38 protein-coding genes and 2 pseudogenes (2 of these 40 cut by a window edge) are annotated in these 47,553 nt (G+C 72.0%); 25 read left to right on the forward strand and 15 right to left on the reverse strand.

Annotated features, from left to right (window positions below):
- Positions 1-375: the 3' end of a helix-turn-helix domain-containing protein gene (locus AC3CH1_RS22530; RefSeq protein WP_488464589.1), read on the forward strand. 399 nt of this gene lie to the left of the window's left edge; only the last 375 of its 774 coding nucleotides appear in the window; its start codon lies off the left edge, out of view; it ends in the stop codon at positions 373-375.
- Positions 376-637: 262 nt separating this feature from the next.
- Here AC3CH1_RS22530 and AC3CH1_RS22535 read toward each other — a convergent pair whose 3' ends face one another.
- On the reverse strand, positions 638-1,216 hold the full coding sequence (locus AC3CH1_RS22535; protein WP_488464590.1) for a maltokinase N-terminal cap-like domain-containing protein: 579 nt from the start codon (positions 1,214-1,216) through the stop codon (positions 638-640).
- A 112-nt stretch (positions 1,217-1,328) separates the two neighbouring features.
- Between AC3CH1_RS22535 and AC3CH1_RS22540 the strand changes: the two genes are divergently transcribed.
- Positions 1,329-1,853 (forward strand): P-loop nucleotide/nucleoside kinase family protein, encoded by a 525-nt coding sequence (locus AC3CH1_RS22540; RefSeq protein WP_488464591.1) that lies wholly within the window; start codon positions 1,329-1,331, stop codon positions 1,851-1,853.
- A gap of 64 nt (positions 1,854-1,917) precedes the next feature.
- Here AC3CH1_RS22540 and AC3CH1_RS22545 read toward each other — a convergent pair whose 3' ends face one another.
- Entirely contained in the window at positions 1,918-2,490 is a 573-nt protein-coding gene (locus AC3CH1_RS22545) for a dihydrofolate reductase family protein (RefSeq protein WP_488464592.1), read from the reverse strand.
- Positions 2,491-2,684: 194 nt separating this feature from the next.
- Between AC3CH1_RS22545 and AC3CH1_RS22550 the strand changes: the two genes are divergently transcribed.
- Positions 2,685-3,155: a hypothetical protein gene (locus tag AC3CH1_RS22550; protein WP_488464593.1), complete on the forward strand. Its 471-nt coding sequence runs from the start codon at positions 2,685-2,687 to the stop codon at positions 3,153-3,155.
- Entirely contained in the window at positions 3,152-3,979 is an 828-nt protein-coding gene (locus AC3CH1_RS22555) for a class I SAM-dependent methyltransferase (protein WP_488464594.1), read from the forward strand. The genes AC3CH1_RS22550 and AC3CH1_RS22555 overlap by 4 nt, the downstream gene beginning before the upstream one ends.
- 69 nt (positions 3,980-4,048) lie before the next feature.
- Here the strand turns inward: AC3CH1_RS22555 and AC3CH1_RS22560 are convergent, their stop codons facing one another.
- Entirely contained in the window at positions 4,049-5,014 is a 966-nt protein-coding gene (locus AC3CH1_RS22560) for an alpha/beta hydrolase family protein (RefSeq protein WP_488464595.1), read from the reverse strand.
- Positions 5,015-5,117: 103 nt separating this feature from the next.
- Between AC3CH1_RS22560 and AC3CH1_RS22565 the strand changes: the two genes are divergently transcribed.
- Positions 5,118-5,687 carry a TetR/AcrR family transcriptional regulator gene (locus AC3CH1_RS22565; RefSeq protein WP_488464596.1) on the forward strand — a complete coding sequence of 190 codons (570 nt, stop codon included), beginning with the start codon at positions 5,118-5,120 and terminating at the stop codon, positions 5,685-5,687.
- 48 nt (positions 5,688-5,735) lie between these two features.
- On the opposite strand, the gene AC3CH1_RS22570 is transcribed toward AC3CH1_RS22565, so the two are convergent.
- On the reverse strand, positions 5,736-6,686 hold the full coding sequence (locus tag AC3CH1_RS22570; RefSeq protein WP_488464597.1) for a hypothetical protein: 951 nt from the start codon (positions 6,684-6,686) through the stop codon (positions 5,736-5,738).
- Positions 6,687-7,068: 382 nt separating this feature from the next.
- Here AC3CH1_RS22570 and AC3CH1_RS22575 point away from each other — a divergent pair, with 382 nt between their 5' ends.
- From AC3CH1_RS22575 to AC3CH1_RS22585, 3 genes are all read left to right on the forward strand, one after another.
- A complete protein-coding gene (locus AC3CH1_RS22575; RefSeq protein WP_488464598.1) occupies positions 7,069-7,929 on the forward strand; it encodes a helix-turn-helix domain-containing protein in 861 nt (286 codons plus the stop codon).
- A complete protein-coding gene (locus AC3CH1_RS22580; RefSeq protein WP_488464599.1) occupies positions 7,926-8,222 on the forward strand; it encodes a DUF397 domain-containing protein in 297 nt (98 codons plus the stop codon). The genes AC3CH1_RS22575 and AC3CH1_RS22580 overlap by 4 nt, the downstream gene beginning before the upstream one ends.
- A 148-nt stretch (positions 8,223-8,370) precedes the next feature.
- On the forward strand, positions 8,371-9,417 hold the full coding sequence (locus AC3CH1_RS22585) for a DUF5954 family protein (RefSeq protein ID WP_488464600.1): 1,047 nt from the start codon (positions 8,371-8,373) through the stop codon (positions 9,415-9,417).
- A 68-nt stretch (positions 9,418-9,485) separates the two neighbouring features.
- Here the strand turns inward: AC3CH1_RS22585 and AC3CH1_RS22590 are convergent, their stop codons facing one another.
- The gene (locus tag AC3CH1_RS22590) at positions 9,486-10,796 is read right to left on the reverse strand and encodes an LCP family protein (protein ID WP_488464601.1); all 1,311 of its coding nucleotides are present in this window, start codon (positions 10,794-10,796) and stop codon (positions 9,486-9,488) included.
- 117 nt (positions 10,797-10,913) lie between these two features.
- Between AC3CH1_RS22590 and AC3CH1_RS22595 the strand changes: the two genes are divergently transcribed.
- Entirely contained in the window at positions 10,914-11,462 is a 549-nt protein-coding gene (locus AC3CH1_RS22595) for an acyl-CoA thioesterase (protein WP_488464602.1), read from the forward strand.
- Positions 11,463-11,559: 97 nt separating this feature from the next.
- Here the strand turns inward: AC3CH1_RS22595 and AC3CH1_RS22600 are convergent, their stop codons facing one another.
- Positions 11,560-13,065: an LCP family protein gene (locus AC3CH1_RS22600; RefSeq protein ID WP_488464603.1), complete on the reverse strand. Its 1,506-nt coding sequence runs from the start codon at positions 13,063-13,065 to the stop codon at positions 11,560-11,562.
- Positions 13,066-13,285: 220 nt separating this feature from the next.
- Here AC3CH1_RS22600 and AC3CH1_RS22605 point away from each other — a divergent pair, with 220 nt between their 5' ends.
- The gene (locus AC3CH1_RS22605) at positions 13,286-14,314 is read left to right on the forward strand and encodes a glycosyltransferase family 2 protein (protein ID WP_488464604.1); all 1,029 of its coding nucleotides are present in this window, start codon (positions 13,286-13,288) and stop codon (positions 14,312-14,314) included.
- Positions 14,315-14,390: 76 nt separating this feature from the next.
- On the opposite strand, the gene AC3CH1_RS22610 is transcribed toward AC3CH1_RS22605, so the two are convergent.
- From AC3CH1_RS22610 to AC3CH1_RS22625, 4 genes are all read right to left on the reverse strand, one after another.
- Positions 14,391-16,142 (reverse strand): LCP family protein, encoded by a 1,752-nt coding sequence (locus AC3CH1_RS22610; protein WP_488464605.1) that lies wholly within the window; start codon positions 16,140-16,142, stop codon positions 14,391-14,393.
- A 37-nt stretch (positions 16,143-16,179) separates the two neighbouring features.
- Positions 16,180-17,976 carry an LCP family protein gene (locus AC3CH1_RS22615; RefSeq protein WP_488464606.1) on the reverse strand — a complete coding sequence of 599 codons (1,797 nt, stop codon included), beginning with the start codon at positions 17,974-17,976 and terminating at the stop codon, positions 16,180-16,182.
- Positions 17,977-18,200: 224 nt separating this feature from the next.
- Positions 18,201-19,778: an LCP family protein gene (locus AC3CH1_RS22620; protein ID WP_488464607.1), complete on the reverse strand. Its 1,578-nt coding sequence runs from the start codon at positions 19,776-19,778 to the stop codon at positions 18,201-18,203.
- A 177-nt stretch (positions 19,779-19,955) separates the two neighbouring features.
- On the reverse strand, positions 19,956-20,708 hold the full coding sequence (locus AC3CH1_RS22625) for a TIGR03089 family protein (RefSeq protein WP_488464608.1): 753 nt from the start codon (positions 20,706-20,708) through the stop codon (positions 19,956-19,958).
- A gap of 137 nt (positions 20,709-20,845) precedes the next feature.
- Here AC3CH1_RS22625 and AC3CH1_RS22630 point away from each other — a divergent pair, with 137 nt between their 5' ends.
- From AC3CH1_RS22630 to AC3CH1_RS22640, 3 genes are all read left to right on the forward strand, one after another.
- On the forward strand, positions 20,846-22,432 hold the full coding sequence (locus AC3CH1_RS22630; protein ID WP_488464609.1) for a peptidoglycan recognition protein family protein: 1,587 nt from the start codon (positions 20,846-20,848) through the stop codon (positions 22,430-22,432).
- Between the two features lie 79 nt (positions 22,433-22,511).
- Positions 22,512-23,603, forward strand: a complete 1,092-nt coding sequence (gene manB, locus AC3CH1_RS22635; protein WP_488464610.1) for a mannose-1-phosphate guanylyltransferase — start codon at positions 22,512-22,514, stop codon at positions 23,601-23,603.
- 127 nt (positions 23,604-23,730) lie between these two features.
- Positions 23,731-24,738, forward strand: a complete 1,008-nt coding sequence (locus tag AC3CH1_RS22640) for a DNA-3-methyladenine glycosylase family protein (protein WP_488464611.1) — start codon at positions 23,731-23,733, stop codon at positions 24,736-24,738.
- 446 nt (positions 24,739-25,184) lie between these two features.
- On the opposite strand, the pseudogene AC3CH1_RS22645 reads toward AC3CH1_RS22640, so the two are convergent.
- From AC3CH1_RS22645 to AC3CH1_RS22655, 3 genes and pseudogenes are all read right to left on the reverse strand, one after another.
- Positions 25,185-26,530, reverse strand: a pseudogene (locus tag AC3CH1_RS22645) (coenzyme F420-0:L-glutamate ligase).
- The gene (cofD, locus tag AC3CH1_RS22650) at positions 26,527-27,483 is read right to left on the reverse strand and encodes a 2-phospho-L-lactate transferase (RefSeq protein WP_488464612.1); all 957 of its coding nucleotides are present in this window, start codon (positions 27,481-27,483) and stop codon (positions 26,527-26,529) included. Before cofD ends, AC3CH1_RS22645 begins: the two are co-directional and overlap by 4 nt.
- 13 nt (positions 27,484-27,496) lie before the next feature.
- Positions 27,497-27,997: a cysteine dioxygenase gene (locus tag AC3CH1_RS22655; protein ID WP_488464613.1), complete on the reverse strand. Its 501-nt coding sequence runs from the start codon at positions 27,995-27,997 to the stop codon at positions 27,497-27,499.
- A 710-nt stretch (positions 27,998-28,707) separates the two neighbouring features.
- On the opposite strand from AC3CH1_RS22655, the gene AC3CH1_RS22660 reads away from it, so the two are divergent.
- The 3 genes from AC3CH1_RS22660 (at position 28,708) to AC3CH1_RS22670 (ending at position 35,152) form a co-directional block, all read left to right on the forward strand.
- Complete coding sequence (locus AC3CH1_RS22660) at positions 28,708-28,971, forward strand: WhiB family transcriptional regulator (RefSeq protein WP_003968728.1); 264 nt, start codon at positions 28,708-28,710, stop codon at positions 28,969-28,971.
- A 695-nt stretch (positions 28,972-29,666) separates the two neighbouring features.
- Complete coding sequence (locus AC3CH1_RS22665; protein WP_488466707.1) at positions 29,667-33,617, forward strand: glycosyltransferase family 2 protein; 3,951 nt, start codon at positions 29,667-29,669, stop codon at positions 33,615-33,617.
- The gene (locus AC3CH1_RS22670) at positions 33,614-35,152 is read left to right on the forward strand and encodes a DUF5719 family protein (protein WP_488464614.1); all 1,539 of its coding nucleotides are present in this window, start codon (positions 33,614-33,616) and stop codon (positions 35,150-35,152) included. The genes AC3CH1_RS22665 and AC3CH1_RS22670 overlap by 4 nt, the downstream gene beginning before the upstream one ends.
- A gap of 105 nt (positions 35,153-35,257) precedes the next feature.
- Here the strand turns inward: AC3CH1_RS22670 and AC3CH1_RS22675 are convergent, their stop codons facing one another.
- On the reverse strand, positions 35,258-35,686 hold the full coding sequence (locus AC3CH1_RS22675) for a metallopeptidase family protein (protein WP_488464615.1): 429 nt from the start codon (positions 35,684-35,686) through the stop codon (positions 35,258-35,260).
- 294 nt (positions 35,687-35,980) lie between these two features.
- On the opposite strand from AC3CH1_RS22675, the gene AC3CH1_RS22680 reads away from it, so the two are divergent.
- The 8 genes from AC3CH1_RS22680 (at position 35,981) to AC3CH1_RS22715 (ending at position 45,622) form a co-directional block, all read left to right on the forward strand.
- Positions 35,981-36,415: a DUF3499 domain-containing protein gene (locus AC3CH1_RS22680; RefSeq protein ID WP_397925981.1), complete on the forward strand. Its 435-nt coding sequence runs from the start codon at positions 35,981-35,983 to the stop codon at positions 36,413-36,415.
- Positions 36,416-36,484: 69 nt separating this feature from the next.
- Positions 36,485-37,855, forward strand: a complete 1,371-nt coding sequence (locus tag AC3CH1_RS22685; RefSeq protein WP_488464616.1) for a phosphomannomutase/phosphoglucomutase — start codon at positions 36,485-36,487, stop codon at positions 37,853-37,855.
- Between the two features lie 1,076 nt (positions 37,856-38,931).
- Entirely contained in the window at positions 38,932-39,114 is a 183-nt protein-coding gene (locus AC3CH1_RS22690; protein ID WP_488464617.1) for a Trm112 family protein, read from the forward strand.
- A 206-nt stretch (positions 39,115-39,320) separates the two neighbouring features.
- Entirely contained in the window at positions 39,321-40,457 is a 1,137-nt protein-coding gene (locus AC3CH1_RS22695) for an SIS domain-containing protein (RefSeq protein ID WP_488464618.1), read from the forward strand.
- A gap of 318 nt (positions 40,458-40,775) precedes the next feature.
- Positions 40,776-41,951, forward strand: coding sequence for a mannose-6-phosphate isomerase, class I (gene manA, locus AC3CH1_RS22700; protein WP_488464619.1), 1,176 nt, complete (start codon positions 40,776-40,778; stop codon positions 41,949-41,951).
- An 87-nt stretch (positions 41,952-42,038) separates the two neighbouring features.
- Entirely contained in the window at positions 42,039-43,049 is a 1,011-nt protein-coding gene (locus tag AC3CH1_RS22705) for a cation diffusion facilitator family transporter (protein ID WP_488464620.1), read from the forward strand.
- A gap of 277 nt (positions 43,050-43,326) precedes the next feature.
- Positions 43,327-44,784 (forward strand): adenosylhomocysteinase, encoded by a 1,458-nt coding sequence (gene ahcY, locus AC3CH1_RS22710; RefSeq protein WP_488464621.1) that lies wholly within the window; start codon positions 43,327-43,329, stop codon positions 44,782-44,784.
- Positions 44,785-44,953: 169 nt separating this feature from the next.
- A complete protein-coding gene (locus AC3CH1_RS22715; protein ID WP_488464622.1) occupies positions 44,954-45,622 on the forward strand; it encodes a hypothetical protein in 669 nt (222 codons plus the stop codon).
- Here AC3CH1_RS22715 and AC3CH1_RS22720 read toward each other — a convergent pair.
- A complete protein-coding gene (locus AC3CH1_RS22720; protein WP_488464623.1) occupies positions 45,619-46,575 on the reverse strand; it encodes an RDD family protein in 957 nt (318 codons plus the stop codon). The two genes, AC3CH1_RS22715 and AC3CH1_RS22720, sit on opposite strands and share 4 nt — an antisense overlap.
- Before the next feature lie 119 nt (positions 46,576-46,694).
- Here AC3CH1_RS22720 and AC3CH1_RS22725 point away from each other — a divergent pair.
- Positions 46,695-47,553 (forward strand): annotated as a pseudogene (locus tag AC3CH1_RS22725) (stage II sporulation protein M) (it continues 148 nt past the right edge of the window).

The raw sequence follows: 47,553 nt of genomic DNA on the forward strand, positions 1-47,553 counted from the left end.
TCGTCCAGCCGTGACGAGACTTTCGACTGCAAGCACCATGTCGTCATCGTCCAGCACGGCAACAGGCTGACAGCTCAGAGCCTGCCCGGGGCGTCGACCAACCCGGACAGCCCCCTGTCTTTGGACCTGACCGTGGACCGGAACATCATCACAGGCACGTGGACGGAACAGACGGCGTTGGACGGCTACTACCACGGTGCCCGCTACCACGGTGCTGTTCAGCTACTGATCGAGCCGACGGGTCGCCGTATGGCAGGCAAGTGGGTGGGGTTCGGGAAGGACTTCGACGTGAACAGTGGGCCCTGGGAGCTGCGCCTACTCGACCGCTCCACCGGACGGGCCAGCGTCGAAAGGTACTCGGCTTCCCCAGCGTGAGCGCCAGTTTGGTCACGTTCCTCGTGCGTGAGAGCACCGCTTCTGGACTGATCCTGGGGGAAACCTGGGCGGCCCCCTCACTTTCAGTGTGTTGGCAGGTCAGGTCGATGTATGCCGTAGAGCACCCAGATCTACGAGGGCACGAATCAGGTTCAGCGGATCGTGATGGCGCGCAACCTGCCGTAACGCCCGCTGCCGACGGCCCCCGGCGCAGTGCCGGGGGCCTTTCGCATGGGCTTCGCCCATCGCGGAGTATCGGACGCTACCGCGGCGCGACGGCCGCCAGCTCTCCCCGTACGGCCGTCCCGTCCGGCAAGGTCCAGCCGGCGACGAGGCTTCCCTCAGACCCCTGCTCGGCTTCCGTCGCCCGCAGGACGCGGTGGATCCGGACATCGGTCCCCTGGCCGGGGCCGGGCCCGTGCACGGTGACGGTCGGGTCGGGGGTGTCGCTCACGTTCTGCTGCTGCGGCTTCGCCTCGCCGCGCAAAAGGGCGCGCAACAGCGCCAGTACCACCGGGTCGTGGGCCCCGTCGTAGATCCACCGGGTGCCGAGCACCCCGTGCTCGGAGGTGCCGATGAGCGCCTCGTCGGGGACGCCCTCCAGCGCCGCGCCGCGGTAGCCCAGCGGCACCAGATACGCCACCGGCTCCTGCCCGGCCGTGTCCGCCACGACCATGAACTCGATCCCGACCTCCCCTTCCGGATCGTCCAGACGGAACCCGCCGGCCTTGACCAGGTCCGGCGTCTTCCCGGAGCCCGCGTACCAACTCTGCTTCGGCAGCCAGCCGGAGAGCAGCTCCAGCTTGGTGGGCGTCATGGTGGTGCGGTGGATGGTTGCCATGTGGGCTCCCTGATGCGTCGTAGGTCCGGGCCCGTCCTCACGACGGGTGTGTCCGAACCTATAGAGAACGGTCGAGTCCGGCCCAGGGCTCGGCCGCGCCTAGGGTGGAGCGATGATCATCTGGCTGAACGGAACCTTCGGCGCGGGCAAGACCACCACCGCGAAGGTGGTGACCTCGCTCCTTCCGGACTCCCGGCTGTTCGACACCGAGAAGGTCGGCGAGATGCTCTGGCACGTGCTCGGCGTGCCGGAGAAGGACTTCCAGGACTTCCCGCCCTGGCGGGGCCTGGTGGTGGAGACCGCACGGCAGGTGCTCGATCACGTGGGCGGAACGCTGGTGGTCACGCAGACGGTTCTGGTCGAGTCGTACTGGCAGGAGATCCACGACGGTCTGACCCGGGCCGGCATCCCCCTGCACCACGTCCTGCTGCACACGGACCGGGACACGCTCGTCGAACGTATCGAGACCGACAGCAAGCCCGAGAGCGCCGGGGCCCGGCAGTGGCGCCTGGACCATCTGTCCGACTACGAGCGGGCCCTGCCGTGGCTCCGCCGGGAGGCCCGGGAGATCGACACGACGGGTGTCATGCCCACAGAGGTGGCGAAGACCGTCCTGCGAGGGGTGCGCGCGGGCTGACCTGACCGGCCGGGCTGGGCCCGGGTGCCCGTTCGGCAGGGCGCTGGGCGCGCCCCCGGGGGCGTCAGCGGACGACCTCGAAGACGTTCTTCTGGATGCCGTTGGCGTACGTCTCGTGCTCGACCAGCTTCAGCTTCTGCGCGTCCTTGTCCGTCGCGCTGAACAGGCGCTTGCCCGCGCCGAGCAGGAGCGGGAAGACGAGCAGGTGGTAACGGTCGATGAGGTCGGCGTCCGCGAGGTTCCGGTTCAGCTCGGTGCTGCCGTGGACGATGATCGGGCCGCCCTCGGTCTCCTTCAGAGCGGCCACCTCGTCGAGTGACCGCAGGATCGTGGTCTCGCCCCAGTCGGACACCAGGTCGCCGTCGGTCAGTTTGGTGGAGACGACGTACTTCGGCATCGCCTTGTACCCCGTGAACTCCTCCATGCCCGGCCACACGGGGCTGAACGCCTCGTAGCTCGCCCGGCCCATCAGCAGGGCGGTGGCCTCGTCCTGCTCCCGGCTCTTGAGCTCGTACGCCTCCGGCAGGAACTCCACGTCCTTGAACGTCCACCCCGAGTTCCGGTAGCCGGGCTCGCCGCCAGGGGCCTCCATGACGCCGTCGAGCGAAACGAAGGCGGTGCTGATCAGGGTGCGCATCAGATCTCCTGGCTGTGTCGTGGCCGGCCCCGGTCGGTGCCCGGCGTCGCCTCTCAGTCTTCCGGAAGTACAGACCGCGCACCCCACGAAAACTCATCGGCCTCGCACGGAACACCGGCCCTCACTGAACACCGGCTCCCCACCGAACACCGGCCCCGGCCACACCCCGGCCGCGGCCGGTAGCCTCCCTCCCCATGACCGAACTCGACCGGCTGACCGCCCTCTTCGCCGCCCTGGGGGCGGATGGCGACGCCCGCGACTGGGCCGAGTCGGAGGCCGAGGAGGGGCTGCCGCAGCTCGCCCGCTACCGCCTCCTGCGGACGGTGTGGCAGGACGTCGACGCCTGGGGCACGGCGGCCCCGCGGTGGGTCGACGCCTACCGCACCGACGGGGCGGCGGCCGACGCCGTCGACCGGGCCCTCGCGGCCGGGCTCACCCCCGAGGATCTCGGCGCGCTGGCCCGCGAAGTCGCCAGGGAGACCGCGTTCGGGGTGCTGTACGCCCTGGCGGACCCGGCGGACGGGTCGCTCCCGGCGGAGGTCGAGGCGCAGCTGCCCGGCTGGCGGCTGGCGGAGCTGAACCCGGCCGGGGCGCCGACGGGCCGCCATCTCGACGCCCTCCACGAGGACTTCGCCGAACTCGAACCGAAAGGGATCGTGCCATGACGGGTGTGACCGGGGCGGCCACCCCCTTCGACCATGCCGAGCGGCGCATCTGGTCCGGCAAGGCCGAGGCGTACGCCCGCACCTACGCCCGGCTCTGCGCCCACCCGGCGGCGGCCCTCCTCGACACCACCGGGGCCGGACCCGGCAGCCGCGTCCTCGACGTGGGCTGCGGCAGCGGCACCATCAGCGTTCTCGCCGCCGGGCGCGGTGCGACGGTGCACGCCGTCGACGCCGAGCCGGGCATGGTGGAGGCGACCCGCCGGGCGGTCCCGGAAGCCGAGGCGCGCGTGGCCCGGCTGCCCGAACTTCCCTACGCGGACGACACGTTCGACGCGGTCGTCGGCAACTTCGTGCTCAACCACGTGGGCCGCCCGCGCGAGGCGCTGAGCGAACTGCGCCGGATCGCCCGCCCCGGCGGCCGGGTCGCGGTCACCGTTTGGCGTGCTCCCGGCGCCCCCGGCCAGGCGCTGATCGGCCGCGCGGTACAGGCGGCCGGGCTCACCCGCCCCGACTGGCTCCCCGCGCTCGCCCCCGAGGACGACTTCCCCCGTACGCGCGAAGGTCTCGCCGCCCTCCTCGACGGGGCCGGGCTTCTCGGCGCGGAGTGCTCCGAGGTCGCGTGGGAGCACCGCTGTGACCCGGACACCTGGTGGGCGGGGGCGGAACGGGGGATCGGCGCGATCGGCCAGATCCTCGACAGCGGGGGAGCGGAGGGGGTGGCGGCGGCCCGGCGAACGTACGACGAGGTGTGCGCCGAATTCCTGACGGCAGACGGTCTGTTGGCGCTGCCGCACGTGGCGTTGCTGGCGCGCGGCGGAGCGTAGGAGGCGGCGCGGCATGGGCGATCAGCGGACGCGGGGGAGCGGCGGGACGGCAGCGGGCCGTCCCCCGTTTCACTTGCCGACGACGCTCCACGTGCCCTCGCCGGCCGCAGCGGCGTTGTCGAGGGCCGCCCACGCGGCGTCGTCGAGCTTGAGGGCGTCGAGGAGGTAGGCGGAGACCGCGTCGGCGACGAGGGCGACGCGGGCGGGGTCCTCGTCGGTGGTCTCGGCGACCGCCTCGCCGGCGAGGCCGCCCAGGGTGTGCTCGCCCTCGGCGATGGTGAGCAGGCTCTTCGGGGACGGGCTGAGGTGGTAGGCGTCGGTGAACCAGTCCGGCCCCCGGGTGGAGAGCTGGGACCGGTCCTTGCCGCCCGCGACGACCAGGGCCGGGGTGGTCATGGTGGAGTAGTCCGGCCTCATGAACGGAAGGTGCTCGGTCGCGAACGGGGTGAGGGTGTCGCCGGTCCCGGTCGCGGCGATCAGCGCGCCGGCCGAGACGGCGGAGTGGGAGAAGTCCTCTCCGGGAATACCGTCGGCGTCGAGCACGCGCGCGCCGAGGACCGCCCCGGCGGTCTGCGCGCCCCAGGAGTGCCCGACGACCGCGATGCGCTCACGGTCCACGCGGGTCTCCAGACCGCCGGCCCGGACGAGGATGTCGCCGAGGCCGTCGAGGACCGCGTGGAGGTCGGCGATCCGGACGCGCCAGACGGTGGCGAAGCGCGGATCGTCCCACCCGATGCCGTTGCGGCGGGAGTCCAGGTGGGTGGGTTGTACGACGACGAATCCGGCGGCCGCCCACCGGTCTACGAGGGGTTCGTATCCGTCCATGGACCAGGCGTTGCCGTGGGAGAACACGATGACGGGAAGGTTGTGGCCCGACACCGGAGCGGTGACCTTCACCTGGAGATCGAGGCCGCGGCCGGGCGCGGGAACGGGGATGGGCTTGACCGCGACGATCCGCTGATCGCGGTCGAGGTCGCGGTCGAGATCGAGGTCGCGAGCGAGGTCGAGGGCTGTGCCGATGTGGCTGGAAGGCATGGGGGACCTGTGCTTTCTCCACGGGCTCGCTCTGCCATACTTTGGCGGAGCACCGTTCCGCCAACTTAGCGGAACATTGTTCCGCGAGTAAAGGGAGGGCCTCGTGCCGGAGTCGGTCGGAGTACGCCAGGCGCAGGCGCAGCGCACCCGCGACGGTGTCCTGGCGGCCGCTGCGGCGGTCTTCGTGGACCAGGGCGTCCAGGCCCCCATCCGCGACATCGCCGAACGCGCCGGCGTCGGCGTCGGCACGATCTACCGGAACTTCCCGACCCGGGCGGACCTCGTCACCGCGGTCTACCGGCACCAGATCGACACCTGCGCCGCACTCGCGCCCCGCCTCCTGGAGGAATCAGCCTCGCCGTTCACCGCCCTGACCGGCTGGGCGGACGCTTTCGTCGAGTTCCTGGTGACGAAGCACGGCCTCGGCGCAGCCCTGGGATCCGGCGACCCGGGGCTGGAGAACCTCCACGCCCTCATGCTCGACACCCTGGTCCCGGCCTGCGCGACGCTGCTCGACGCGTGCGTCGCCGCCGAGGAGACCGCCCCGGACGTCACCGCCTACACGCTCATGCGCGCCATCGGAAACCTCTGCATCACCGGCCCCGACTACGACCGGGCCGATGCCGGGCGCATGGTCGCGACGCTCCTCGCAGGATGCCGTCGCCAGGCATAGCGGCGACGCCCGACCGCGCGCCCACCGCGTGACGGTCGGCGCGCGGGCCTACGCCGCCTCCCAGTACTGGGCCCGGCAGTCGCGGCAGTGACCGGGGGCCGGGGAGCGGAAGGCGCGGTCGCAGCCCTCGCAGGTCTGGAAAGGGGTGACGGGCGTCCGGTGGACCGGGGCCAGCTCGGCGGCTCCCGGGAGCGGCGGTGGCAGGAGCACGGTGAGGCGGTGTCTGACGATCTTCGCCGGGTACTTGGGCGGCTGCGGGAGCTCGGTCGTCAGAGCGTGGCGGATGGCATCGGGGTGCGCGCCGCGCTCCAGCCAGGCGGCAGCGCCGGGGACCAGCTCCTCGACGTCGTCCTCGGAGAGCACCAGCTCCGGCGCGTGACGCCGGAGGTCGGCGAGGAGTGCGGACGCGGCCCGGCGCAGCTCAGGGGTCAGCTCGCCGGGCTGCGGGAGCGGCCGGCGCGGGGGCTTGGACCCGATGCGCGACGGTACGCGGACCGGCGGGGGTACGTCCTCCGGTACGGGGGCGGGCTCGGGCGCGGGCTCGGGGGCGGGTGCGGGTGGGGGCATGGGCGCAGGAGCGGGGACCCCCGGCGTCACGACCGGCCCTGGCGCCTCTGCCCGGCCCCGCAGCAATGCCCCCGGCTGGTTGCAGAACACCGTGCGGGTCACCATCCGGCCGTTCGCCAGCCTCTCGCGGGTCCGGTACAGATAACCGTGTGTCTCCAACTCGCGCAGGGCGACGGCGATCGTGGTCTCGCCCTCGGCGAAGCGGGCCGTGAGCGCCTTGATGCCGACGCGGGACCCGGCGGGCAGCGACTGGATGTGAACGCCGATCCCGATCGCGGCGAGGGAGAGCTCGGCGTGCTGCGCGAGGTAGTTGCCGACGACCGTGAAGCGGCTCGCGTGCGGGATCGCGACGTGGATGACGCCGGAGGACGGCAGTGGTCCGGGAATCTCTGCCAGGGCGCGGGTGAGGGCGATATCGTGCTGGGTAGCCATGGGGAAGCGTCTCTCTTCCTTGGTGGTCAGGTCCTCGCTCGGGATTGCCGTCCCGGCGGGGGCCGTCTCATGTCTGGGGTTGTGTGTCAGCGCGAGCATATGCCTGCCAACCCGACCGAAATCCAGACCAGTTGGCGAATCTCACCCATGTGGGTGACTGACCCATCCCGCAGTTGACCACCGGGATCAGTGGGGTGGGGTTGGGTAATTTCACCTGGTTCTTTACGTAGTTGACGTCGCGGCCGACCGGGTCCCGGTGGACCACGATCCGGTCGACCCCCACCGGATCGTGGCGCGTCACGACCCGGCGTGAGCAGCGAATTCGGGTGGATTTCCGGGGATCCGTCACGCGGCCCGGCCCGCCGTCCCTACGCTGCGCACCATGGCTGACGAAGACGTGACCGAGCCCGAGCCGGACCTCGACCTGGACATCGATCCGGCCGACGATTCGAGCGCGGTGATGGCCGCCGTGGGGCGGCAGATCAGACTCTGGCGGGAAGCGGCGGGGCTGCGTGCCGCCGAGCTGGGCACGGCCATCGGCTACGGCGAGGACCTCGTCTACAAGGTCGAGGGCGGACGGCGCATCCCCAAGCCGGAGTTCCTGGACGGGACGGACCGGGTGGTAGGGGCGCGCGGCAAGATCTCCGCGATGAAGCAGGACGTGGCGGAGGCCCGGTACCCGAAGAAGGTGAAGGACCTCGCCAAGCTCGAACGGGCGGCGGTCGAGCTCGGTGCGTACGGCAATCACAACGTGCACGGGCTGCTTCAGACTGCCGAGTACGCCCGTGCGCTCTACGAGATGCGGCGGCCGGCGTTCGGGCCCGACGAGGTCGAGCGGTATGTCGCGGCACGGATGGCACGGCAGGAGATCTTCCGGCGCAAGCCGCTGACCATGCTGACCTTCGTCCAGGAGGAGGTGACGATCCGGCGACCGCTCGGTGGGCGCCCGGTGCTGCGTCGCCAGCTCGAACACCTACTGGAGCTAGGACAGTTGCGGAACGTCGAGATCCAGGTGATGCCGACCGACCGGGAGGACCACGCCGGGATGGGCGGTCAGCTCCAGCTTCTCAAGTTCAAGGACGGAACGGCGGTGGGACACTGGGAGGGGCAGTTGTTCAACCGCCTGACCTTCGACCCCAAGGAGATCCGGATCCTGGAGCAGCGGCTCGGTCTCGTCCGGGCTCAGGGTCTCACTCCCCGGGAGTCGATGGCCTTCGTCGAGAAAGTGCTGGGAGAGACATGACGCGCAACATGTCCGGGGGAGACGGCTCCGCTCTGGAGTGGTTCAAGAGCAGCTACAGCAGCAATGACGGGCCCTCGTGTGTCGAGATTGCCAGGGACCGCAGTGCCACGCTCGACTGGTTCAAGAGCAGCTACAGCAGCAACGACGGCCCCGAATGCGTCGAGGTCGCCGCCGCCCGCCGCACCGTGCACGTCCGCGACTCCAAGGACCTGGCCGGGCCGCAGCTCGGCTTCACCTCCGCCGCCTGGGCCGACTTCGTCCCGTACGCCTCCGGCGCGGAGACCGGCAGCTGAAGCGCACGCGCCACTCCGTTCGACCCGAGCGCGTTCGGCGGCCCCGGCGGGCGGCGGAACGCGCTCGGCGGCGTGAACTCCGGGCGGGACAAGCCCTTTGCGGCGGAAACCCCTGACACCGGCACACCCCCTTCGGCACACTGAGTACATGGATGCTCACCCGGAGAAATCGCCGGATCACCTCACGATCAACGTCACCCGTCGCGACGACCCGGTCTCCGAGGTCACCGAGGCGGACGCGTTCGCCTCGGTCCGCAAGTACCCGAACATCGTGGTCAGGGGGCCCCTTTTCGGGCTTGCCGAGCAGCGGCGCGGCGACCGGCCGCGCTGGCGGTTGCTGGGCGAACTGGACTGCGGCTTCCCGCAGATGGCCCGGGACGAGCTCAACTCGCTGCTGTGGTTCAGGGCGAGGGACGATACCGAGGACCCGGCCGTGCGGAGATCCCTGCTGGACGCCGTGGCGCGGCTGGAGGTCGAGGCGACCGACGAGGTGTCGGCGGACGGCGTCCGCTACCGGGTCGTGCGAGCCGACGAGTTCGCCCGGATCGGGGGCGACCGTCTGGAGCCGCCCCGGGCCACCGACCCGGACGAGGACAGCTGGGACCTGGACGCGCCCGACTCCTGCCGCACCGAGGGCTTCGTGGTCGACCACGCGGCCGCCGTCGGGCTGACCGAGGGGATCGACCGGGCCGGGCTGCTGGGGCTCTCCTACACCGCCGCCCGCTTCCCCGAGGACGTACGGGCCGACTCCAGGCGGGCGTTGACCACCCACCCCGGAGTCGTGCTCCTCCCGACGACGTTCCGGGTGGTGGAGCGGAAGGAGCTGACCTGGTCGATGGTGACCGGGCAGTACTCGACCCCCCAGGGCGCCCGTCGCGCCCTCGTCCACCACCTCACCAGGCCCGTCCCCCAACTGCCGGATCTGCCGGACATGCCGGAGCTGCCCGCCTGGATGAAGGTGGACGAGAAGGAGGCCGCCGTCCACGCGCGGGCCGCGAAGAAGTTCACCGCGCGCCGGAGGCCCAACGAACTCGTGGTGCGGGGGCGTCGGTACGAGGTGGTCCGGGTCGAGCGTGTGATGCGGATCGGGCCGGACGGGCCGGAGAAGTCGCGCCCGTCCGACGTGGACGACTACGGCCCCTCCCAGATCCACCCCCTCATGGACGAGAAGGGGAACATCACCTACGGATCGTAGGCGGCCCCGCAGACGGAGAAGGGCGCCGGGCAACAGCCCGGCGCCCTTCAACCTCTTTGACCGCAGGCTCAGTTGCCCTTGACCGTGACCTTCTCGTCGTTGTTGAGCTGCTCCACGAGCTGCTTCACCTTGGTCTTGTCCCAGACCAGGTTGCCGCCGGCGCTGCCCGAGATCGGCATGTTCATCGATGTGCCGTCGCCGCCCGTGACGCCCTTCATCGCGAAGAACATGTTGCCCAGTGCCCAGAGCGACATGTCCTTGTCCACGATCAGCGTGTCCAGGCCCGCGCCCATCGTCGGGTACAGCTTGAACGGGTTGATGATCGTGGACGGGGTCGCCGTCTGGCTCGCCAGCGCCGCGAGGAACTTCTGCTGGTTCTTCGTACGGTCCAGGTCACTGCCCGCGAACGCGTACCGCGTACGGACGAAGGCCAGGGACTGCTCACCGTTCAGCGTCTGCTGGCCGGCCTGGAAGTCGGCGCCGGACTTCTTGTCCTTGAAGGCCTTCGGGATGTCCAGCTCGACCCCGCCGATCGCGTCCACGATCTTCGCGAAGCCGCCGAAGCCGATCTCGACGTAGTGGTGGATGTGCAGCCCGGTGTTGAACTCCACCGTACGGACGAGGAGTTCGGGGCCGTCCTCGGCGTAGGCGGCGTTCAGCTTCACCTGCCGGCCGGCGCCCTCGAACTTCTTCCCGGACTCGGACCCCACGAAGGACGGGATCTCGACGTTGGAGTCGCGCGGCAGCGAGATCAGCGTCGGACCGTTGGAGCCGTCGTGCAGGATCATCATCGAGTCGGTCCGCTTGCCCTCCGCGGAGCCGGTGCGCAGCCGCTTCTTCTCCTCCGCCGACATACCCTCACGGCTGTCAGAACCGACGATCAGGTAGTTCGTGCCGTCGCCGGACTCCGGGCGCTCGATGACCTTGGCGAGGTCGACCTCGCGCTTCAGCTTCGAGTCGGCCCAGAAGTACGTCGAGATCGAGACCGCCAGCACCACGACCACCAGGGTCAGCGCGCCGAGCTTGATCCGGCGGCGCCAGTCCGGGGCCGGGCGGCCGTGGACGTAACCCCCGTCACCGCCACCGCGACGACCGCCTCCGCCGCCCCGGCCGTCGGATCCGCCGCCACCTGAGCCGTAGACCTGGCCCGTGTTGTAGCCGCTGTCGTACCCGGGGTCGGGGCTGTTGCCGTAGCGGTCGTCGTATCCCTGACCCTGCTGCGGCACCTGAGGCCTCTGCGGCGGCGCCGACGGCCTCTGCGGGGTGGGACGACGCTGGATGTGCGGCATCGCCCGCGCACTCTCGGGCTGGGGGTTGGCACTGCCCCGCCCGTAGCGCTCGCTGCGGTCGCCGGTCCGTCGATCGGGCCAATCGTTCATCCGCACAGTGTGCCGTCCCGGCCCACAGCTCTTACAGGGTGTAGGGGAAATCGCACCAGGGCTGTTGCGAACCTGATGCATTCTGCGGGACGCGGGCCCCCGCATAAGGTGGACTGTATGACAGATCAGGCCACCCGCCCGGAGGGCGAGATTCCGGGCAAGCCGACCGCGGCGTCCCGGACCACCCTCAGCCACATCATGACCGGCAGCGACACCAACCTCCTCGGCACGGTGCACGGTGGCGTGATCATGAAACTGGTCGACGACGCCGCCGGCGCGGTGGCCGGCCGGCACTCCGGCGGGCCCGCGGTGACCGCCTCGATGGACGAGATGGTCTTCCTGGAGCCGGTCAGGGTCGGCGACCTCGTCCACGTACGCGCACAGGTCAACTGGACCGGCCGCTCCTCGATGGAGGTCGGCGTCCGGGTGATGGCCGAACGCTGGAACGAGTCGACCCCCGCCCAGCAGGTCGGCAGCGCCTACCTGGTCTTCGCCGCCGTGGACGGTGACGGCAAGCCGCGCCACGTACCGCCGGTGATCCCCGAGACCGAGCGCGACAACCGGCGCTACCAGGAGGCGCAGATCCGGCGCACCCACCGGCTCGCCCGCCGCCGCGCGATCAAGGAACTCCGCGAGAAGCGCGCCGCCGACGGCATCGACGACTGAGGCCGCGAGAGTCCCTCAAGGGGCTCCGCGGGCCCCGCGAGTGACCTCGCGCGCCCGTTCTTCGCGCGCCCGCCCTACGGCCGACCACCTCGTCGTCCTACGGGCAGACCACCTCGTCGCCCGTCACCGTGGAGAACTCGCCCGTCTCCCGGCTCTCCGCCCTCACCCGCTGCACCTTCGTGAAGTCCGAGCCCACCGTCACCTTCAGCTGCGGTCCCTGGCCCCTCACCGCCTTCAGTTCACTCCCGGGCAGCGCCGTGGCCAGGGACTTCGCCGACCGGTCCCAGCGCGGGTCGTACTCCACGAGCGTCCGCTTCAGCTCCCGCACCTCCCCGTTGAGCGGGGCCTCGGTGGTGGTGAAGCCGGTCGCCCGCAGCGCCTTGTCCACCGTCCGGCCGAGACCGGCCTCCGGGGTCCCGTTGTAGACCTGCACCCGGATCTCCTTCGGCGCCACGTCCACGAGCGTGGCAGGAGGCTTCTTCGGACCGGCCGCGGGCTCCGGCTTCGACGGGGCCAGCGGCTTGTCCTCGCGCAGGGCCTGGAACAGCTTCTGCGCCTTCTTCGCGTCCCACCGCACCGTCGAGCCGATGCCCTCGACCGCGAAACTGGGGTTGCCGACGGGCACGGAGGCGAACTCCGACGAGGCGGGCCCGAAGTCCTTCATCGCCTTGCCGAGCGCCAGCATCTGCTCCGTACCGAAGCCCTCGTCGGCCCGGACCGAACCGAGCGCCGAGGCGGAGACCCGCTGGAACTTCACCGGGTTCAGCAGCACACCGCTGCTCGTCGCCTGCTTGATCAGCGCCGCCATGAACTTCTGCTGGCGTTCCATCCGGCCCAGGTCGGAGGCCACGTCCACATGGCGCGAGCGTACGTACTGGAGCGCCTGGCCGCCGTCCAGCTCATGGGTGCCCGCGGGGAGGTCCAGCCCGGTGTACGCGTCCTTCATCGGCCGCGCCGTGCAGATCTTCACCCCGCCCACCGCGTCGACCGTCTTCATGAAGCTGGTGAAGTCGACCTCCAGATAGTGGTCGATCTTGACCTTGGTCATGTTCTCGACGGTCCGCACGGTCAGCGCGGGCCCGCCCTCCGCATACGCGGCGTTCAGCTTCACCGGGTGGCTCGCGTGGCGCTTTCCCGTGGTGCGGTCGGTGTGGGCGGGCATCTCGGCGTAACTGTCCCGGGGGAGGCTGACCACGCTCGCCCGCTGCCGGTCGGCCGACAGATGGACCAGCATGATCGTGTCGGTGCAGTGGCAGGGCGCACCGCCGAGCCGGTACTTCTTCTTCTCGGCCTTGGTGATCGTGTCCCGGCCGTCGGTGCCGACGAGCAGCAGATTCGTGCCGTGGCCCGCCTGCGGGCGGTTCTTCATGTCCTTGAACGGATCGACCCGGCCGATTCCGCCCTCCAGGCTGGTCACCACGGCGTGCCCGATCCCGCCGGCCCCCAGCACCAGCACCGACAGGCCCGTGGCCACCCGCATGCCCCAGCGGGGCCGTTCGTCCTGCTCGCGCCGGCGGACCGGCCGGGTGCCCGGGGGCGGGCGGCGGTGCGGGGGAGCGGCCCGGGGGCGCGGCGGGCGCTGCGGTCGTTGCGGTGCGGGCACGGGGGAGACACCTCCGGGGCGCAAGGGAGACACCTCTGCGGTGCAAGGGGACCATCGCACGGTAGGCCCATACGATCTCCGTTCCGGCCCGCGACCCGGCGGCGCGCACCGCTATCCCCCATTCGCGGTAACGTGGCGGCCGAATAACGCCACCTCCCGGGGCGCCCCGCCTCCCGCGGTGCGGCACCCCCGGCGCCCCCGAGGACCACCCGAGGACCACATGTCTGCCGCGCAGTACCCCGCCGTCTCCGTGATCATGCCGGTGCTCGACGAGGAACGTCATCTCAGGAACTCGGTCCGGCACATCCTGGAGCAGGAGTACCCCGGTGAGATGGAGGTCGTGATCGCGCTCGGCCCCTCCGCCGACCGTACGGACGAGATCGCCGCCGAGCTGGTCGCCGAGGACCCCCGGGTCCACACCGTGCCCAACCCCACCGGCCGCACCCCCGCCGCCCTCAACGCGGCGATCAAGGCCTCCCGTCACCCCGTCGTCGTGCGGGTCGACGGCCACGGCATGCTCTCGCCGAACTACATCGCGACCGCCGTCCGCCTCCTGGAGGAGACCGGCGCGCAGAACGTCGGCGGCATCATGCACGCCGAGGGCGAGAACGCCTGGGAGGACGCCGTCGCCGCCGCGATGACCTCCAAGATCGGCGTCGGCAACGCCGCCTTCCACACCGGCGGCCAGGCGGGCCCGGCCGAGACCGTCTACCTGGGCGTCTTCCGCCGCGAGGCTCTGGAGCGGGCGGAGGGCTACAACGTCGAGTTCATCCGCGCCCAGGACTGGGAGCTGAACTTCCGCATCCGCGAGGCCGGCGGGCTGATCTGGTTCTCCCCGGAGCTGAAGGTCCAGTACCGCCCGCGCCCCACGGTGAGGGCGCTCGCCAAGCAGTACAAGGACTACGGCCGCTGGCGCCACGTCGTCGCCCGCTACCACTCCGGCTCGATCAACCTCCGCTACCTGGCTCCGCCGACCGCCGTCGTCGCCATCGCGGCGGGTCTGGTCCTGGGCGCGGCCGTCACCCCGTGGGCCCTGATCGTGCCCGGCGGTTACGTGGCCGCGATCGTCGCCGGGTCGCTGCCCGCGGGCAAGGGTCTCTCGCTGAAGGCCCGCGCACAGATCCCGGTGGCGCTGGCGACGATGCACATGTGCTGGGGCTTCGGCTTCCTCACCAGCCCCCGGTCGCTGGCCAAGCGGGTCATCGCGAGCCGCCGCCCGGCGATGAACGGCAGCAGCGAGACCGTCTGACCTCGGTCGCCCGACCCGTACGAAGGGCCCCACCGCTCGGCGGTGGGGCCCTTCGCGTACACGTGTCGTTACGGCGTCACCAGGTGTAGTTCGGGTTCACCTTCATGCAGGCCTTCTCGTCGTCGCCGTTGAGGGCGCCCGCCGAATCCGGGGTCTTCTCCTTGCCCTTGGACACCGGGTAGGTCCCGTCCTCGCGCCAGTCCGCGCCCACCACGAGCGAGATCCCCGAGACGTCCGTGGACTTCTTCACCTGGGTCAGCGGAACCCCGAGCGCCTTGGCGACCGCCTGCGCGTCGCCCTCCAGATCCGCGCTCGGGTACAGGATCGCCGTCCGCGCCGCCCCGGTCACGTTGCCCGGGTCGACGTCGGCCTTCGCGAAGCCCGCGTCCTTCAGCTGCTCCATCACGTCACCCGCGCGCCCCGAGGCGGGCCCGAGCGCGTCCGTGGCGGTCCCGTTCCGCACGGCGACCGCGATCTCGCCGACCGGCGCCGACGGGTCCTTCGTGACCTCCGGCTTCTTCCGCTTGGAGGCCTTGCCGTCCAGCGGGACGTCGTCGCGGACCATCCGGAACAACTGCTCCGCGTCGCCCGCCTTCGGGTAGACCCGGCCGTTGTTCGTGCCGGTGCCGTACACGTTGGGCATGGTCGACATCGTGATGCGCTTCGTGGGGACCTTCTTGAACTCCTCGGCCAGGTCGTAGAGCTTCTTGACCGTGTCGAGGCCCTTGTCGACCGTCAGCGCCTCGGTGGCCGCCTCGGCGAGGTTCATCAGCTTCGCCGGGTCGGTGAGCTTGGTCCCCTTGCGCAGCTGACGCACCATCGCGTTCATGTACTGGTGCTGGGCCTTCGCCCGCCCCAGGTCGGTGTTGTCCTCGAAGCCGTACCGGGTGCGCAGCCACTGGAGGGCCTGCTCGCCCTTGACGTAGGTGGTGCCCTTCTCCAGCTTCAGCCCGGAGCCCTTGCCGTCCTGGCCGCGGGAGTTGATGTTGGCGTCGACGCAGACCGGGACGCCGCCGATCGCGTCGGCCATCGAGACCACACCGGCGAAGTCGATCATCATGAAGTGGTCGATCCTGATGCCGGTCAGCTCGTACCAGGTGGCCACCGTGCACCCCGGACCACCGCGGCCCAGGCTCTGGTTGGTCTGCACGTCCGCGGTGCTGGCGGGGAACACCTCGCCGTCCGGGGCCGTGCACTTGGGCATCTTCAGCATGGTGTCGCGCGGCATGCTGATCACGGAGAGGTTGCTGCGGTCCGCGGAGATGTGGAGCAGCATCTGCACATCGGCCAGCGGCTTCGCGCCGAAGGTCTCCTTCGCCCCGCCCAGCTTCTGGTTGGCCTTGGAGTCCCGGGCGTCGGAACCGATGAGCAGGATGTTGAGCGGGGTCTGACCGGCGGCGTTGGCCTTGTGATCGGCCATCTGCTGGTCGCCGAGGGTCAGATCCTCTTTCTTGATGTTGCCGTTGAGGTGCTCGTAGTAGAGATAACCGGCGCCGCCGGTGCCGAGTATCAGCAGGGCGAGTACGGAGGCGCTCCAGCGCAGCACACGCCGCTTGGCGCTCTTGGGCGCACGCCGGGCGGTGCGCGCCCGGGCCCCGCCGCCGTTCCCGCCCCTGTCTTTGGCCGCCCGGCGGCCGCCCTCCGGCGCCCCACGGCCACCCGGCTCCGCACGGCCCCCCGGCCCGTCCCCGTCCTCCGGCCCGTCGCCGCCGTTCCGTACGCCCTCGCCGCCGTGCGGGCCCCCGTCCCGGCCGAGTTGATCGGTGCGGCGGCCGCGTGACCGCGTTCTCTCCCCGGGCGTGCTGCTCCGTCCCACCGGACCCCCCATGCTGTTCAGATTTCCGCTGTGGCGCGGTGACCCGGTGTCACTGGGCGCATACCGCCTTGTCGGCGCTTGCCTTCTCGATGTCCTTCGGCGGCTCCGTCGGTCCGGTGATGAGCTGGCCCGCGCCCTTGAAGTCCGCCCCCAGCGTCAGCACCATCGCCTCCAGCCCTTCGGCGTCGGCGGTGCCCTGCTTCATGGCCGTTGCCGGAAGCCCCATCATCTCGGCGAGCGCCCGGGCCTGATCGGCCTGGTTGGGCGCGTACTCCAAAGTCGTCTTCTTGGTCTTCTCGGGTGCGTTGGCCTTGTTGGTGGACTTCAGCACCCCCTGCTCGTTCTGGAGCCAGGTGACGGTCGAGCCCGCCGCGCCGGGAATCTCACCGCCGTTGAGGACGTCCACGCGTACGTCGGCGGCCTCGGCCTTCGGTCCCTTGAGCAGGGCCGCCTGCTTGCCCTTGGCGGCCTTCTCCTTCTGCTTCACCTCGGTCAACGAGGTGTCGGAGCGCATCATCGCGAAGAGCTGCTCGCCCTTGACCGGGTCCACGACCACGGTGACCGGCTTCGGCTCGGCCGGGTTGTCTATGACCGGCATCGTGAGGAAGCTGATGTTCTTCGTGTCGACCTTGGCGATCTCCTCGGCCAGCGTCATCAGCTTCGTCGCGTCGCCGATGGCCGTGTCGACGGTCAGCGCCTTGGTGGCCGCGTCGGCCAGCGAGTACAGCTTCTTCGGGTTGGTCAGGGTGTCGCTCGACTTCATCTCCCGGATCATGGAGCCGAGGAACTGCTGCTGCACCTTGATCCGGTCGAGGTCGCTCCGGTTGCCGAAGCTGTCCCGGGTGCGCAGCAGGGCCAGTGCCTGCTCGCCCTGCACCTTGGAATCACCCTGGGGCAGCTTCAGGTGCGACTTCGGGTCGTCGATCGGTTTCGCCATGCAGACCTTGACGCCACCGACCGCCGACGTCAGGGACTTGACCGCGTTGAAGTCGACCATCATGAAGTGGTGGGGCTTGACCCCGGTGATGTTCTCGACCGTCTTCATGGTGCAGCCGGGGTTGCGGCCGTTCTGGCCGAGGCTGGTGTTGAAGCGTTCGTTCGGGGTGCCGGGGATGACCGTGGAGGTGCCGTCCTCGTTCTTCGACTCGCACTCGGGGATCTCGGTCATGAGGTCGCGCGGGATGCTCATCGCCGTCGCGTTGGTCCGGTCCTCGGAGACGTGGAACAGGATGGTGGTGTCGGCGTGGCCCTCGCTGCCCTTGTCGCCGTACCCCTCGTTGCCCTTGCCGGTGCGCTTGTCGGTGCCGATGATCAGGATGTTCATCGGGCCGTCGGTGACGACGTTCTTGCTGCCGGCGTCACCGACGTCGATGGCGTCGATGTTCCCGTTGAGCTTCTGGTACAGCGCGTACGCTCCGGCCGAGCCGGCGACCACGACGAACGCCATGACCCCGCCCGTCCACAGCAACGCCTTCTTCTTGCGCGACTTCTGGGGCTTGCGCTTACGTCGGCCGGCCGCGGGCGGTTCGGCGGCCCCACGTCCCCCCTGGGAGCTGCGGCGGCTGCGCTGGCCGGGCACCCCGCGGCGCGGCCCGTCCGGGGCGCCCTCGCGCTCCCCCTCGCGCTCACGCGAACCGGCACCGCGGCGTCCCGAACCCTCGCGGGACGAACCGGTCCGCGAGGCGCCCCGGCGACCGGTTCCCCCGGCCGTAGCCGTACGCGAAGGGCTGCTCGACTCCCCAGTGGAGTGATCCAGTCGCAATTCGTAATTGCCGGTGTGCGGGTTGAGTACCCACTGGTCGGCGGGGTCGATATCGTCCGCCCGTCCACGACTGTGCGCGTCCACGGTTGCCTGCGTCCTCCGTCGGTGCCACGCGAGGCGCCCTCCCCCGGCAAGGCGCTCGTTCCTTCGCTCCAGCAGTGCACGACCTGACGGCCGGAAGCACCGGATCGCGTCACACTATCCGGCCGATTCCGCGTCGAGCGACGTGCGTGACACATTCCACGCCCCTTACAACCGGGCATTCTTCCCATTAGGCGTCGATTGCGTTCTATGTCTTGGCAATTGCTTTACTGCTTGCACAGGTCGTCCGCCGCGCTCGAACCCGAATAGGTGGGTGTGGGCGTCGGGCTCTCGGACCCGGTGTCGTCCGGTTTCCCGTCCTGCTTCGCCTCCTGGTCCCGCTGTGCTTCCTCGAGTTCGTCGGCCGGGACCACGGCGACGGGCCGGTCCTCGCGGAGTTGCTCGAACAAGTCGCCCGCGTCCGGTTCGACGAGTTCGTCCCGGTTCGCGTTGTTGCGGTACGGCTGCCGGGGCACCGTCAGGAACTGCACCTGCTCGGTCGGCACGTTGCGCATCCCGCGCACCAGGTCGTACAGGTCGCGCAGCGAGTCCAGCCCCGGGTCCGTGGTCAGCGACTTGGTCGCCGCGTCCAGCACTGGGTAGAGCCGCGTCGGGTTGAGCAGCACGCCGTTGCTCTGCATCTTGTTCACCAGGGCGCCCAGGAACTGCTGCTGGCGCTCCATGCGTTCGGTGTCGCTGCCGTCGCCGAGGGTCTTGCGCGCCCGTACGTAGCCGAGGGCCTCCTCGCCGTCCAGCGTCTGTCGGCCGGCCGGGAGCTCCAGATGCGCGTCCTTGTCGTCGATCGGCTTCTTGAGGCAGATCTCGACCCCGTCCACGGCGTCGACCATGTCCTTGAAGCCGTTGAAGTCGACGACCATGTGGTGATCGACGCGGATGCCCGTCATCCGTTCCACGGTGCGGATCGTGCAGGCGGTGCCGCCGACCTCGAACGCCGTGTTGAACTGGGTGAACCGCTCCCGCGTCTCCTTGCCGTCCGAGGTGCGGCAGCTGGGGACCTCCACCATCAGGTCACGGGGGAGGGACACGGCGGTCGCGCTCTTCCGGTCCGCCGCCAGGTGCAGCAGGATCGTGGTGTCGGAGCGCTGACTGCCGCCGTCGTCCCGGCCGTACTCACGGTTGTCCCCGGCCCGGCTGTCGGACCCGATGAGCAGGATGTTCTGGGCGTCCATGACGACCGGGGTCGGCCGTTCCTTCTCGTACGCCTTGAGCTCGGCGGCGGCGCTCGTGTCGGTGGTGATGTTCCCGTCGAGCTTCTGGTACATCCACCAGCCCACGCCCGCGGCGACCAGCACGAGGAACGAGGCGGCGAGCGCGGTCCAGCGCAGCCAGCGGCGCTTGCGGGCCGCGACGATGCCGTCCTTGGGCCGGTCGGCCCAGGTCTGCGCGCCGGAGCCGCCCCCGGCGCCGGGCACGCCGTCACCTGCGCCGGAGCTCTCGCCGCTCCCGGCCTCGGCGGGGTCGGGCTCGGGACGGGGGCCGGACCTGGGCTCCTGCTCGGGGTCGGGGTCGCGCTTGGCGCCCGCCTCGGGCGAGGGCTCCCCGGCGGGCGGGGTCTCCTCCTCGCCCGCCGGGTCTCCCGAGACCTGAGGGGTCTTCGAGGCCTGAGGGATTTCCGCGGACTCCTGGGCGCCCCCGGCCGTCGGTGTCCCGTCCTCGGGGGCCCCGCCCTCGGGGTTCACGCCCTCGGGTCCGGACTCCTCCTGCGACCTGCCCTGCGGCTTGTCCCCGGCCGGGTGGTCCGGGTCGGACGGCGGGCCAGCACTGTCGGTCACGTCTGCGTCCATCCTTCACGTTCGGCGGCGCGAGGGGCCGCCGGTCGCAGGAGTAGACGGCTGAAACTCACGCTTGGTTGTGCACGGCCAGGAGAGTGGTCTGTACCGCCCGATCATCTACCCGCTCCGGAGCCGATTTCCGAGGACTCGGCCCGGTGTGGGCCGGACGAGTGCACCTCAGGGCGCTTGTCATACCGCGGTGTTGGTGACCCGCTCGCTCTCGGTCCGCTTGGCCAGCCCCTCCGCGTCGAGCTGCCCGAGGTGGCGGCAGAGCACCACGGACCCACCGGCCGCCAGCGGCGCGAACAGCCCGGCGCTCAGCCCTTCCCAGGTGTCGTACGTACGCCCGGTGAGCAGCCGGGACCCCGGTACGAGTCCAAGGGCGTCGGCGTCCTCGCGGGCCCGGGCGACGAGCTGCGCACCCGTCAGCTCGACCCCGCCGACGGCCAGCGCGGGCGCGTCCGGATCCACCGGGGCGAAGGGTGCGAAGCGGTCGCCCTGGCTCGGCACCTCCACCGCGTAGTCCGCGAACCCCTCGGGAGCCTGCGGGAACCGGCCACCCAGCGGACGCAGGGCGAGGGCGACGCGCTCGCCACGGCAGGCCCGCGCCCGCTCCAGGCTCTCCGGGCCGGTCACGACGAGATCGGCGGCGGCCGGGTCGCCCTGGACGTCGGCGACGACCCCGACGGAGGAGCAGGCGAGCAGCCAGACCGCGGACTGCCAGTGCGCGGGGAGCAGCAGGGCGAGCCGGTCGCCCGGCTCCGCCGCGAGGTCGCCCTGGAGCAGATTGGCGGTCTTGGCCACCCAATTGGCGAAGGTGGCCACCGACAGTTCGACGCGTTCTCCGGTGGCGTCGTCGTAGAAGGTGACCAGGGGGCGGGCCGGGTCCGCGGCGAGCGCGGATCGCAGCAGGTCGGCAGGGGTGCGGTCGCTGGAGTTCATCCGCGCAAGCGTACGCGGGGCCGCTGTGCGGGGCGGGCTGAACGGGTGTCACGTACACCGGTTCGGCCGACGGCGTGTCACGCCGGGATCGGTGCCCGGGTCGCCGGACTCATGGCTATATGGCGAGGATCATCCGTATGCGTGCACTATTGGTCACCTCAGTCGGCGTCACCTGCGCGGCAGCCCTCACCCTGCCGCTCGCCGCCCCCGCCCTGTCCACCCCGGCCGCGCACTCCGCCTCGGCCCGCCCTCCTTCCCTGGCCCCCGGGTCGCCCGGGTCCGGCCCGCCGTCGACCCGGATCGAAGCCGCCCCCCGCGAAGCGAACGAAGCGAATCAGGGAAACGAAGCGAACGACGCGAGCGACGCGAGCGACGCGAACGAAGGGGGCGCCCTCGAAGTCCCCGAAGCGGCCCCGCCGCGCACCGGCGAGACCCGTGCGGTCGCGCTCGCGGGCTCGACCCAGTCCCTGCCCCTGGAACCCCTCGCCGCACCGTCCGACCGCTCCATGGGTCCGGCGACGGCCGGCCAGGGGCTGGACCGGCGGACGGCCCGCCCGTTCTCCCTGGTAGGCGTCGTCTGGGACGACGCCGAAGCCGAACTCCACGGCACGGTCCAGGTCCGCACCCGGGCGACCGGCTCCACGAGCTGGTCGGACTGGCAGGACGTCGAGACCCACAACGCCGAGCACGCCCCCGACCTCGGCAGCGCCGAACGGAAGTCCGGCGCCGCGCGCGGATCGACCGCCCCGCTCTGGGTCGGCGACTCGGACGGCGTGGAGGTACGCGTACGTCCGGAGGCCGCCGATCCACAGCACCGGCCCGACGCCGCGCCGCTCCCCGAAGGGCTGCGCCTCGAACTCGTCGACCCGGGCGAGGACCCCGCACCCGAACCCGCAGCCGACGCCCCCGCCGGCCGGACCGTCACCCCGGCGGCGTTCACCGGCAACCCGGCACCGCCGACGACGACGGGGGCCGTGCCGGAGGCGCTCACCGTCGAGTCCGCCGCGGCCTCGGCCGTCAACGCGGACCTCGCGCCGCTCGGCGCGGCCGTCATCCCCGCGCTGACCAAGGCGGCGACGGAGGCGGAGGCGGCGATCGTCGCGGCCGGGGCGAAGCCGTACATCGGCCCCCGTCCGAAGATCGTCACCCGCAAGGGCTGGGGCGCGGACGAGAAGCTCCGCGAGCGCAACTTCGCGTACACCAAGTCCGTCAAGGCGGCCTTCGTCCACCACAGCGCGACCGGGAACAACTACACCTGCAAGCAGGCCCCTTCGGTGCTCCGCAGCATCTACCGCTACCACGTCAAGAGCAGCGGCTGGCGCGACTTCGGCTACAACTTCGCCGTCGACAAGTGCGGAAACATCTACGAGGGTCGCGCCGGAGGCGTCTCCAAGGCCGTCCTGGGCGCCCACACCCTGGGCTTCAACACCAACACCATGGGCGTCGCCGTGCTCGGCACGTACTCCTCCACCAACCCGCCCGCCGCCGCGGTGACGGCCGTCGCCAAGCTCACCGCCTGGAAGCTCGGACTGTTCGGGGCCAACCCCAAGGGCAAGGTCACCCTCGTCTCCGGCGGGAGCGGCAAGTACGCGAAGGGCAAGAAGGTCAAGATGAACGTCATCTCGGGCCATCGGAACGCCTTCGCAACCGAATGCCCCGGAGCGCGTCTCTACAAGAAGCTCGGCAAGGCCCGGACCAGCTCCGCCAAACTGCAGGGCCGCTGACCGGGGCGTTTCCGACCGGTCTGCTTAGACTGGCCAGCCACAACCAGGCCAGGCCCCAGCAGGAAGCAGAGACGGTGCTGTGACAGAGGCAAAAGAAGCGATCCTCCTGGTCGGTGGCAAAGGCACCCGGCTGCGCCCGCTCACGGTGCACACCCCGAAACCGATGGTCCCGGCGGCGGGAGTCCCCTTCCTCACCCACCAACTGGCGCGGGCCAGGGCGGCCGGGGTGGAGCACATCGTGCTCGCCACGTCCTACCTGGCGGAGGTCTTCGAACCGTACTTCGGCGACGGTTCCTCGCTCGGCCTGCACATCGAGTACGTCACCGAGCAGGAACCGCTCGGCACCGGCGGAGCCATCCGCAACGTCGCGCCGAAGCTGTCCTCGGGGCCCGACGAACCGGTCCTGATCTTCAACGGCGACATCCTGACCGGGCTCGACATCCGGGCCCTGGTCACCTCGCACACCGTCTCCGGGGCGGATGTCTCCCTCCACCTGACCCGGGTCGAGGACCCGCGCGCCTTCGGCCTCGTGCCGACCGACGCGACGGGCCGGGTCACGGCGTTCCTGGAGAAGCCGCAGACGCCGGAAGAGATCGTCACCGACCAGATCAACGCCGGGGCGTACATCTTCCGGCGCTCGGTCATCGACTCCATCCCGGCCGGCCGTCCCGTCTCCGTCGAACGCGAGACCTTCCCCGGACTGCTCGCCTCCGGCGCCCACCTCCAGGGCATGGTCGACTCGACGTACTGGCTGGACCTCGGCACCCCGGGCGCCTTCGTCCGCGGCTCCGCCGACCTCGTCCTCGGCCGCGCCCCGTCCCCCGCGGTCCCCGGCCGCTGCGGCGACCGCCTGGTCCTGCCGACCGCCTCCGTGGCCCCGGACGCCAAGCTCACCGGCGGCACGGTGATCGGCGCCGGCGCGGTGATCGGCGCGGGCGCGAGGATAGACGGCTCGACGATCCTGGACGGCGCGGTCGTGGAAGCGGGCGCGGTCATCACGGACTCCCTGGTCGGGGCCGGCGCCAGGATCGGCGACCGCACGGTGCTGGTGGGCGCGGTGATCGGCGACGGGGCACGGGTGGGCGCGGACAACGAACTGCGTGACGGGATCAGGATCTGGTGCGGCGCGGTCCTGCCGGACGCCTCGGTCCGCTTCTCCTCGGACCAGTAGCGCCGTACCAGTAGCGCCGGACGAGTAGACCCGTACCAGTAGCCCCGTACCCGTACCCTCGAAGGACGCCCCCTCCGCACCGAGAAGTCCGAGAAGTCCGAGAACTCCCAGAACCCCGAGGCCACCCGTGGCAGGACGATTCGCCCCCCGCACCGCGCGAGCGGCGCTGCCGCACCAGGCCCCCGCCCCGGCGCGGCGGACGGCTCCGCCCCCGCACGACGGCCCGCCGCTGACCCGGGAGTGGACCCCACCCGGCCCACTGGACCTCCGCCTCGTCCTCGGCCCCCTGCGCCGGGGCCCGGCGGACCCCACGTTCCGGATGGTCGCGGACGGCACGTTCTGGCGGGCCACCCGCACGCCCGAGGGCCCCGGCACCCTGCGCCTCGCGGCGCGCGGCGACCGGATCGCGGCGGCGGCCTGGGGCCCCGGCGCGGACTGGCTGCTGGCGGAGCTTCCCGCACTCCTGGGCGCGGACGACGACCCGGACGCCTTCGCCCCCCGCCACCGCCTACTGGCCCTGACCCGCCACCACCGCCCGGGCCTGCGACTCCTCCGCACGGGCCTGGTCATGGAATCGCTGATCCCGTCGATCCTGGAGCAGAAGGTCACCACGGACGAGGCGTACCGCGCCTGGCGCCACCTTGTCCGACGCTTCGGCACACCTGCCCCCGGCCCCACAGCGGAGCTGGGCCTGCACGTCATGCCGGACCCACGGGGCTGGGCGATGATCCCGTCCTGGGAATGGCACAGGGCGAACGTCGACGCCAAGCGGTCATCGACGATCCTGCGCGCGGTCCGCGTGGCCCGCCGACTGGAGGAGGCGGCGACGATGAACCTCCCCGAGGCACTGACCCGCCTGGAACTGATCCCCGGCATCGGCCCCTGGACCTCGGCCGAGACCCTCCAGCGCTCGAACGGCGCACCGGACGCGGTCACGGTCGGCGACCTGCACCTCCCCGGCATCGTGGGCCACGCCCTGGCGGACAACCGCGACGCGGACGACGAGGAGATGCTGTCCCTGCTGACCCCGTACGAGGGCCAGCGCCACCGAGCGACCCGCCTGATCCTGCTCTCGGGCCACACCCCGAAACGCCGGTCGCCGAGGATGACCCCGGGCAACATCACCCACCTGTAGCCGTTTCCAGGCCCGGTGCTCCCAGCCTCTCCGGGGCATGGCATCAACAGCTTTCGTCGGGGCCCGGCGGTTCTCCGGAGGCGTGGCATTTCCAGCTCCCGCCGGGCCTCTCGGTTCTCCGGGGCCCGGCATTTCCAGCCTCCGCCGGCGCCTCCTGGTTCGGGGCTGTGGGCATTCCAGCTTCCGCCGGGGCCCCTCAGCCTTGCAGGGCGTGGCATTTCCAGCTTCGGCCGGGCCTGGCGGTTCTCCGGAGGCGTGGCATTTCCAGCTCCCGCCGGGACCCCGCAGCTCTCCAGGGCCCGGCACTTCCAGCCCCTCCGGCGTTTGAGGAGCGGGGCCCGGGGCAGAGCCCCGGTTTCGGGAAGGGGCGGGTAGGGGAAGGCCCCGCGCAGCGGCACCCCGCGGCACCCACACACACGGCCCCACCACCCCACCCCCACCCCACCTCACCGCACGGTGAGAAACGCCTCCGCATCCCGAACGCCCCGCTCCCGAGGCACCCCCGCCGCATGCCCCACAGCCACCGCCCCCAACGGATCCCAGGACGACGGCAACGCCAACACCTCCCGCACCACGGACCGGCAGAACATCGTCGAGGACACCCACGCCGACCCCAGCCGCTCACCCGCCAGCGCCACCAGGAAGTTCTGCACGCCCGCGCCCGCCGCGACGACGAACATCTCGCGCTCCGCGGTGTCGCGCCGCTCGTCCCGTACGTGTGCGAGCCGTCCATCACCAGGCACGGCACCGCCAGATACGGCGCGTCGCGCAGCACGTCCCCGCGCCGCACCCGCTTGGCGATCGACTCCTCGCTCCTGCCGTCGCGCCGCAGGTCCTCGATCCACGCGTCCCGCATCGCGTCGAGCAGCCGGGTCCGCGACGCGGCGGACTCCAGCAGCACGAACCGCCACGGCGTCGTGTGATGAGGCGCGGGCGCCGTCACCGCCGCGGCCACCGCCCGCCGCACGGCCGCCGGATCCACCGGCTCGTCGGTGAACTCGCGCACCGTACGCCGCAGCGTCACCGCTTCCCGCACGGCCTCGGACGTCCCGAGCCGGAACATGTCGTCGGCGGCGGCCCGCACCAACGCACGGGCACCGGGCTCGTCGCCGGACGCCACCACGTGCCCCAGCCCCCGCACCACGGCGACCGGCAGCCCCTCCGCCTTGCCCTTGACCAGGTCCCCGGCCGAGGCCAGCTCGTCCGCCGTGGCCACGACCGTGGCGCTGAGCGGATTGCCGTACGCGTCCGTCCCGCCGCGCAGATCGTCCAGCACCCGCACTCCGGCGGCCCCGATCGCGACATCGGTCAGCCCGTTGCGCCAAGGCCGCCCGAAGGTGTCCGTGACGACGACGCCGACCTCCACGCCGAGGGCGTCCCGCAGCCCGTCCCGGATGGCCCGGGCGGAGACGTCGGCGTCCTCGGGCAGCAGCAGTACGGTCCCGGCCGGTGTGTTCGAGGCGTCGACCCCGGCGGCGGCCATGACGAGACCCTGCCGGTTCTCCACGATCCGCAGCGGCCCGCGCCGGGCCACGACCCGTACGGTCTCGGCGTCTATGGCGGCCTCGCGGTCGGCGGCCCGGACGATCCGGCCCTCGGCCTTGGAAACGATCTTCGAGGTGACGAGCAGGATGTCCCCGTCGACCAGTCCGGGCTCGGCCGCCGCGATCAGCTTGGCGAGATCGTCACCGGCCCGCACCTCGGGAATGCCGCCCAACGCCCAGACCCGGAAAGAGGGCGCACCCGACGCCGCGACACCACCGTCACCCGCGCCGCCAGGAGAACCGCTCACGCCCGGACCTCCTCGGCCAGCTCCAGCGCCTGCCGGGCCATCGCCGCGGTCGCGTCCACGTCCGTCATCATCAGCGGCACCGCCCGGCAGCGGATCCCCGCCGCCTCGACCTCCCCGACCGCACCCGCGTCCACCGTGTCCACCAGCCAGCCGTCCAGCAGCCCCGAACCGTAGTGCTGGGCCACCGCGGCGGCGGTCGACTCGACGCCCACCGCGGCGAGCACCTTGTCCGCCATCCCGCGCACGGGCGCGTCCCCGACGATGGGGGAGAGGCCGACGACCGGCACCCCTGCCTCGGCGATGGCCTCCCGGATCCCGGGCACGGCGAGGATCGTGCCGATGGACACCACCGGATTCGACGGCGGGAAGACGATGACATCGGCCGAACCGATGGCCTCCAGCACCCCCGGAGCAGGCTTGGCCTGCTCCGCGCCGACCGGCACGATCGCCTGCGCCTCGACGGAGGCGCGCAGCTTCACCCAGTACTCCTGGAAGTGGATCGCCCTGCTCTCGCCGTCCGTCTCGACGGCGACATGCGTCTCGACCCGGTCGTCGGACATGGGGAGCAGCCGCACACCCGGCTGCCACCGGGCGCAGAGCGCCTCGGTGACCGCGCTCAGCGGATAGCCCGCGCCCAGCATCTGCGTACGGACGATATGGGTCGCGAAGTCGCGGTCGCCGAGCCCGAACCACCCGGGGCCCACGCCGTACGCCGCGAGCTCCTCCTTGACCTGGAAGGTCTCGTCGGTCCGCCCCCAGCCCTGCTCCTCGTTGATGCCACCGCCGAGGGTGTACATCACGGTGTCGAGGTCGGGACAGACCTTCAGCCCGAACAGATGGATGTCATCACCCGTGTTGCCGATCACCGTGATGTCCGCGTCGGGCGCGGCCTGCTTGAGGCCGCGAAGGAAGCGGGCACCGCCGATGCCACCGGCCAGAACAACAATGCGCATGCGGAGCAGTTTGTCAGGCGGGTACGGCGTCCACGGCCGTCGGGGCGCTTTGCGTGGCGTGCATCGGCATCTCGGTCAGGCCCGGGTAGTAGACGTGCAGACTCACGGCCGGTTCGAGCGAGTCGTTGACCACCTCGTGGACGTACCCCGGGGCGAAGGCACGCTGCGCGCCCGCGCCGAGAGCTCGCGTCCCGCGCTCGGTGTGCTCGGTCAACTCGCCTTCCAGGACCGTCAGTACGCCGGCGGAGAGGCCGTGGTCGTGACGCCCGCTGCCCTGCCCGGGCACCCAGCTGAGCAGCCACACCTCGTAGCCGGGGCCCTGGTGCAGGCGGTGGTACCAGCGGGAGGCGGAGTCGTACTGGACGATTTTGGCCCACTGAGCGCGGTCGGCCGCGATGGAGCGTGCGAGGCCGACGAACTCGGAGACGGTGGTGGGGTGCTCGCGGGCCGGCTGCAGGAGGTGCTGGACCTCGAGGATGTCGCCGGCGATCTGAAGGTCGCTGTCGCTGTTCATGGCTGCGGTGGTTCCTCGGCATGGGGGGTACACGTGCGGGGAGTCGCGGTGAGCGTCGGCAGCCCGGAAACGAGCCGCGGGAAGTGCGAGGTGTGGGGAGGAGACAGGAGGAGACGAAGATCGACGCTCGACCGGAGAGGCTGGATCAGAGCTGGAGCGCTAGGGCATCAACAGCTGTGACAGCTGGAACAGCAACAGCGGGCCTGGACAGCACTACGGAACCCACGGATGTGGGTGACGCGCATGGCTGTGGTCGCTTGCATGGGACCAAGGAGACCGGCTCGACCGTCCGCTGTCAACCCAATGCCCGAAATGGGGGCAATGTTTCACCCCTTCCGGTTGCCGGGTTTGGAGAAAGGTTTATGCGCGCCTGAGCGGGGACATGTGGCGCATCATCCGCGCTCTCAAACGCGACTGACGCTCCGTGACCTGACTGTGATCTTGATCGCTTCGGTGATCGAATCGCAACACAAGGGCGCCTTCGCTCGTCTCTCACGGGAGAGGGTGTGGAGCTGGAGAGCCAGTGGTATATGTCAGGTTTTTGCTGATTTGAACACTTTCTGCATACGCTTGGTTCCGCAGAGTGAATCCCTGGGCCAATAGCAGATCCTCGCTTGACTGGCCCGGAGCTACACACTTGTAATTTCACTCGTGTCGTTCAGCCGCAAACGGCTGCATCACGGGACGCAAGAGACAGACGAGGGGCGCACATGACCGAGCTGTTCCAGCAACTGCTGGTCGAGGACGCGGACGAGGAACTCGGCTGGCAGGAGCGCGCACTGTGCGCCCAGACCGATCCCGAGTCCTTCTTTCCCGAAAAGGGCGGATCCACCCGCGAGGCCAAGAAGGTCTGCCTCGCCTGTGAGGTGCGTTCGGAATGCCTTGAGTACGCCCTTTCCAACGACGAACGCTTCGGCATCTGGGGCGGGCTCTCCGAGCGGGAGCGGCGGCGCCTCAAGAAGGCCGCCATCTGACGTCCGCCCCGGTCGGCCCCGCCACAGGACGTGTCGGTCGCCGACCACCGCACCCGGACCAGCCCCGGGCGCACCCGCATCCACCCGGCCGGACCGCCCCCCCTGGGCACACCCGGAACCCGGAACCACCCGGCCGGACCGCCTCCGGGCGCACCCGGAGCCACCCAGACCGGACCCGCCCCCGGGCGTAACCGGACACCCCCCATCACACCGGGCGCACCCGAACACTCCGAACACTCCCACCCGGTCCCCGGACCACTGCCTGCCGTGGGCCGCCCCCTCGCGAGACGCGGAGCGACCCGCACCCCACCGCAAGCCCCCGCACACCCCACCCCCATCCCTCACTCCCCACCCCCCCGCACCCCCCACGCCCTCTCCCCATCCCCCACTTCCCACGCTTCCGGCCGAGGCCGCCCCTCTTATCCGGTCATCCGGCAGGCTTCCCGTCCGGCAGCCCCCCGAGCCCGTTTCCTCACCCCCGACGGCCCGTCCCCCGACCCCTTCCCCAGGGCTCGGCGGACGGGCCGTCGGCACGTCCGCGCCCGGCCCCTTCCCCCGCTCCGACCCCCGCCACCTGTCCGTACCGTTAGTGTGGGGCCCCGTCCGAGACGCGCCAACGCCCCGACGGCGCGCGCGTGTACACCGATGCAGCCCCCGGGGACGCCCCCGGACCCGGCCGGAGGGCCCGTACCTCGATGTCCGTGCACAGCCACTCGGCGGCGCCGAACGCGGCCGCCGCCGCCCCAGAGTTCCCCCGGCACGTCGTCACCGCCGTGCTCGTCTCCCACGACGGCGCCCGATGGCTGCCCGACGTGCTGGCCGGGCTGCTCGGGCAGGAACGCCCCGTACAGAACGTCGTCGCCGCCGACACCGGCAGCGCCGACGACTCGGCCCGGCTGGTCACCGAGGCGCTCGGCGACGAACGCGTCCTGCACCTCGCACGCCGTACGAGCTTCGGCACCGCCGTCGACGAGGCCGCCCGCACGGCGGGAATCCTGACCCCGGACGACCTGCCGTACCTCAAGCGCCCCAGCGGCTGGGACCCGGCCGGCCGGACCTGGGTCGACGAGAACTACGACCTTCCCGAACTGCCGCACGGCGAACCGGTCCAGTGGCTCTGGCTGCTGCACGACGACAGCGCGCCCGAGCCGGACGCGCTCGCCGAGATGCTGCGCGTCGTCGACACCGACCGGCACGCCACGATCGTCGGACCCAAACTGCGCGGCTGGTACGACCGCAAGCAGCTCCTCGAAGTCGGCGTCTCCATCGCCAACAGCGGACGCCGCTGGACGGGCCTGGACCGCCGCGAGCAGGACCAGGGCCAGCACGACCAGGTCCGTACCGTCCTGTCCGTCTCCTCCGCCGGCATGCTCATCCGCCGCGACGTCTACGAGGAGCTCGGCGGCTTCGACCGCAGGCTCCCCCTGATGCGCGACGACGTCGACCTGTGCTGGCGCGCCCACCTGGCGGGCCACCGGGTCCTCGTCGCCCCGGACGCCGTCCTGCGGCACGCCGAGGCCTCCGCCCGCGAACGCCGCCCCATCGACTGCGCCGGCCGCTCGGTCGCCAGCCCGCACCGCGTCGACAAGGCGGGCGCGGTCTACACGATGCTCGTCAACGCCCGCGGCAAGGCCCTGCCCTGGGTCCTGCTCCGGCTCGTCGTCGGCACCCTGCTCCGTACCCTCGCCTACCTCGTCGGCAAGGTGCCCGGCCAGGCCCTCGACGAGGTCACAGGACTGCTCGGCACCCTGCTGCGCCCCGGCCGCGTCCTCGCCGCCCGCCGCGACCGCGGCAAGGGCGCCGTCGACGCCGCCGAGCTGCGCGCGCTGTTCCCGCCGCCGGGCGCGACCGTCCGGGCCACCGTCGACCAGGTCGCGGGCAACTTCGGCGGCCGCAGCGACGCCGACTCGGGCGGTTCACGGCACGGAGCCGTCGAATCCGGGCCCGGCGGCGACGACGCCGACTTCCTCGAAGTCGACCAGTTCGCCCGGCTCAAGCGCATCGGCCGCAAACCGGGCCCCATCCTCTTCGCGCTGCTCCTGATCGTCTCCCTCATCGCCGGCCGCAACCTCCTCAGCGGAGGCGCACTGGCGGGCGGCGCCCTGTTGCCCGCCCCGGCCGAGTTCGGCGCGCTCTGGGGGAGTTACGCGGACGCCTGGCACACCGTCGGCACCGGCGGCACCCAGACCGCCCCGCCCTACCTCGCGCTGCTCGCCGCCCTGTCGGCCCTCTTCCTCGGCTCGACCGGCCTCGCCATCAGCGTGCTGCTGGTCTGCTCGATCCCGCTGGCCGGGCTCACCGCCTACTTCGCCTCCCGCCCGCTGCTCCCCTCCCGGCTGCTGCGGGCCTGGGCGAGCGTCGCGTACGCCTTCCTGCCCGCCGCGACCGGCGCCCTGGCCACCGGCCGCCTCGGCACCGCCGTCCTCCTCGTCCTGCTCCCGCTGACCGCCCGCGCGGGCGTCGCCGCCCACGGGCTGCGCGCCGACAGCGCGGCGGGGGAGCGCGGCAGCTGGCGCGCCACCTGGGCGTACACGCTGCTGCTGACCGTCATGATGGCGTTCACCCCGATCGTCTGGCCGCTCGCCGTGGTCCTCGGCATCGGCATCCTCGTGCTGCGGCGCGGCGACATCACGGCGTACGGACTCCGCTTCGTCGCCGCCGTCGGCACACCGGTACTGGTCCTCGCCCCCTGGTCGCTCACCCTGCTGACGGACCCGTCCGCGCTCCTGACCGAAGCGGGCCTGGACATGGGTACGGGAACGGCGTCGGGCCTCGACCTGCTCGGCATCAGCCCCGGCGGCCCCGGGGCGACGGGCGGCATCCTGCTCCTCGGCATCGTGCTGGCGGCGCTCGCCGCCCTGCTGCGCGGGGAGCGGCAGTTCGCCGTCCGCACCGCCTGGGCGGTCGCGCTCGTCGGCTTCCTCGTCGCCGCCGTCGCCAACGGGTCCACCTGGGCCGGACCCGCCACCCTCGTCTACGGCGCCGCCCTGATCGCCGCCGCCCTGGTGGGTGCGGACGGGGCCCGTATCCGGGTCGCCGAACAGAGCTTCGGCTGGCGTCAGCCCGTCGCCGTCCTGATCGCGCTGGCCGCAGGACTGGCCCCGGTCCTGGCCGCCTTCGGCTGGATGATCGGTGGCGCCGACGGGCCCCTGGAGCGGCGCGACCCCGTCCAGGTGCCCGCCTTCGTGGCGGAGGAGAGCACCACCCGCGACCAGCCCCGCACCCTGGTCCTCGGCGGCAGCTCGCCCGGCTCCGTGGAGTACAGCCTGGTCCGCGGCTCGGGCGTCCGCCTCGGCGACGGCGAACTCACCGAGGCCGGCGGCAGCAACAGCCACCTCGACAAGGTCGTCGCCAACCTCGTCGCCGGCTCCGGCGCCGACCAGGGCGGCCAGCTCAGCGGCTTCGCGATCCGCTACGTCCTCGTCCGGGACGGAGCACCGCGAGAGATGAGCCGGGTCCTCGACTCGACGCCCGGACTCAGCCGCCTCAGCCAGCTCGACGGCAGCGCCCTGTGGCGGGTGGACCGCCAGGTCGCCCGCGTCATGATCACCCCGGCTTCCGGCGAGGGCGAGCACCTGCCGGTCGGCTCGGCCGCCGTCGAGGCCCACTCCGAGATCCCGTCCGGCGAAGCGGGCCGCGTGCTGCGGATCGCGGACGCGGCCGACCCGGGCTGGACGGCGACCCTGGACGGCAAGCCGCTGCCCCGCAAGACCGTCGACGGCTGGGCCCAGGGCTTCGAACTGCCCGCGGAGGGCGGCCGTCTGGACCTCACCCACGACGCCCCGATCACGCACACCGCGTGGATCTGGGCGCAGGCCGGACTCCTCCTGGTCCTCGTGGTCATGGCCCTGCCGGGCCGCCGCCGGGAGATCGACGACGACCTGCCCGAGGAGGCGGAGCCCGCCGTCGCCGCCGAGCCGGTCGACGGAGAGGGCCGCCGCGCCCGCAGGCTGCGCGCCGCGGCCCAGGCCGAGGCGGCGGCCACCGCCGAGGAGGCCGGGGAGCCCGGAGGGCCCGGAGAGCTCGGGAACGACATCCACCCCGGCGACCCCGACCCGTCGCGAGTCCCGGGCCCGGCCGCCGACCCGGGGGAGTACATCCCCGCGCAGCAGTCCGCCGACCCGTACGCCGCCAACCCCCCGGCGCACGACCCGCAGGGAGCCACCGGTGGCTACGCGGCGGTTCCACAGCAGCAGCAGTACGGCGAGTACGCGCAGTGGGACGGCCGGCAGCAGAGCGCCGACTACTACGCGACGTACCAGCCGGACCCGTACGCCCAGCAACAGCAACAGCAACAGCAACAGCAACAGCAACAGCAACAGCAACAGGGCGTCGGTTACCAGGGCTACGAGGCCCAGGACCCCTACACACAGCAGTACAACGAGCAGGGCACGTACGGCGGGCAGGCCGCGTACACCGACCAGAACTCCTACAACGACCAGGGCGCGTACAGCAACGACCAAGGCGCGTACGACGAGTACGGCCAGTACGTCGGCGGGCAGTACCAGCAGCAGCCCTACCCCGACCCCGCCCAGCAGCCCCGGCCCGACCCCCACCCCGCCGAGAACGGCGACCAGACCGACCCCCCGGCCCCGGGCCAGGCCCCGTGGCAGACCGGTAACGCATCGCGAGGCGATTCCGAGTGAAGTCCACCCACCTGTCCCTGATCGCGGGCGCCGCCGTCCTGGCCGCCATCACCGGATTCGCCACGGTCACCGCGCCCGGAGCCCCGGCGAAGACCGCGACGAAGTCCGCCGCGCTGCTGCCGGTCGAGCGCTCCAGCCTGGTCTGCCCGGCGCCCAGCGACTCCGACCTCGCCGAGACCCAGTACACCGCGTTCACCCCGGCGGGCGAGGGCGGCGAGGCCAAGGGCACCGCCGAGCTGAAGCCGGCCCTGCCGGTCGTGGACGACGAGGACGAGACCGACCCGAAGAAGGTCGAGAAGGCCGAGGAGGCGGCGAAGAAGGCGAAGGAGAAGGCCGACAAGCCGGTCCTCGCCGTCAAGGAGCCCGGACAGCCGGTCGTCGCCGAGGCGGACGGCTCCGACGCCCCGGCCCTCGTCGGCACGGCCACCGGCAAGCTGGCCCCCGGCTGGGCTGCCCAGCAGACCACCGAGGTCACCGTGGGCGGCGCCCGCGGGCTCCTCGGGGTCACCTGCACCGCTCCCGACACGGACTTCTGGTTCCCGGGCGCGAGCACCGCGAAGTCCCGCCAGGACTACCTCCACCTCACCAACCCCGAGGACTCCGCCGCCGTCGCCGACATCGAGCTGTACGGCCCCGAGGGCGCGCTCAAGTCCGAGGTCGGCGACGGCATCACCGTGCCGGCCCGCTCCAGCGTCGCCGTTCTGCTGTCCACCCTCACCGCCGAGGCCGTCGACCACCTGACCGCCCACGTCACCACCCGCTCGGGCCGGGTCGGCGCGGTCGTCCTGAGCGCCGACGACGAGGCGGGCAGCGACTGGATCACCGCGTCCGACGACCCCACCGGCACGCTCGTGCTGCCCGGCATCCCCGCCGACGCCACCTCCGTACAACTGGTGGCGTTCGCACCCGGCGAGGACGACGCCGACGTGAAGGTCCAGCTCCTGGGGAAGAACGCGGCGTTCTCCCCGGCCGGGAACGCCACCCTGCACATCAAGTCCTCGATGACGGCGGCCGTCGACCTCAAGGACGTCACCCGGGGCGAACCGGGATCCCTGCGGCTGAGCCCCGTCCAGAAGGACCGGGCGACCCCGATCGTGGCCGCACTGCGCGTGGTCCGCGGCAAGGGCGACAAGCAGGAGATCGCCTACATCCCGGCCACCGGACCGGTCGGCGCACGGGCGAGCGTCCCGGACAACCGGGCCAAGGGTTCGACGCTCTCCCTGACCGCGCCGGGCGCCACCGCCGAGGTGAAGGTCACCGCGTCGGCGGGCAGCGACGGAGGCGAACCGGCCGTGGAGACGTACACGGTCAAGGCCGGCACGACCCTCGCCGTCACCCCGAAGGCCCCGGAAGGCCTCAAGGGCGCCTACGCGCTGACCGTCGAGACGACCTCGGGCGGCCCGGTCCACGCGTCGCGCACCCTGGCGCGCACCGAGGACGGCGTCCAGATGTTCACCGTGCAGACGCTCCCCGACGACGGCGGCACGGTCGCGGTCCCGTCGGCCCGCCAGGACCTCTCGGTCCTGGACGACTGAGGGCGGGCGAACCTCCGACAGCCGAGCCGTCCCCGGGCTCAAGCCCCCCGGGGGTCCGGCTCGGGGAACCGACCTGAGGGCCTCCGTGAGACCGGCGCCAGGGGGCTAGTCCTGCCCGTACCGGGGGTCGACCGACTCGGGCGCGAGCCCCAACAGCTCGGCGACCTGCTCGACGACGACCTCGTGGACGAGCAGGGCGCGCTCGTCGCGGCTCTTGGTGCGGATCTCGACGGGCCGCCGGTAGACGACGATCTGCGCGGGCCGCCCCTTGCCGGCGGAGACCGCGCTGCCGAGCGGAACGATCTCCTCCGGGGTGTCGGGCACATCGAGGACGACGAAGTCGACCTCGGCCAGCTGGGGCCAGCGCCGCTCCAGCCGCTCCACCGAGTCCTGGACCAGATCACGGAAGGTCTCGCCCCGGCTGGCCGACAGCGGCACCTGCGGAGGCGCGACCGGCCCGCGCATACCGCGGCCATGCCGGTCACGGCGCCGGGGCCGCGGCTCGAACGGGCGGGGAGGTACGGAGCTGTCCATCACCGACGCAGCGTAACGCTCCGGAGGCCCGGTGATCGGCGAGCCGACGCGGCCGACCGGACCCTCCGGAGAGGGGGCACGTCCCGCTTCCGGATGTCCGCAGTTGAACATTTCGGCCAAGGTTGAGCCCTTTTCAGGCCCGTGATCCGATCATCGACCCCGCGCCCGACGCCGCGATCCACCCCCGCCCGGACCGGCACCACCACGGTGCGATCGCCGGGCCCCCGCCCCGACGCAGGTCAGGGCAGCCGCCGGAACGCCGCGGTGTCGCAGGTCACAGGGCGACACGGTGGGGTGACCCGAGGGGGGAGTCGTCGCAGCCCGCTCAAGAGTGCGGTACCGTCCAACATCGTGAGCCCTGTACGTCGCTGTTCGCGCACCGCGTGCGGCCGCCCTGCCGTCGCGACACTGACGTACGTCTATGCCGATTCGACTGCGGTCCTCGGCCCGCTCGCCACCTACGCCGAGCCCCACTGTTACGACCTCTGCGCCGAACACAGTGAGCGGCTTACCGCGCCACGGGGCTGGGAAGTGGTGCGGCTCTCCGACGGCTCCGCACCGGCGCACCCCAGCGGCGACGACCTCGAGGCACTGGCCAACGCGGTCCGCGAAGCGGCACGCCCGCACGACCGGGGCCCGGACGGCGGAGGCCGGGGACCACGCGCCGCCGACCCGGTGGAGGTGGCCCGCCGAGGCCACCTGAGAGTGCTGCGCTCACCGGACTCCTGAGGCCGCCGCCTGGGGCTCTGCCCGGCCGGGTAGTTTGGGCGGTCCGCAAAGACCCCAGGAGGACCGGCCGTGGTTGCTGATCTGTCGCAGCTCGTCAAGGCGTACGACGTGCGCGGAGTGGTGCCCGACCAGTGGGACGAAGCGCTGGCCGAACTCTTCGGATCCGCGTTCGTCCAGGTCACGGCCGCCGACGCGATCGTGATCGGCCACGACATGCGCCCCACGTCACCGGCCCTAGCCGACGCGTTCGCCCGGGGTGCGGCGGCCCGGGGCGCGGACGTCACGCTCATCGGCCTCTGCTCGACGGACCAGCTGTACTACGCGTCGGGGGCCCTCGGCCTCCCCGGGGCGATGTTCACCGCCTCGCACAACCCGGCGCAGTACAACGGCATCAAGATGTGCCGGGCGGGCGCAGCCCCGGTCGGCCAGGACACCGGCCTCGCCGAGATCCGCACCCTGGTCGAGCAGTGCTCGGAAGGCGCCCCGCAGCCGGCCGCCGCCCCGACCCCCGGCACGATCACGGAGCGCGACACCCTCACCGACTACGCCGCCCACCTCCTCGGCCTGGTCGACCTCAAGGCGATCCGTCCCCTCAAGGTCGTGGTCGACGCGGGCAACGGCATGGGGGGCCACACGGTCCCCACGGTCTTCGAAGGCCTCCCGCTCGACCTCGTACCCCTGTACTTCGAGCTGGACGGAAGCTTCCCCAACCACGAGGCCAACCCCCTCGACCCCAAGAACATCGTCGACCTCCAGGCCCGCGTCCTCGCCGAGGGCGCCGACCTCGGCCTCGCCTTCGACGGCGACGCGGACCGCTGCTTCGTGGTCGACGAGCGGGGCGCGGGCGTCTCCCCCTCCGCGATCACCGCTTTGGTCGCCGCCCGCGAGCTGGCCCGCAACGGCGGCGAGGGCATCGTCATCCACAACCTGATCACCTCCTGGTCCGTCCCCGAGGTGGTCCGCGAGAACGGCGGCACCCCGGTCCGCACCCGCGTCGGCCACTCCTTCATCAAGACGGAGATGGCGAGGCACGGCGCGATCTTCGGCGGCGAGCACTCGGCGCACTACTACTTCCGCGACTTCTGGAACGCCGATACGGGCATGCTCGCCGCCCTCCACGTACTCGCCGCACTCGGCGGCCAGCAGAAGCCGCTCTCCGAACTGGTCGCGGAGTACGACCGGTACAGCGGCTCAGGCGAGATCAACTCCACCGTCGCCGACCAGACCGCCAGCCTGGTCGAGGTCAGGAAGGTCTACGGCGCCCGCGACGACATCACCTTCGACGACCTGGATGGCCTCACGGTCACGGCCGCCGACTGGTGGTTCAACCTCCGCGCCTCGAACACGGAACCGCTGCTGCGCCTGAACGTCGAGGCGAGGGACGAGAAGACGATGACGGCGGTACGCGACGAGGTCCTGACCCTGATCCGCAAAGCCTGAACCAGCCGGGGACCGCTCCGGCCCCCGGCTGGGGGCCTTTGACGGTTGTACCTGGACCTGGGCCTGGACCTGGACCTGGACCAGGCCAGGCCCGTGCCGACTCGAACCGACGCGACGCGGGCCCGGCGCGGCCCGACGCACCCCGGCCCGGCGCGGCCCGACTCGAACCGACGCGACGCGGGCCCGGCGCGGCCCGACGCACCCCGGCCCGGCGCGGCCCGGCGCGGCCCGGCGCGGCGCGGCGCGGCGCGGCGCGGCGCGGCGCGGCGCGGCCCGGCGCGGCGCGGCGCGGCGCGGCCCGGCGCGGCGCGGCGCGGCCCGGCGCGGCGCGGCGCGGCCCGGCGCGGCGCGGCGCGGCCCGGCGCGGCGCGGCGCGGCGCGGCGCGGCGCGGCGCGGCCCGGCGCGGCGCGGCGCGGCGCGGCCCGGCGCGGCGTGGCCCGGCGTGGCCCGGTGCGGCCTGGCCCGACGCGACGAGGCCCGGCCCGACGCGACGAGGCCCGGCCCGACGCGACGCGGGCCCGACGCGACGCGGCCTGGCGCGGCCCGGCCCGGCCTGGTCTGGCCCGACGCGGCCCGACGCGACCCGTGCCGCCCGGCCCCCGCGCCGGCCCGCGCCGTGCCGCCCGGCCCCACTCCGCCCCGTGCCGCCGGCCCCACCCCGGCCCGCCCTGCGCCGCGCCGACCGGACCCGCCCCACCCCGCCCCGCGCCGACCTGCCCCGGCCGCCGCTGACCCACCCCACCCGGCCCCCCTCCCTTCCCTCTTCGGCCCCGCTCTTTCCAGCCCCTCCGGCGTTTGAGGAGCGGGGTCCGGGGCGGAGCCCCGGTTACGGGAAGGGGCGGGGCGGGGAGAAGCACGCCGCAGGCGTCCACCCCCGCCACGCGCACCCGCACCCGCACCCGCCCCACCCGCACGGCACCCCGACCCGCACGGCCCCCCACCCCCACGGCAGCCACCCACCCCCCATCCCCCCGTTTCACCCCCCGACCGGGCCGCGCCCCCTCCACCCCAGCGGTAGGCTGACGACGCCTGATCCACGCGGATCGGAACTCGCATGCTCGAAGGGACTCACCCCATGGCGCTCGAAGCCGGCCTCCTGGAGATCCTGGCCTGCCCTGCCTGCCACTCCCCGCTCGACGACAGTTCGGCGGCCGACAGCCCCGAGCTGGTCTGCACGGGCGACGACTGCGGCCTGGCCTACCCGGTCCGGGACGGCATCCCGGTCCTTCTCGTCGACGAGGCGCGCCGCCCCGCCTGACCGCGAGCGACACGCGTACGGGCAGGACGACGCGGGGGACGGCCCCGGCAGCGCACGACAGCCGGCCCGACCGCAGGCCGGCGCCACCGTTCGGCACCGCGCCCGCCCCGGAGGCCACCACCGCGCCCGCCCCGGAGGCCACGCCACCGCGCCCGTAACCGCCGCCCGCAGCCCGCACCCCGCCCGGTGATCGGAGGCCCACCGCCATGCTCGACGAGTCCTTGCTCGACGCCCCGGAAGCCCTGGCTCGAGCCGACCGCCGCGATCTGCTGCGCGGCGCCGCCGAGGCAGGCGCCCGGGTCCGTACCGCCGCCCGGCACGCCGCCGAGGCCGGTATCGGCGGCCTGAACCCGGAGGGCCGGCCGCGGGCCGTCCTCGTCGCGGGCCCCGGCACCGCCGCCTCCGGGGTCGCCGACCTGATCGGCGCGCTGGCCGGCGCGGCCGCCCCCGTCGTACGCATCCACCCCACGGGTGTGGCCCCCGCCCCCGGCGCCCTCCGCTGGGCGCTGCCCGGCTGGGCCGGATCCGTGGACCTGCTCCTCATCGCGACCGCCGACGGTTCCGAACCGGGCCTCGCCCTGCTCGCCGAGCAGGCCTACCGTCGCGGCTGCACCGTCGTCGCCGTCGCTCCCACCCGCTCGCCGCTGCGCGAGGCGGTCGACGGGGTGCACGGCCTGGTCGTCCCGATGGCCGCCGCCCCGTACGGCGAGTACGACGCGGAGACCTCCGCCGCCGGCCCCGGCACACTGTGGGCCCTGCTCACCCCCCTGCTGGCCCTCCTGGACCGGGTCGGCCTGGTGACCGCGCCTCCCGAGGACCTGCAGAAGGTCGCGGACCGCCTGGACCGCACCGCGGAACGCTGCGGCCCGGCCATCGCCACGTACAGCAACCCGGCCAAGACGCTCGCCGCCGAGCTCGCCGACAGCCTGCCGCTGCTGTGGACGGAGGGCGACGCAGCGGGCCCGGTGGGACGCCGCTTCGCCGCCGTACTGTCCGAGCTCGCCGGCCGCCCCGCCCTGACGGCGGAACTCCCCGAGGCGCTGCCCTCGCACGGCACGCTACTCACCGGGGACTTCGCGGCGGGCGCGGACCCCGACGACTTCTTCCGCGACCGGGTCGAGGGGGGCGAGACGCTGAGGGCCCGGGTCGTCCTGCTCCGGGACCGCCCGACGGGAGGCCTCAGCGCCTACCCGGCGGCCCGGGAGCTGGCACTCGGCCACGACACTCCCGTGAGCGAGCTGGAGCCGGAGGAGGGCAGCGCGCTGGAGGCCGTGGCCGAACTGCTCGCGATCACCGACTTCGCGGCGGTCTACCTGTCACTGGCCTCCGCCCCCCAGCCCTGACGGAACACCCGGACACCGGAACACCACGCACGAGGACCGCGGCCCCCAGAGCCACCAGGGAACGACCCCCTCCCAGGAAACCGAGGAAACCCAGGAAACCCAGGTCGTCCAGGGAGGACGGCCAGAAAACCCAGGGTGCCAGGGAGGCCAGGAACCAAGGGAGCGAAGGGGAGCGAAAACGAAGGGGAGCGAAGAGAACCCCCCTCAGCCCCCGGACCCGTGTCACCCCCCGGCCACCCCCACGACTCCAGGACCTCACGTAACACTGATACCCCTGGTGTCACACCCACCCACCCCGCCCCACCCGAGGAAGACTCCATGGACCGGCTGTCCAACACCGTGCGCCCCTATGCCTGGGGGTCCACCACGGCCATTCCCGCCCTGCTCGGCACCGCCCCCACCGGCGAACCGCAGGCCGAGATGTGGATGGGAGCCCACCCCGGAGCACCCTCGCGCATCACCCGTACCACCGCGTCCGGTGAGACGGAGCTGGCCCTCACCGAGGCCATCGACGCCGACCCGGAGGGAGAACTCGGCGCGCAGACGGTCACCCGGTTCGGCCCCCGCCTCCCCTTCCTCCTGAAACTCCTCGCCGCCGGCGCCCCCCTCTCCGTCCAGGTCCACCCGAACCTGGAGCAGGCCCGCGAGGGCTACGCCGACGAAGAGGCCCGTGGCGTCCCGATCGACGCCCCGCACCGCACGTACAAGGACGCGAACCACAAGCCCGAACTCATCTGCGCGCTCACCCCCTTCGACGGGCTGTGCGGCTTCCGCAGCCCCACCGAGGCGGCCGACGCGATGGAGGCGCTGGGAGTCGACTCCCTCAAGCCGTACGTGGACCTCCTCCGCGCCCACCCCGAGGAATCGGCCCTCCGCGAGGTGCTCACGGCGATCCTCGGCGCGGAGCCGACGGAGATGGCCGAGACCGTGGCGGAGGCGGCGGCCGCCGCCGAACGCCTCGGCGGCGCCCACGCCCCGTACGCCCGCATCGCCCACCACTTCCCCGGCGACCCCGGGGTCCTGGCCGCGATGCTGCTGAACCACGTGCGACTCCAGCCCGGAGAAGCCCTGTTCCTCGACGCGGGCGTCCCGCACGCCTATCTCGACGGCCTCGGCGTCGAGATCATGGCCAACTCGGACAACGTGCTGCGCTGCGGCCTGACCCCCAAGCACATCGACGTCCCCGAACTCCTGCGGATCGTCCGGTTCGAGGCCACCGAGCCCGGCGCGCTGCGCCCGGAGGCGGCCCCGTCGGGCGAGGAGCTCTACGAGACCCCCGCCGACGAGTTCGCCCTGTCCCGCTACACCCTCGCCCCAGGGGCGGCCCCCACCGAACTGACCGCCCCCACGCCCCAGATCCTGCTCTGCACGGCGGGCTCGGTCACCGTCGGCGAACTCGCCCTCGCACCGGGGGAGTCCGCGTACGTTCCGGCCGGCGAGAGCGTCGAGGCAGCGGGCCCGGGAACACTCTTCCGGGCCACCGTGACGGCCTGACCCACGGACCGTCCCGAGGGCTGCAACAATGTGCCGCCTCACCGCGACGGCACCTGCCGCGCACCGACGAAGGGACACCACGCACTCATGAGCGCGTCAGGCGGAACCAAGGCGATCGTGGCGGCACTTGTCGCCAACCTCTCGATCGCCGTGGCCAAATTCGTAGCGTTCCTCTTCAGTGGTTCCTCGTCGATGCTCGCGGAGAGCGTCCACTCGCTCGCCGACTCGGGCAACCAGGGACTCCTGCTGCTCGGCGGCAAGAAGGCGAAGCGCGAAGCCACTCCTCAGCACCCCTTCGGCTACGGGCGCGAGCGCTACATCTACGCGTTCCTTGTCTCCATCGTCCTCTTCTCGGTCGGTGGCATGTTCGCGGTCTACGAGGGCTACGAGAAGATCAAGAACCCGCACGAGATCGAGGCCTGGTACTGGCCGGTCGGGGTCCTGACCTTCGCGATCATCGCGGAGATCTTCTCCTTCCGTACGGCGATCCGAGAGTCCAACCAGACACGCGGCGACCGCTCCTGGACCGAATTCGTCCGCCATTCCAAGGCGCCCGAGCTCCCGGTCGTCCTCCTGGAGGACCTCGGCGCGCTCGTCGGCCTGATCCTGGCGCTCGCGGGCGTCGGCCTCGCCCTCGGCACCGGCAACGGCGTCTGGGACGGCATCGGCACCCTCTGCATCGGCATCCTGCTGATCCTCATCGCGATCGTCCTGGCCGTCGAGACGAAGTCCCTCCTGCTCGGCGAGTCCGCCGGCATCGAGGACGTCGAGAGGATCAAGGCGGCCGTGGTGGACGGCGAGACCGTCACCCGCATCATCCACATGCGCACCCTCCACCTCGGCCCCGATGAACTGCTGGTCGCCGCCAAGATCGCGGTCCGGCACGACGAGACCGCGACCGAGGTCGCCGACGCCATCAACGCCGCCGAGAACCGCATCCGGGCGGCGTGCCCGATCGCCCGGGTGATCTACCTGGAGCCGGACATCTACAACGCGCAGGCCGCGGTGACCGGAACCAACCCGGGCAGGGCCACCGAGGCCCCGGATACGGGACCCGAGACGGGCGAGGGACCGGCCTCGAAGGATTCCGGCCACTGACCCACCACGCATCGGCCCCGAACGGCCCGGTGACCCCTCACACACGTTCTTCTCCACGAACGGGCTGGGGCTCACTGGGCCGTTCGGTGTAGATTCGGATACGGATAACAGACGTCGCTGCTGATGGCGGTCGACCGCTCGCGGAAGCGAGCCGGGCGAGGGACAGAGGGCCTCCGACGGACTGCACTGCGAACCCCCGGGCATTCGTGTGCCCGCCGCGCCGCAGAGTCAGCCCAGAGAAAGCCCACCCTCGACCCATCACGAGGAGCAGCCCGTTATGACGACGGCCACCAACCGCCAGGACTTCAAGGTCGCCGACCTCTCCCTCGCCGCCTTCGGGCGCAAGGAGATCACGCTCGCCGAGCACGAGATGCCCGGCCTGATGTCGATCCGCAAGGAGTTCGCCGCCGCTCAGCCGCTGGCCGGCGCCCGGATCACCGGTTCGCTGCACATGACCGTGCAGACCGCCGTGCTCATCGAGACCCTCGTCGCCCTGGGCGCCGATGTCCGCTGGGCCTCCTGCAACATCTTCTCCACCCAGGACCACGCCGCCGCGGCCATCGCGGTCGGTCCGAACGGCACTCCGGAAGCCCCGGCGGGCGTCCCCGTCTTCGCCTGGAAGGGCGAGACGCTGGAGGAGTACTGGTGGTGCACGGAGCAGGCGCTGACCTGGCCGAACACCCCGACCGGCGGCCCGAACATGATCCTGGACGACGGTGGTGACGCCACCCTCCTCGTCCACAAGGGTGTGGAGTTCGAGAAGGCCGGCGCCGCCCCGGACCCGTCGACGGCGGACAGCGAGGAGTTCGCCCACATCCTCACCCTGCTGAACCGCACGCTCGGCGAGGCCCCGCAGAAGTGGACGCAGCTGGCGTCGGAGATCCGGGGTGTCACCGAGGAGACGACGACGGGCGTGCACCGCCTGTACGAGATGCACCGTGACGGCTCCCTCCTGTTCCCCGCGATCAACGTGAACGACGCGGTGACCAAGTCGAAGTTCGACAACAAGTACGGCTGCCGCCACTCCCTCATCGACGGCATCAACCGCGCCACCGACGTCCTGATCGGCGGCAAGACCGCCGTCGTCCTCGGCTACGGCGACGTGGGCAAGGGCTGCGCGGAGTCCCTGCGCGGCCAGGGCGCCCGGGTGATCATCACGGAGATCGACCCGATCTGCGCGCTGCAGGCGGCCATGGACGGCTACCAGGTCGCCACGCTGGACGACGTCGTGGAGCAGGCGGACATCTTCGTCACCACGACGGGCAACAAGGACATCATCATGGCCAAGGACATGGCCCGGATGAAGCACCAGGCGATCGTCGGGAACATCGGCCACTTCGACAACGAGATCGACATGGCCGGCCTCGCGAAGATCGACGGCATCGTCAAGGACGAGGTCAAGCCCCAGGTCCACACCTGGAAGTTCCCCGACGGCAAGGTCCTCATCGTCCTGTCCGAGGGCCGCCTCCTCAACCTGGGCAACGCGACCGGGCACCCGTCCTTCGTGATGTCCAACAGCTTCGCCGACCAGACCCTCGCGCAGATCGAGCTGTTCACGAAGCCCGAGGAGTACCCGACCGACGTGTACGTGCTGCCCAAGCACCTGGACGAGAAGGTCGCCCGACTCCACCTCGACGCCCTGGGCGTCAGGCTCACGACGCTGCGCCCCGAGCAGGCGGCGTACATCGGCGTCCAGGTGGAGGGCCCGTACAAGCCCGACCACTACCGCTACTGATCCCTCCGCGGTAGCTGATCCACCCTCGGTGGTCGGGAGGCCGGCCTCCCGACCACCGAGCGGCGTCACAGCCCGCAGCAGCAGATCCGAGCGCAGGCCCCCGCACCCCCGTGCCGGGGGCCTGCTCCCGTTACCGCCCCCGCACGACCCGAGGAACCCGAAGGACCCCATGCCCCGCGGCAGGTATTCGCTCCACGACCTTCACGATCACACCCCCCTCGGCGAAGAACACTTCCACTGCGCCCCCGGCCCCTCCGGGTGGCGCTACGTCTCCCAGACCACATCCCCCACCGGAGACCACCTCGGCTCCGTCGACCTCGCCCTGGACGAGCTGGGCCGGCCCATCCGCCTCGAACTCCACGCCGCGAGCTGGCAGGTCCGAGGAGCAGCCCTGGAAGGGGTCACCTGGGTCCGGACCGACCCGACCGGCAGCCACGCCACCGAAGGCAATGTCCGCGCCCACACCTTCGCCGGCACGTCCCCCGCGTTCCTCATCGCCATGACCCGTCTCCTGCGCCTCACCCCCGCTTCCCCCACGACCCGCGTCCGCGTGGTCACCTTCACGGACCCGGTGCTCGCACCCAGGACCGTCGACCAGTCCTGGGCCCTGGTGAACAGTGAAGCGCACACCACTGACAACGGCCCCCTGATCGTGGACGAATACCAGGTCAGCGCCCTGGACACCGGGGAGCAGCACGCCATCCACATCGCCGGCGACGTGGTCCTCGCGGCACCCGGCGTCGAGCTCGAACACCTGGAGACACCCCCCTCACCCCGCGCCTCCGGCACCCCGGCCGCCCAGGACCTGCCGTCCGGATCCGGGCCGGACACCGCCTAACCGGGCGGGGCGAAACCGCCCGAGGGAGCACTCCCGCGGCGCTGCTCGTGACCACCGGCGGCACCGCCCCCCGCCCCGGAACCGGCCCCGGCAGACACCGGCCCCCCAAATGTCCCGCCGGCCCCGCCGGGCGCACCCGCCCCAACAGGCCCGGTGAGCCCGGGCACGGCCCGCCCGGACGGCGCCGGCCCCTCGGCGCGAGGCCCGGCGAACACGCGCCGCGCATCCCGGGACTGCCGCTCATGGACCACCGCGGCCAGGAACGCGGCCGCAGGAACACCCTGGGGCGCGGCGACTCCCGTGAGCGCGACCAGTTCACCGGCCAGCCGTTCCGCGATGGAACGCCCCACACCGGGATCCAACTGCCGCATCCGCGTCAGGTACTGCCGTATCCCGAGCCAGAGTTCGTCGGGTACGGCCGACAGATCCAGCTGCGCGAACCGGCCGACCAGCCAGGGCGGGGGAGGCGGCACGGAGACCGACCGGCCCGTGGCCGCGACCCGCTCCCGGATCACCAGCGTCCCGGCGAACACATCACCGATCCGGCGACCTCGCGCCGACACCAGGGACGCGATCGAGGCCAAGGCTCCGAAGGTCATCAGGATCTCGACGAGTCCCATGGCCCCCCGCACGAGCGCGTGCCGGAACCGGATCGGCCCACCGTCGTCCCGCACCACCCGCAGCCCGCAGGCGAGCTTCCCCAGGGACCGACCATGACTCAGCGTCTCCACCGCGACCGGCCCACCGATCAGGACCAGCAGGAAAGACGCGACCCCGATCGCCGCGACCGCTGCCTCGTCCAACGAGGCGGAAGCGATGCCCAACGCGACCGATACCAGGATGAAGACGACGAACGTCACTGCCAGATCGATCGCCGAGGCCAGCGCCCGGCTCGGCAGCCGCGCGGGCCTCAACCCCAGAACGACCGCGTCCCCGGTAACCAGCTCACTCATCGGGCCCCACCCTTCGCCGACCTTCTCTGCCCCAGCCGGGCACAGTCTGCCAAGCTGACCGCCAGCGCGCCGCAGTAGTACGAACCCGTACGCACCCATGCCTGGAGCAACAGACGCCCATGGACCTCGACGTCTTCGTCACCGCCCACCGCACGGAGTGGGACCGCCTCGAACACCTCCTGCGCCGGGGCGCCGCCTCACCGGCGCGGAAGCGGACGAACTCGTCGTCCTCTATCAGCGCACGGCGACCCACCTCTCGCTGGTCCAGTCGAGTAGCCCCGACCCCCTCCTCACCGGACGTCTCACCCAGCTCGTGGCCCGCGCCCGGTCGACGGTGACCGGCTCCCGCAAGGCGTCCTGGCGGGACGCGGCCCGGTTCCTCACCGCGGGATTCCCCGCCGCGGTCTACCGCTCGCGCCACTGGTGGATTCCCACAGCGGTGCTCTCGACAGTGGTGGCGGCTCTGCTGGGTTGGTGGATCGGCACCCACCCCGAGGTTCAGGCCGCGATCGCCGCACCGGAGGACCTCCGTGCGATGACCCGACCGGGCGGGGAGTACGAGACCTACTACTCCAGCCATCCGGCGGCGTCGTTCGCGGCACAGGTATGGACGAACAACGCGCAGGCCGCGGCCCTGTGCCTGATCCTGGGGGCGTTCCTCGGCATACCGGTGATCTGGATCCTCTTCCTCAATATGCTCAACCTCGGCGTGGGCATAGGCCTCATGTCCTCCGCGGGCCGTCTCGATGTCTTCCTCGGCCTGGTGCTTCCTCACGGCCTGCTCGAACTGACCGAGGTGTTCGTCGCCGCCGGCACCGGGCTACGCCTCGGCTGGACCGTGATCGACCCCGGCCCCCTGTCACGCCGCGCCGCCCTGGCTCAGCGGGGCCGCGCCGCCCTGGGTATGGCCATCGGCCTGGCCCTGGTCCTGTTCGTCTCCGGACTCATCGAGGGCTTCGTGACCCCGTCCGGTCTCCC

Source organism: Streptomyces sp. MGP-P1 (assembly GCF_057766565.1).

What these genes read in the sequence shown, in the direction of transcription:
- AC3CH1_RS22580 (WP_488464599.1), top strand. Translation starts at nt 7,926, where the DNA reads ATGACGCGCAACATGTCCGGGGGAGACGGCTCCGCTCTGGAGTGGTTC.
- AC3CH1_RS22555 (WP_488464594.1), top strand. Translation starts at nt 3,152, where the DNA reads ATGACGGGTGTGACCGGGGCGGCCACCCCCTTCGACCATGCCGAGCGG.
- AC3CH1_RS22720 (WP_488464623.1), bottom strand. Translation starts at nt 46,575, where the DNA reads ATGAGTGAGCTGGTTACCGGGGACGCGGTCGTTCTGGGGTTGAGGCCC.
- AC3CH1_RS22660 (WP_003968728.1), top strand. Translation starts at nt 28,708, where the DNA reads ATGACCGAGCTGTTCCAGCAACTGCTGGTCGAGGACGCGGACGAGGAA.
- AC3CH1_RS22535 (WP_488464590.1), bottom strand. Translation starts at nt 1,216, where the DNA reads ATGGCAACCATCCACCGCACCACCATGACGCCCACCAAGCTGGAGCTG.
- AC3CH1_RS22675 (WP_488464615.1), bottom strand. Translation starts at nt 35,686, where the DNA reads ATGGACAGCTCCGTACCTCCCCGCCCGTTCGAGCCGCGGCCCCGGCGC.
- AC3CH1_RS22715 (WP_488464622.1), top strand. Translation starts at nt 44,954, where the DNA reads ATGCCCCGCGGCAGGTATTCGCTCCACGACCTTCACGATCACACCCCC.
- AC3CH1_RS22620 (WP_488464607.1), bottom strand. Translation starts at nt 19,778, where the DNA reads ATGGACGCAGACGTGACCGACAGTGCTGGCCCGCCGTCCGACCCGGAC.
- AC3CH1_RS22575 (WP_488464598.1), top strand. Translation starts at nt 7,069, where the DNA reads ATGGCTGACGAAGACGTGACCGAGCCCGAGCCGGACCTCGACCTGGAC.
- AC3CH1_RS22590 (WP_488464601.1), bottom strand. Translation starts at nt 10,796, where the DNA reads ATGAACGATTGGCCCGATCGACGGACCGGCGACCGCAGCGAGCGCTAC.
- AC3CH1_RS22605 (WP_488464604.1), top strand. Translation starts at nt 13,286, where the DNA reads ATGTCTGCCGCGCAGTACCCCGCCGTCTCCGTGATCATGCCGGTGCTC.
- AC3CH1_RS22595 (WP_488464602.1), top strand. Translation starts at nt 10,914, where the DNA reads ATGACAGATCAGGCCACCCGCCCGGAGGGCGAGATTCCGGGCAAGCCG.
- AC3CH1_RS22705 (WP_488464620.1), top strand. Translation starts at nt 42,039, where the DNA reads ATGAGCGCGTCAGGCGGAACCAAGGCGATCGTGGCGGCACTTGTCGCC.
- AC3CH1_RS22540 (WP_488464591.1), top strand. Translation starts at nt 1,329, where the DNA reads ATGATCATCTGGCTGAACGGAACCTTCGGCGCGGGCAAGACCACCACC.
- AC3CH1_RS22655 (WP_488464613.1), bottom strand. Translation starts at nt 27,997, where the DNA reads ATGAACAGCGACAGCGACCTTCAGATCGCCGGCGACATCCTCGAGGTC.
- AC3CH1_RS22665 (WP_488466707.1), top strand. Translation starts at nt 29,667, where the DNA reads ATGTCCGTGCACAGCCACTCGGCGGCGCCGAACGCGGCCGCCGCCGCC.
- AC3CH1_RS22550 (WP_488464593.1), top strand. Translation starts at nt 2,685, where the DNA reads ATGACCGAACTCGACCGGCTGACCGCCCTCTTCGCCGCCCTGGGGGCG.
- manA (WP_488464619.1), top strand. Translation starts at nt 40,776, where the DNA reads ATGGACCGGCTGTCCAACACCGTGCGCCCCTATGCCTGGGGGTCCACC.
- AC3CH1_RS22690 (WP_488464617.1), top strand. Translation starts at nt 38,932, where the DNA reads ATGGCGCTCGAAGCCGGCCTCCTGGAGATCCTGGCCTGCCCTGCCTGC.
- AC3CH1_RS22610 (WP_488464605.1), bottom strand. Translation starts at nt 16,142, where the DNA reads ATGGGGGGTCCGGTGGGACGGAGCAGCACGCCCGGGGAGAGAACGCGG.
- AC3CH1_RS22570 (WP_488464597.1), bottom strand. Translation starts at nt 6,686, where the DNA reads ATGGCTACCCAGCACGATATCGCCCTCACCCGCGCCCTGGCAGAGATT.
- AC3CH1_RS22625 (WP_488464608.1), bottom strand. Translation starts at nt 20,708, where the DNA reads ATGAACTCCAGCGACCGCACCCCTGCCGACCTGCTGCGATCCGCGCTC.
- AC3CH1_RS22630 (WP_488464609.1), top strand. Translation starts at nt 20,846, where the DNA reads ATGCGTGCACTATTGGTCACCTCAGTCGGCGTCACCTGCGCGGCAGCC.
- ahcY (WP_488464621.1), top strand. Translation starts at nt 43,327, where the DNA reads ATGACGACGGCCACCAACCGCCAGGACTTCAAGGTCGCCGACCTCTCC.
- AC3CH1_RS22545 (WP_488464592.1), bottom strand. Translation starts at nt 2,490, where the DNA reads ATGCGCACCCTGATCAGCACCGCCTTCGTTTCGCTCGACGGCGTCATG.
- AC3CH1_RS22585 (WP_488464600.1), top strand. Translation starts at nt 8,371, where the DNA reads ATGGATGCTCACCCGGAGAAATCGCCGGATCACCTCACGATCAACGTC.
- AC3CH1_RS22560 (WP_488464595.1), bottom strand. Translation starts at nt 5,014, where the DNA reads ATGCCTTCCAGCCACATCGGCACAGCCCTCGACCTCGCTCGCGACCTC.
- cofD (WP_488464612.1), bottom strand. Translation starts at nt 27,483, where the DNA reads ATGCGCATTGTTGTTCTGGCCGGTGGCATCGGCGGTGCCCGCTTCCTT.
- AC3CH1_RS22695 (WP_488464618.1), top strand. Translation starts at nt 39,321, where the DNA reads ATGCTCGACGAGTCCTTGCTCGACGCCCCGGAAGCCCTGGCTCGAGCC.